Below are 56380 nucleotides of genomic sequence, written 5' to 3'. Positions count from 1 at the left end.
GCGCCAGCGCGCCGAGATCGTGCTCGTCGACCGCCATCCCACCCACATCTGGAAACCGCTGTTGCACGAAGTCGCCACCGGGGCACTGGACTCGGGACTCGACGAAATCGCCTACCAGGGCCATGCCCGCGCCCACGGCTACCAGTTCCAGCTCGGCACCCTCACCGAGCTTGATCGCGAGGGCCGCACCCTGACCCTGGCCCCGGTACTCGACGACGACGGCGACGAGATCCTGCCCGCCCGCACGCTGCCCTACGATGAACTGGTGTTGTCGCTGGGCAGCGTGAGCAATGACTTCGGCACCCCCGGCGTCGCCGAGCATTGCCACTTCATCGACAGCCCCGACCAGGCCGAACTGTTCCGCCAGTCCCTGCTCAACGCCTTCCTTCGCTACAACGCCCCCTGCGAGCCCTCGGCGAAGATGGTCATCGGCATCGTCGGCGCCGGCGCCACCGGCGTGGAGCTGGCCGCCGAGCTCTACGGCGCCTCGCAGATGCTCAACAGCTATGGCTTCACCACCCTGGACAGCGCGCATCTCGAGGTGCACCTGATCGAGGCCGCACCCAAGATACTGCCGGCCCTGCCGGAACGCATCAGCGACGCCGTGCAGACCGAGCTCGAGCGCCTTGGCGTGCGCGTGCATACCGATACCCGGGTCACCGAGGTCACCAAGGAAGCCATCGTCACCGCCGACGGCGAACGTATCGACCTCGACCTCGGCGTCTGGGCGGCCGGCATCAAGGCCCCGGCGCTGCTCTCGGAGCTGGGCCTTTCCACCGAGCGCAACCATCGCCTCAAGGTCGATGCCACGCTACAGAGCCTCGACGACGAACACGTCTTCGCCTTCGGCGACTGCGCCAGCTGCCCGCAGGCGGATGGTGGCACGGTACCGCCTCGCGCCCAGGCGGCCCACCAGCAGGCCGACCGTCTCTACAAGAACCTGCTGGCGCGCCTGGAGGACCGGCCGCTCAAGCCCTTCGTGTTCCGCGACCGCGGCTCGCTGATCTCACTGGCACATTTCGATGCCGTCGGCAGCCTGATGCGTGGCGCCTCGGCGCGTAGCCTGTTCATCGAGGGCCACCTGGCCAAGTTCTTCTACGCCTCGCTGTACCGCATGCACCAGCGAGCCATTCACGGCACGCTGAAGACCGGCCTGATGGTCATCGTCGACGGCCTCAACCGGTTCCTGAAGCCGCGCCTGAAACTCCACTAGGCCTTGTCTGCAAAGTCGGCGAGCAAAGTCTAGGGCTAGGCCCGCTCCAGACGGGCCCGCGCACTTCCCACGCCCAGGTGGGGCGCAAGACAAAGATCGGCGACAAATCGGCAGGAATTGCCGATCTGGGCAGCCCTGCTGCACGAAGAGCGAGTGACAGGATGTCGCTCGTCATAAGCCGGAGTTCACGGAGTGACAATGAGGACGTTGAACTGATGGTTAACGCGGTATAGCCGAGCGCAGGCCATTTTCAGACATTGCCTAGGCCGGCCAGAGCGTCGCCGGAACGACGATGGCCCCGGTATTCGCCGGGGCCATCGTCGTTGGCTGCCACGCGGCTCGACGTCAGAGGCTCGCCTCGTCCGCCTTGTCGGGGTGGTGGTAGACATGCACATCGCGCTGCGGGAAGGGAATGCTGATGGCCTCGGCATCGAAGCGACGCTTGATCTCCTCGGTCATCTCCCAGTAGACATCCCAATAGTCCACGGCATTGACCCAGGGCCGCACGATCCAGTTGATGCAGGAATCCCCCATCGCACTCATGCGGATGTTCGGTTCCGGATCGGCCAGCACCCGCGGGTCATCGGCCACCACGCCTTCCAGTACCCGGCGTACGGTGTCGATATCGTCGTCGTAGCCGACGCCGACCACCAGGTCCACGCGGCGCGTGTCATGGCTTGAGTAGTTGGTGATGGCACCGCTCATCATCTGGCCGTTGGGCACGATGACCTTGCGATTGTCCGGCGTCCTGAGCTCGGTGGTGAATATCTGCACGTCGTCGATGGTGCCGGAGGTTCCGCCGGCCTCCACGTAATCGCCGATCCGGTAGGGGCGAAAGAAGATCACCAGCACCCCGGCGGCGAAGTTGGCCAGCGACCCCTGCAGCGCCAGCCCCACCGCCAGGCCGGCAGCACCGAGCACGGCGATCAGCGAGGTCGTCTGGATGCCGACCTGGCCGATCGCCGCCAGCACCACGAAGATCATCAGCAAGGCATATACAATATTGCCCAAGAACTTGGTCAGCAGCGGGTCGAGCTTACCGCGCTGCATGGCCTTGAGGCTCAGCCCGTGCAGCAGCTTCACCACCCAGCGGCCGATGAAGAAGATGGCCAGCGCCGCCACCAGGTTGATGACGAAGCTCGTGCCCTGCATGCTCACGAAGTCGGTGATCCATTGAAGGTCCATAGGTTCTCCCTGTCGGGTTCAGGTAATGTTCGAAGGCACATCGGCCCGACGCCGACCCGCCGACACCCCTAGGGGGCAGCTTCCCCGCTGGACGAGCGGCGCTCGGCCAGCCAGCGGCGCTTGGCCGCAGCACTCAGGCGCTTCAGCGCCGCCTCGCGGCGCAGCGCCTCGCCCTGAGCGCCGACACATTCTTGGTATACCAGCCGCAGCGGCCCTCTGCCACGCAGGGCCTTGGCGCCGCGCCCGGCGCGGTGCTCGCCGAGGCGACGCACCACATCGGTGGTGATACCGGTGTAGAGCGCCCCGCCGGCGGTCTCGATCATGTAAAGATACCAACGAGACGCGGTCTCTGCCGTCACCCTCAGGCCTCGGCCAGGGCCCGGCGAAGGTCGCCGATGACGCCGTCGTAGCGATTCGGGTCGGCGGCATTACGCCCCTTGAACACCGCCGAGCCGGCGACGAAGGTATCGGCCCCGGCACGCGCGATCTCGGCGATGTTATCGATCTTCACCCCTCCGTCGACTTCCAGGCGAATCGGGCGGCCCGAGGCATCGATGCGGCGGCGCGCCTCGCGCAGCTTGTCGAGGGTACCCGGAATGAAGGACTGACCGCCGAACCCCGGATTGACGCTCATCAGCAGCACCATGTCGACCTTGTCCATCACATAGTCGAGGAACGACAGCGGCGTGGCCGGGTTGAACACCAGCCCGGCCCGGCAGCCGCCGTCACGAATCAGCTGCAGCGAGCGGTCGATGTGATCCGAGGCCTCGGGATGGAAAGTGATGTAGCTGGCGCCGGCATCGATGAAGTCGCCGATAAGTTGATCCACCGGCTTGACCATCAGATGCGCATCGATGGGCGCGGTGACGCCATGCTTGCGCAGTGCCTCACAGACCATCGGGCCGATGGTCAGGTTGGGCACGTAGTGATTATCCATGACGTCGAAATGGACGATATCGGCGCCGGAGGCGATAACGTCATCGACCTCCTCGCCGAGGCGGGCGAAATCGGCGGAAAGAATCGAGGGGGCAAGCTGATAATCGGGCGTCGAATCACTCATGGAGCAGCATCCTGTCGAAGTCACGGTCATGATGATCGGCATTCTAACAGGAACCCGCGCGCCCTCCTTGCGACATCGGCCATCGCCGACGATAGTGAAGAATCCCGCCCACGACGAAGGAGAGATCGATGCCATTCCTCCCGCTGCGCCACACGCTCGGCACCGGCCTATTGGGTCTCGCGCTGTGCGCGCCCTCTCTCGCCATGGCCCAGTCGGCCATCCTCGAGGGCGAACGCTTCCATCCCGAGACGGGCGAGCAGGGCATGGTGGCCACCAGCCACTTCCTGGCCTCACAGGTCGCCCACGAGGTGCTCGCCGAGGGCGGCAACGCCGTGGACGCGGCGGTCACCGCCGGCTTCGCGCTGGCGGTGACCCAGCCGCGCTCGGGCAACATCGGGGGCGGCGGGTTCATGCTGATCTCCGACGAACGAAGCGGCGAGGTCACCGCCATCGACTACCGGGAGACCGCGCCGGCGGCCGCCACCGAGACCATGTTCCAGGATGAAGAAGGCAACGCCGTCAGCGAGTGGTCGCGTTTCACCCATCGCGCCGCCGGGGTCCCCGGCACCGTGGCCGGCCTGGCCCGAGCCCTCGAGGAATACGGCACCCTGAGCCTGTCCGCAGCCCTGGCGCCGGCGATCCGCCTCGCCGATGAGGGCTTCGTGGTGCCACAGCGCTTCGTCGATGGGGTCGCCGATGCCGGCGAACGCCTGACCCAGTGGGATGCCAGCCAGGCGATGTTCTACAAGGAAGACGGCAGCGCCTATCGGGTCGGCGACACCTTCCGTCAGCCGGATCTGGCGGCCACGCTCCGGCGCATCGCCGAGCAGGGCGCGCGAGAATTCTACGAAGGCGAGACCGCCGAGTTGATCGTCGCCGAGATGCAGCGCCACGACGGACTGATCACCCGCGAGGATCTCGCCGGCTACCAGCCGGAGATCCGCGAGCCCAGCCACGGCAACTATCGCGGCTACGATGTCTACGCCATGAGCCCGCCCTCCTCCGGCGGCGCCCACATCGTGGAGATCCTCAATGTCCTCGAGGGCTATGACATCGCCGAGATGGGCTTCGGCGCGGCCGACACCATGCACCTGATGGCCGAAGCCATGAAGCGTGCCTACGCCGATCGCGCCGAATACCTCGGCGATACCGACTTCGTCGAGGTACCGCTCGACGGCCTCACCTCCAAGGCCTATGCCGACGAGCTGCGCTCGCAGATCGCCATCGATCGCGCCACCCCCAGCGACGAGATCAGCGCCGGCGACCCGGCGCCCTATGAGTCCAACGAGACCACCCACTTCTCGATCGCCGACGGCGACGGCCTGGCGGTCTCCAACACCTATACCATCAACTTCAGCTACGGCTCGGGCATCGCCGTCGAGGGCGCCGGTTTCCTGCTCAACAACGAGATGGACGACTTCTCAGCCAAGCCCGGCGTGCCCAACGCCTACGGCCTGATCGGCGGCGAGGCCAACAAGATAGAGCCCGGTAAGCGCATGCTGTCGTCGATGACTCCGACCATCGTCAAGCGCGACGGCGAGAACTTCCTGATCACCGGCAGCCCCGGCGGCTCGCGGATCATCACCACCACCCTGCAGGTGCTGATGAACGTCATCGACCACGACATGAACATCCAGTCGGCGGTCAGCGCACCACGCCTGCACCACCAGTGGCTGCCCGACGAGCTGCGTGTCGAGGCCGGTTTCAGCCCCGACACCCTGTCGCTGCTCGAGGCCCGCGGCCACACCATCAGCCAGCAGTCGGCCATGGGCGCCGCGCAGTCGATCGTGATCGAGGACGGCCGGTTCTTCGGCGGCGCCGATCCACGGCGCTCCACCTCCTCGGCCATGGGCCTCTGAATCGTCGAGGCTCTGCACACTCGGGGCACGCCGCTGTCGGGCGGCGTGCCCCGAGTGTCGAGCCCCCCCCGGCTGGAAGTCGCGATGAGGAAGCGCTGATTCATGCCGCGAGCGAAGAAGGACTGAGCGTCGCCGGAACGGAAACCGCCTTGGACGAGACAGTAAATGGGGGTCTTGAGCACCGCCGGCGGCCAGGATATCGAGCGCAGCCATGAGTCAGTGTTTACTGTACTCTAGCCTTTGCATTCGGCAAGGAGAGCACCATGACCACCCGACGCCTGTTCGGCCTGAGCCTGCTACTGCTGGCCAACGGCTGGCTCGCCGGCTGTGCCAGCCCCCACTACCTGCAACCCGACCCCAAGCGCAGCGCCCAGGTGCCGGCCGTCGGCCAGGGACAAGCGGTCAGCGTGAGCGCCCGCGACACCCGCGAAGAGGCGGTGATCGGCTCCCGCTCCGGCAGCGCCGGCTCCACGGCGGTGATCATCGTCGACCCCGGCGAGCTGACGCCGCGCCTGCAGGCCGAGGCCGAGCGTGCGGTGCAGGACATGGGGTTTCGCCCCACCCGCGGCACCACGCCGGGGCAACCCCGCCTGACGCTGACCCTGAAGCGGCTCGACTACGGTCCCGGCGATGCCCTGCCGCTGGTCGGCAGTGCACGCCTGACCGCGGTGCTGGAGGCCGAGGCCCGGCATGACGGCACCACCTACACCGGCCGCTATACCGCCCGTCGCACCCAGCAATACGCCATGCGCCCGGGCCGCGAGGCCAACCAGGCGATGATCGAGAAGCTGCTGTCCGATGCGCTCGATCGCGCCTTCAAGGACCCGGAGCTGGCGAGCCTGCTGGCCCGCTAGCGCCCTGCCCCGTCGGCATATCGGCGGGGCGGGCCGCTTGCCGAGCCCGCTCAGTCGCCCCGAGGGCCGCGACGGATCAGCCTCCAGACACTCTCGCGAAAGCCGCTACCCGGCTCCGGCTCGCCCTCTTCCAAGAGCTCCAGTTCGAAGTTGGGCGCGAACAGCTCGCGAATCTCCTCGGCGCCAACACTGAAGGGTGGCCCACGCTCATCGCCAGGGGCGCGGGTCAGGCCGATCAGCAACCCTTGGCTGCCAGGCGGCAACAGCTGGGCCAGGTGGAAGGCGTAGCGTTGGCGGGTCGCCTCGGACAGGGCGATCAAGGCCGCCCGGTCATAGAAGGCGCCCACCTCGGCGGCGGCCTCGATATGGAAGTGGAAGAAGTCGCCGTGCCAGAGCTCCACGTTGTGCTGGCGGCCGATCTCGAAGCCACCGCGACGATAACGGGAGACCTCCCCCTCGCCCTCGGCCAGGAACTGCTCGATGGCCTCGGACGCAAGCTCGATGCCTAGTACCGGATGCCCCTGCCCGGCCAACCAGCGCATGTCCAGGCTCTTGCCACACAGCGGCACCAACACCTTGGCGTCGGTGGCCGCGCCCAGTGCCTGCCAATAGCGGATCAGGGCCGGATGCGGCGCGTCGCGGTGGAAGCCGATGCGTCCCTCGCGCCAACGCACGAGCCATGGGTTATCCATGATGCGACCTCAGAACCAACGGTCGCGCTTGCGACGGCGACGCGGCAGGTGCGGCACGATCAGGCCGACCAGCAGGCCAGCCCCGGCCACACCACCGCCGTACATGAAGTAGCGCATCAGCAGGTCCTCCTCCTGGGTATCGAGACGGGCCTGTAGCTCACGCACGGTGGCGCCGGCGCTCTCGCTTTCCGACTCGAGGGCCTGATTGCGCCGCTCGAGTTCGGCGATGCGCTGCTCACGCACGCCGAGGGTCTCGGTGAGCGAGGCCATGCGGCTCTCCCAGGTCTCGTTGATGCCCGACAGTTCCTCGGAGAGTTCCTCCACCCGCGACTCCAGCGCGGGCAGCTGGACCTTGGCGCTGGGGGCGTCCTGAAGATCGCTCGTCGGCACCCAGACCACGTCGCCGGCCTGGCTGCGCACACGACTGTAGTCCCCCTGAGTCCCCAGCAGCGCTACCGGGTCGCCGGCGGTCAGGGTGCCGACGATGCGATAGCCATCGGTGGGGCCGCTGCGCACGAAGGTGGTGAGATCATCGGACACCCAGCGAGAGGCGTCCTGGGCGTCGTCGTCCTGCTGAGCCTGCACCGGCAGGGCTAGCGCCCCGAGCAGTGCACCCAGCGTCATCAGTGTCTTGTATCGTTGCATCGTCATGCGTCGTCCTGGCTATCCAAGGCTCTATATTCGCCGCTCGCGGCGATGGCGGTCATGACCGGACCTTCCTTGCCCGGCCCACCGTGATGAGAGTGCGTCTCCGGATCATCCACAGCATCTGTGGACAACTGCCGGGAAAACCGCTGGAAACCCGCGGCCAGGTGGCATGGCTGCCGATATGACAGCATTCCGGTCATTTCCTGACCACCCCGCCGGCGCCTCCGACGCCGACAAGGGTACCACAGGCCCGCACGCCGGGCGGTCCGACACGCTGGCCCCGCCTCGCTTGGGTGCGTATAATCGCTGCCCTCAATCGGACGGCCTTGCCGGCCGCCTCCCTGCGAACGATCATCCACCGGTGCAACGTCGGGCCCAGACGCCACGACCTATTCTTATGGCGAAGAAACTCTTCATCAAGACGCATGGCTGCCAGATGAACGAGTACGATTCCGCACGCATGGCGGATCTGCTCGGCGAATCCCACCAGCTGGAGCTCACCGACGACGAACGCGATGCGGACGTCATCCTGCTCAACACCTGCTCGATCCGCGAGAAGGCCCAGGAGAAGGTCTTCCACCAGCTCGGTCGCTGGAAGAAGCTCAAGGAAGCCAACCCGGACCTGGTGATCGGTGTAGGCGGCTGCGTGGCCAGCCAGGAAGGCGAGGCGTTGCGCAAGCGCGCGCCCCAGGTCGACATGGTCTTCGGCCCCCAGACCCTGCACCGGGTACCGTCGATGCTCGACGCCCGGCGGGACGACCAGATCTCGGTGGTCGATGTGACCTTCCCCGAGGTGGAGAAGTTCGACCATCTTCCCCGCCCCAGCTCCGACGGTGCCACCGCCTTCGTCTCGGTCATGGAAGGCTGCTCCAAGTACTGCACCTTCTGCGTGGTCCCCTACACCCGTGGCGAAGAGATCTCGCGGCCCTTCGAGGCGGTGATGGACGAGGTGATCCACCTCGCCGACCAGGGTGTGCGTGAGATCAACCTGCTGGGCCAGAACGTTAACGCCTATCGCGGCGAGAACCAGCTCGGCGAGGAAATCGACCTGGCCGAGCTGATCGCCTGCGTGGCGGCGGTGGAAGGCATCGACCGGATCCGCTTCACCACCTCGCATCCGGTGGAGTTCTCCGACAGCCTGATCGAGGCCTACGGTGAGATCCCGGAGCTGGTCAGCCACCTTCACCTGCCGGTACAGGCCGGGTCCGACCGCATCCTCGCGGCCATGAAGCGCGGCCACACCGTCGAGGAATACGTGGAGAAGATGGAACGCATCCGCGCGCTACGCCCGGACATCAGCTTCTCCTCGGACTTCATCATCGGCTTCCCTGGCGAGACCGAGGAAGACTTCGCCAACACCATGGACCTGATCGGCCGCATCGGCTTCGACGTCTCCTTCAGCTTCGTCTACTCGGCACGGCCCGGCACCCCGGCCGCAGGCTTCGAGGACGACACCCCGGAGGCGGTCAAGAAGCAGCGCCTGGCGATCCTCCAGGAGCGCATCAACCAACAGGCCATGCAGATCAGCCGGCGCATGGTGGGCTCCACCCAGCGCGTGCTGGTCACCGGCTTCTCACCCAAGGACCCGGGACAGCTGTCGGGCCGCACCGAGAACAACCGGGTGGTCAACTTCCGCGCGCCGAACCCCACCGAGCTGATCGGCTACTTCGTCGACGTGGAGATCAGCGAGGCGCTGCCCAACTCGCTGCGCGGCGAGCTGGCCTCGCCGGAGCGTTTCTGACCCCGACCTCCTCAGACCAGGGACGGTTCATGATCTCGCCGGCTCCGGTCGGACAAGGCGAAACCGTGAGAAGGAATGCAGTTCAGCACGCCAAATGAGCCTTCTGATCACGGTTTCAACGCCGTATGGCCGACGCGCAGCAGATCATGGATGTCCACGCACATTGCCCCGGCAGCTTCCGGGGCAGTAAGCTGATCCCGACACCCAACAACTCACGGACCCGCCCGTCTTGAGCCAGCCAGCCTCCGCGGCCAACCGCGTCATCACCCTGAACCTCGAGCCCAACGATCCCAAACGCCTGGCCACGCTCTGTGGCCAACAGGACGAACACCTCAAGCTGATCGAGGAACGTCTCGGCGTCACCCTGCGCAACCGCGGCAACGTCTTCCAGCTGGCCGGCCCCGGCCCCCGGGTCAAGGCCGCCTCCAACGTCGTCGAGCACCTCTACCGCGAGGCCGAGGCCAGCGAGCTGACCCCGGACACCGTCCACCTCTTCCTGCAGGAGTCCGGCCTGGAAGCCCTCGAGGAGGAGGAAGAAGGCGGCGACAGCGACGGCGACGTCCTGCTGCGCACGCCCAAGACCCTGATCAAGCCCCGCGGGCTCAACCAGCAACGCTACGTCTCGAGCATCCGCGACCACGACATCAACTTCGGCATCGGCCCGGCCGGCACCGGCAAGACGTACCTCGCGGTGGCCGCCGCGGTCGAGGCTCTCAATCAACAACAGGTGCGCCGCATCCTGCTGGTGCGCCCCGCGGTGGAAGCCGGCGAGAAGCTCGGCTTTTTGCCCGGCGACCTGGCCCAGAAGATCGACCCTTACCTGCGCCCGCTCTACGACGCCCTCTACGAGATGATCGGCTTCGAGCAGGTCGCCAAGCTGATCGAGCGCCAGATCATCGAGATCGCGCCGTTGGCCTACATGCGCGGACGCACGCTCAACAACGCCTTCATCATCCTCGACGAGAGCCAGAACACCACGCGCGAACAGATGAAGATGTTCCTGACGCGCATCGGCTTCGGTTCCACCGCGGTGATCACCGGTGACATCACCCAAGTCGACCTGCCCCGCGGCCAGACTTCGGGGCTGATCCAGGTCCTCGATGTGCTCCACGGCACCCCGGGCATCGGCGTCACCCACTTCGCCGCCAAGGACGTGGTCCGCCACCCGCTGGTACAGCGCATCATCGAGGCCTATGACCAGTTCGAGGCCGAGGAAGAGAACCAGGCGCGTGCCAAGCGCGAGGCCCGCGAGCAGGAGCGCGAGGCGCTACGCCAGGAAAGGCAACTCGGCCAGGAACGGCGCGAACGCCACAACGGTCGCGAGGAAGGCGAATGAACCCGGCCGAGGTCGATCGTCAGCCCGCCATCGACAGCGCCGACCTACCGACCCAGGCCGAACTCGAGGCCTGGGTCGGTGCGGTGCTGGCCCGACACCCCGACGAGGGGCGCTTTGAACTGACGGTGCGCTTCGTCGATGCCGAGGAGAGCCGGTCGCTCAACCGCGACTATCGCCAGCGCGACAAGCCCACCAACGTGCTGTCCTTCCCCTTCGAATGCCCGCCAGGCATCACCTTGCCGCTGCTCGGCGACCTGGTGATCTGCCACCCGGTGGTGCTCGCCGAGGCCCGCGATCAGGACAAGACGCTCGTCGATCACTACGCTCACATGGTGGTTCATGGCACCCTGCACCTGATGGACTATGACCATATCGAGAACGATGAGGCCGAGACCATGGAGGCACTGGAGCGATCCATCCTCGCCGGCCTGAACATCGCCGACCCCTACCGGGCCTCCGGCCCGGCGCATCGTGATTCCGATCCCGAGGATGAGAGAACCGACGCATGAGCGAAGACCGATCGACCGGCCAGGGCAGCAAGTCCTGGCTCGATAAGTTGTTCAGCGCCCTGTCCGGCGACAGCGACGCGCCGAGCTCGCGGGACGAATTGCTGGAGTTCCTGCGCCAGGCCGCCAGCCGGCTCAAGCTCGAGCAGGACGCCATGATGATCATCGAGGGCGCGCTGAACATCAGCGATCAGCAGGTACGCGAGGTGCTGATTCCGCGCTCCCGGATCACCGCCATCGGCCTCGATCAGCCGCTGGAAGAGTACCTGCCGGTGATACTCGAGACCGGCCACTCCCGCTATCCGGTGGTCGGCGAGAACCTCGACGAGGTGAAGGGCACCCTGCTGGTCAAGGACCTGCTGCCGTTGCTGCGCCAGAGCCAGGACAACGGGCATCCCTTCCAGCTCGAGGAGGTCCTGCGCCCGGCGATGTTCGTGCCGGAGTCCAAGCGCCTCAACAGCCTGCTCAAGGAATTCCGCGATACCCACAGCCACATGGCCGTGGTCGTCGACGAATATGGCGGCACCGCCGGCATCGTGACCATCGAGGATATCCTCGAGGAGATCGTCGGCGACATCGAGGACGAGCACGACACCGACGAGGAAGAGGACATTCGCCTGCTGGGAGAGTCGCGCTACGCGATCCGCGCCCTGACCCCCATCGACGACTTCAACGAGCGCTTCGACACACACTTCTCCGACGAGGAGTTCGACACCCTCGGCGGCCTGGTCATGCAGCGCTTCGGCCACTTGCCCGGTCGCGGCGAGCATACCGAGATCGGTGGCTGGCGCTTCACCGTGCTCAACGCCGACAATCGACGCATTCGCCTGCTCGAAGCCGAACCGGCCTCGGCAGCCGACGACTGACGCCTCCCCCAGGCCCCTTCACCAAGGACGGTGCCATGATGCCCCCTCGCCTTCATCGGTTCCTCGGGCCCCTGGCGGCGCTCGCCGCCGGCGTGCTCACCACCCTGTCTGCCGCGCCCTTCCAGCTATGGTGGCTGGCGCCGCTGGCCGCCGGCCTGCTCTACGCCGGCCTGCCCTCCCTCAACGCGCGCCAGGCCGCCTGGCGCGGCTGGTTCTACGGGCTTGGGCTGTTCGGCAGCGGTGCCTCCTGGGTCTATGTCTCGATCCACGACTACGGCTACACCGGCGTGCCGCTGGCGCTGGCGCTGACCGCGCTGTTCGTCGCCGCCCTGGCGCTGTTCTTCGCCGTCACCCTCGGCCTCTACCGACGCCTCTGCGGGCCGCGCCTGTCGGTGCTGACCTTCGCCGGCGCCTGGGTGCTCGGCGAGGCGCTGCGCACCTGGCTGTTCACCGGTTTTCCCTGGCTGCTGCTGGGCAGCGGCCAGGTGGATTCGCCCCTCGCCGCCTGGGCCCCGGTCGGCGGTGTCTACCTGCTGTCGCTGATCGTGGCCCTCAGCGGCGCCCTCGGTGTGGTGGTGCTGCGCCGCCGCTGGTGGGCCGCGCTGCCGCTGGCCGCACTGTGGCTCGCACCGCTCGCCCTGCCCAGCCAGTGGACGACGCCCGCCGGCGAGCCGCTGCGCGTGGCCCTGCTGCAGGGCAACCTGTCCCAGCTGATCAAGTGGACGCCGGAGGGTCAGCGCAGCGCCGCCAACACCTACCTGGCGCTGACCGCCGAACTCGACGACGCGCCGGACCTGGTGGTCTGGCCCGAGGCGGCACTGCCGATGTTCGCCGACCAGGCGCGACCGATCCTCGAGCGCGCCCAGACCCTGCTGCCGCCACAGAGCACCCTGCTCACCGGCATCCTGACCCGCGAGGATGGCCGCTTTCACAACGGCGTGCTCGAGGTCGGCGACGACGAGACCTACCTCAAGCAGCACCTGGTCCCGTTCGGCGAGTACCTGCCGCTGGAACCCCTGCTGAGTGGCGCCATCGCCTTCTTCGACCTGCCGATGCCGGCCATGACCCCGGGTCCCGACGACCAGGCACCGCTCGAGGCGGCCGGCACCCGCATCGGTAATGCCATCTGCTACGAGATCATCTACGCCGACCTGGTCGCCGCCCAGGCGCGCCACTCGAACGTGATCCTCACGGTGTCCAACGACACCTGGTTCGGCCACTCGATCGGCCCGCTGCAGCACCTGCAGATGGCCCGACTGCGTGCGCTGGAGAACGGTCGGCCGGTGATCCGTGCCACCAGCAACGGGGTCACCGCGTTGATCGATGCCCAGGGTCGGGTCACCGACCGGGCGCCACAATTCGAGGCCGCCACCCTGACCGGCGAGGTCACGCCCCGAGAGGGGCTCACGCCCTTCACCCGCACCGGTAGCTGGCCGGTGTGGGTGCTGGGCGCCCTGCTATTGCTGCCGGGCCTGCGGCGACGCGGCCAGGCATAGGCGCGACGCCGCCGGATGACCGCCGCGGCCTCAGGACAGCCGCGGCGTGCTCACGCTGACATCGGCGTTCTGGCCACGATGGCGCAGCAGGTGGTCGAGCAGGGTCAGCGCCATCATCGCCTCGGCGATGGGCGTGGCACGGATGCCCACGCAGGGATCATGGCGCCCCTTGGTGACCACCTCCACCGGGTTACCATCCAGGTCGATGGAGCGGCCCGGGGTGGTGATGCTGGAGGTCGGCTTGAGCGCCAGGTGGGCGATGAGCGCCTGACCGCTGGAGATCCCGCCCAGCACGCCGCCGGCATGGTTGGAGAGGAAGCCTTCCGGGGTCATCTCGTCGCGATGCTCGCTGCCCCGTTGGGCCACCGCGGCGAAGCCGTCGCCGATCTCCACGCCCTTGACCGCGTTGATGCTCATCAGCCCATGCGCCAGCTCGGCGTCCAGACGGTCGAAGACCGGCTCTCCGAGCCCCGGCGGCACGCCCTCCGCCACCACGCTGATCTTCGCCCCCACCGAGTCCTGATCGCGACGCAACTGGTCCATGTAGGCCTCGAGCTCCGGCACCCGCTGCGGGTCGGGGCAGAAGAAGGGATTCTCCTCCACCGCCTCCCACTGCTTGAAGTCGATGGTGAGGGGGCCGAGCTGGCTCATGTAGCCGCGCACGGTGATGCCCTGGCTCGCCAGGTACTGCTTGGCGATGGCACCGGCCGCGACACGCATGGCGGTCTCACGGGCGCTGGAGCGCCCGCCGCCACGATAGTCGCGGATGCCGTACTTGTGGTGATAGCTATAGTCGGCGTGGGCCGGGCGGAACTGGTCCTGGATCTTCGAGTAATCCTTGGAGCGCTGATCGGTGTTCTCGATCATCAGGCCGATGGCGGTGCCGGTGGTCACGCCCTCGAAGACGCCGGACAGGATCCGCACCCGGTCCGCCTCCTGGCGCTGGGTGGTGTGACGCGACGAGCCGGGGCGGCGGCGATCCAGGTCGCGCTGCAGGTCCTCCTCGGTCAGCGCAAGCCCCGGCGGGCAGCCGTCGACGATGGCGCCGAGCGCGGGACCATGGCTCTCGCCGAAGGTGGTGACGGTGAACGACTTGCCGAAGGTATTACCGGACATGGGCGTGCCTCTTGACTGCTCAGCTGAAGGACGCCGCATGGGCGTCGAGTTCCGCGGCGGTGAGGGCGAACACCCCCTGGCCGCCACGCTCGAATTCCAGCCACAGGAAGGGCACCTCGGGGAAGGCGGCCTCCAGGTGGCGATCGGAGTTGCCGACCTCGACGATCAGCACGCCGTCATCGGTCAGGTGATCGCGGGCCTGGCGCAGGATACGCCGCACGATGTCCAAGCCGTCATCCCCCGCGCCCAGCGCCAGGCCTGGCTCATGGCAAAACTCGGCGGGCATGGTGGCCAGATCGCGCTCGTCCACGTAGGGCGGGTTGGAGACGATCAGGTCGAAGCGCTCGCCGCCAAGCCCGTCGAAGAGATCCGACTCGACGGCCCGCACCCGGTCCGTGACGTCATGACGCGCGATGTTGTGGCTTGCCACCGCCAGCGCCTCGGGGCTGATGTCGGCCAGCGCGACCTCGCAGGTCGGCAGATGCAGGGCGGTGGCCAGGCCGATGCAGCCCGAGCCGGTGCACAGGTCCAGCACTCGGGCCGGCGGCTCCATCGGGAACCAGGCACCGAAGCCGTGCTCGATCAGCTCGGCGAGCGGCGAACGTGGGATCAACACCCGCTCGTCGACGCTGAACGCCAGCCCGGCGAAGAAGGCCTCGCCGAGCAGGTAGGGCAGCGGGCGGCGGCTGGTGATGCGCTCGCGCACCAGGGCCACGATGCGTGCGCGTTCCATGGGCAGCAGGCGTGCATCCTGCACGCCGGGATCGACGTCCCAGGGCAGGTGCAGGGCGCCGAGCGTCAGCGCCACGGCCTCGTCCCAGGCGGAGTCGGTGCCGTGCCCATAGTGGAGGCCGGCCAGGTGGAACTCGCTGGCGGTCCAGCGCAGGCAGTCCCTGAGCGTGATCAACCCCTCGGTGAGGGCCTCATCGGTAAGCGCCAGGGTCGAAGCGGGCGAGGAAGCGGAAGGTTCGGCCACGAGACATCCTGTGGTTGACGGTGGGTAATTCGGCGAGGCAATGATTGTACCCGCGGCGGCGGTTCACAGCCACGTCAGGGCCGGTATACTCGGATGGCTCGAGAGGCGCTCGCCGGGCCGGCGTGACGCCATCACGCCCGTTTCCACCATCCGCTTCACCACCGCCAGAGAGCCCCATGAGCCGACGCCGCCACCGCCCCGATGACGACGATATCAGCGCTTTCCGCCAGGCCCTGAGCGAGGCCGGCGTGCGTCCGCTACACAGCAACCGCGCCGACCCGGGGCGCCCCCGTCGCAGCGACGACTCGGCCCGGGCCCGACGCGAGGCCGCCACCACGGCCGGCGAGGACACCGCGACCGGGCGCACCTCCGATGGCCGCGTGGAGGCGGTCCGCCCATCGGAATACCTCGACTTCGCCCTCCCCGACCTGCCCTACCGCGAGCGCCAGCAGCTCAAGCGCGGCCAGATCGCCTGGGAAGCGGGCCTCGACCTGCACGGCTATACGCTGGAAGAGGCCAGGGCCGAGCTGGAAGCCTTCCTGGCCGATGCGGCGGCCCAGCGAGCCCGCTGCGTACTGGTGGTGCACGGCAAGGCCTGGGGCGGCCAGGCCGATTACCCGGTGATCAAGAGCCACGTCAACGCCTGGCTGCGTGAGTGGCCCAACGTGCTGGCCTTCTGTTCGGCCACCGAGAGCGATGGTGGCACCGGCGCGGTCTACCTGATGCTGCGCCGCCGGCGCGACGGCCGCTAGGCGCTACGCCTCTTCGCCACGCCCGTCCGCGACGCCCTCGGGCGCCGTGTGGGGCTGTGCCAACGTCGGCTCCGAGGCCTGATCGAAGCCCCGCTCGTGACGGTCCAGCGCCTCCCGCGCCAGGTGCCGCCCCAGGGCGATCAACGCCTCGGCGCGATGAAACTCGTAGGCCCCACAGACGGTCTTCGGCACCTCGATCAACACGTCCGGCGGGTAGCCGGCCACCTTGTACTTGGCCAGCGCCCCCTGGGTGATATCGAAGGAGGCCAGGATCATGTCCAGCCGCCCCCAGGCACGACGACCGCGATCGGCCTTGTCACCCTCGTCGTCCTCGACCTCGACGCCGCTGCCGAACAGCCGTCGAGTGGCCCCACGCACGCCTTCCATCCAGCCTGCGAAGTCCACGGCTCCCTTGTCGCGGGCCACCTCCCGCGCCTGCTCTTCGACGACCTGGTCCGGCGGCAGCAAGGCTTCCAGCGAGACCGGCTGCGAGCTCTGGGCGGTGACGTTGACCGCCATCACCAGATCGGCCCGGCTCGAGACGGTGGGCATGATCGGCAGAGGATTGAGCAGCCCACCATCGACCAGCACCTGGTCGCCGCGATAGACCGGGGTGATCACCCCGGGCACGGCGATGGAGGCACGAATCGCCTCCAGCAGCGGCCCTTGCTGGAACCACACCTCGCGTTGGCGCGTCATGTCGGTGGCCACGGTGGTCACCGGGATCGGCAGGTCCTCGAGGCGAATGTCGCCGACCAGCTCATCGAGCTTGCCCATGACCTTGCTGGCCCGCATGGCGCCCATCGGGCTCCAGGAGACATCCACCAGGCGCAACACATCGAAATAGTCGAGCCGGCAGACCCAGTCGCGATAGCGATCGAGCTGGCCCGCCGCGTAGACCCCCGCGACCAGCGCCCCCATGGAGCAGCCCGACAGCGCTACCACCTCATAGCCGCGCGCCTCGAGTTCCTCGATCACGCCGATATGGGCGTAGCCTCGGGCGCCGCCGCTACCCAGCGTCAGCGAGACCCGCTTCCCTTGCCCGCTGCCCTGCCTCGCATTCATCGTTCGCCTCCCGTCATGCCTGGCCGGCCACGAGGGCATCGGCCACCGCCGCCACCCGCGCCGGTTCCAGGTGCAGATGATGCCCACCCGGTAACACTCGTCGCCGCAGATCGTGCACCGCGGCCCGCGCCTGGCATGCCCGCGGCCGATCGCCGAGGATGCCCGCCTCGCCCTCCACACAGAGGACCGGGCAGCGGATCGCCGCCAGCATGGCCGTCGCCTGAGCGGGGGTGAAGCGTACCGGCGATGCTCGCAGCAGGCGCGGATCCGTGCGCAGTCGCACCCGGCCATCCGCCTCCGTCGCCAGGTTCCGCCGCACCAGCGGGCCGGCAGTCGCGGCGTCGATCGGCGTGACGCCGCCCGCCACTCGAGCCGCCACGGCGCTCTTTTCATCAGGATAGCGTGGCGCCCCGGAGATCGCCCGACGATGGGCGCGCAAGCCCTTGCGTAACTGCGTCGGGGTATCGTCGGCCTCGGTGGTCAGCACGCCCAGGCCATCGATCAGCGGCAAGGCCGCGACGCGCTCCGGGAATGCGGCGGCCAGGAGGCAGGCCACCCCCGCGCCCATCGAATGACCGAGCAGCGTCGAGCACTCGAGGCCCAGCGCGTCCTGAGCATCGAGGACGTCGTGACAGTAGTCCCATATCGCGACGTCGGCCTCGCCCGGCAGCGGCGCGGAATGACCGTGGCCGGCGAAGTCCAGCGCCACGATGCGAATCCCCAAGCGCTCGACCAGCAACGGGGCAAGCCGCGAGAAACTGGCGGCGTTGTCCAGCCAGCCGTGCAGCGCCAGCCAGGTCGGCGCCGACGCCTCGCCCCAGGCCAGCGCGGCAAGTCGCCCATCGGCCAGTCGCAGGGACTCCGGCGCGCTCATGTCCCTGCCTCGAGCAGGTCATCGAGCAGCGACGTCAGGGCCTGCCGGGTGGCATCCGGATGCTCCATGGGGAACATATGGCCGCCCGGCACCTCGGCGATGCGCACCCCACGGCGCCGCAGGCGGCGGCAACGATGCGGGGTCAGCAGATCGGATTCCCCACCGGCCAGCACCCCGACCGGCACTCGCAACAGATCGGGCAACTCGTCCAGGTGATCGGGCAGGTGACGGAACACGGCGACCTCGATATCGGGGTCGAAGAGCAAGACCACGCGCCCGTCGTCCAGGGTTCGGGTGCCGCCCTCCACGTAATCGTCCAGGGCCTGGTCGGTGAAGTGACGAAACAGCCGCCGCTGGCGCAGGTAGTCACGCATCGCCGTGGCGCTCGACCAGCTGTCGCGCCGCCCGAGGGTACGTCCTGCCGGCGTGAAGCGATCGGCCAGCCCCAGCCGCTTGACCGCCTTCATCGCCAGGGCGTCGAGGCCCAGCATCAGCGGTGGGTCGAGCATCACCACGCAGCGGAAGCGCTCGGGTGCCTGCTCTGCGGCCATCGCCATCAGCACTCCCCCCATGGAATGCCCGACGCCGATCACCGGGGCATCGAACCCTGCCAGATAGTCGAGCAACTCATCTCGCAGGGCCAGCCAGTTGTGGCCGACAGGAAAGTCGGGGTGATGGCCGAGCCGATCCAGGGAATGGAGATCGAAGCGCTCGGCCAGCGGCGTCAACAGGCTTCGGTAGCTGCGGCCCGGGAAACCGTTGGCGTGGGCGAAGACCAACGGCTGGGGAGCGTCGGGGACGGTTCGTCGCATGGCATCATCCAGTGGGAAGGGACACGAGTGGTGGTAGCAGGCTAATGGGAATACCATAAGGCGCCAAGTCGTCTTTCCGCTACCCACTCAACGGAGTCCTGTGTGTCCTCACCCAAGCCGCCCCGCGATACCCGCCTGCGCAACCGCCTGTTCTTCACCACCGTGATCGCCGCCGTGGTCATCGGCCTGTGGCTGGCCCGCTGAGGGCGCCCACCGCCGAGGCTACCCGCTGCCACCCTCGATAGCGGGCGCCCCCCTACCATGGGCGCCGTGCCGATTTTCGCCTAACGTTGCAGCAGCCGGCCCATGCCTTCCACGGGCTCGCACCGTCACTGCCCGCCCCTCAGGACACGCGCATGTCATTGATCGACATCTTCCTCTCGACGCTCAACATCACCCTGCCGGTGTTCGCCATGGTGTTCATCGGCATCGGCCTGAAGCGCTGGCGCTGGATCGACCAGGCCTTCGTCAACACGGCATCGAAGCTGGTGTTTCGCGCCACCCTGCCGGCGATGCTCTTCTTCAGCCTGGCCGACGCCGATCTCGAGGCGACCCTCGATCCCTGGATGCTGGGCTTCTTCGCCCTGGCTACCCTGGCAAGCTTCGCCGCGGCCTGGGGCTGGGCCCTGCTGCGGGTACGGCGCCCGTTGCGCGGCGTCTATGTCCAGGGCGCCTTCCGCGGCAACTGCGGGATCGTCGGGCTGGCCCTGGCCGCGGGCATGTACGGTGACGAGGGGCTGTCGCTGGGCGGGCTGCTGCTCGGCGTGGTGATCCTAACCTACAACGTGCTGTCGGTGATCGTGCTGGCGGCCTATCAGCCCCGCGAGGAAGGCGACAAGGGCGTCGACTGGGGCCACATCGTCCGCCATATCGCCACCAACCCACTGATCCTGTCCGTGGTCGCGGCCAGTCCCTTCGCGGTCTTCACGGTGCCACTGCCCACCTGGCTCACCACCACCGGGGACTACTTCGCCTCGCTTACCCTGCCCCTGGCGCTGATCTGCATCGGCGCCACCCTCTCCACCCGCGCCCTCAAACAGGGCTATCGCACCACCCTCAGCGCGAGCCTGGCCAAGATGGTGGTGGTGCCCGCGGTCGCGACCCTGCTGGCGGTGGTGGCGGGCTTCACCGGCCCGGCGCTGGGGGTGATGTTCCTGTTCTTCGCCAGCCCCACGGCGGCGGCGGCCTTCGTGATGGCCAAGGCCATGGGCAACGACGAGACGCTGACCGCCAACATCATCGCCATGACCACGCTGATGGCCAGCGTCACCGTGACCCTGGGGGTCTTCGCCCTGCGCCTGGCCGGGCTGATCTAGCCGAGTCGCCACGCGCTATACGACGACGGCGCCCCACGGGGCGCCGTCGTCGTTGCAAGGGTCAGGAGCAGCGGATCAGCGTTCGACGCCGGCCACGGTCCCCTCGACCACCTCGAACTGCTCGATGCCGCCGCCCTCGGCGGTGGCTTCCGGCGGCAGCGGGTTGGCGTGGGCCCGCTTGAAGTCATCGCTGCCCACCCAGGCGCGGAAGGCGTCCTGGTTCTGCCACTCGGTCTCCACCACATAGGGGGCCTGGTTGCCCTGGGGGCGCAGCACGCGCATGGCGACGAAGCCCGGCTGCTGGTCGATCTGCCCGGCTCGGGCGCGGAAGCGCGCCTCGAAGGCGTCCTCGAAGCCAGGGTTCACATGGATGCGGTTATTGACGATATAGCTCATCTCGATGCCTCTTGCGAAGAGCGCTCTCAGGCGCCACTCAGGGAACCGTCGCCTCAGGCGAGATCGGCGGGAGCGATGAAGCGCGCCAGCCGCGAACAGCCGGCGGCACGCACCTCGGCCGCGAGCTCGGCGACGGCGGCGGCGGGAAAGCCCAGGCCACGATCCTCGCGGCCCTCGACCAGCAAGCCGGTCAAGGCGCCGACCAGCGGCATGTGAGCGACCAGCATCAACGGGCGATCGTCGTCCTCGCCGAGCAGCCAGTCGACCACCGCCCCGGGCGGATCATCCGGGGTGATGAAGGACAGCGTCTCCACCGGCACGCCGAGCGCCTCGCCCACCCGCTCGGCGGTCTGCTGGGCCCGCCGATACGGGCTCGCCACCAGCCGCAATCGCGCCATGTCCAGATCATCGCGCCCGGCCAGCCAGGCGCCCATGCGGGCAACCTCATCAAGGCCTCGCGCGGTCAGCTCACGGTCGGGATCGGGGCGGCCCGCCGCGGCTTCGCCATGGCGCATGATCAGCAGTGGCTCACTCATTCGGGGCTCCGCTGTCGCGTTGGTCTTGCTGAACGTCCTCGCGGGAAAGCACGAACTCGACGTCGCTGCTCTGCTCGTTGCGCATCAACAAACGTGCCATCTCGCGGGCCGGCACGCCCCCGAACAACACCTGATAGAGTCCCTCGGCGATGGGCATGTACACGCCCTCATCGCGGGACTTGTCGCGCACCAGGCGCACGGTATTGACGCCCTCGGCGACCTGGCCCAGCGCGTCGATGGCCTCGTCGAGCGTACGCCCCTCGCCCAGCGCGAAGCCGACCCGATAATTACGCGAGCGGCTCGACGAGCAGGTCACGATCAGATCGCCCACGCCGGCCAGCCCCAGGAAGGTCATGGGGTTGGCCCCCTGGGAGACGGCGAAGCGGCTCATCTCGGCCAGTGCTCGGGTCATCAACATGCTACGGGTGTTCTCACCCATACCCAGCGCCGCGGCCATGCCGGCGGCGATGGCATAGACGTTCTTGAGCGCGCCACCTAGCTCGACCCCGTAACGGTCGTTGCTGGCATAGACGCGGAAGTAGTCGCAACCCAACGCGGCCTGAACCCGGGTGCGGGTCAAGGCGTCGTCGCTGGCGATCACCGTGGCGGTGAGCTGGCGCTCGGCGACTTCGGTGGCCAGGTTGGGGCCGGAGAGCACGCCGATATGCGGGAAGCCGCTCTCCTCCTCGAGAAGGCGGCTCATCAGCTTGAAGCCCGCCTCCTCGATGCCCTTGGTGGTGCTGACCAGGATCTGCTCGGCATCCAGCCAGGGGCGCGCCTGGCGGACCACCGCTCGGAAGGCCTGGGAGGGAATGGCCACCAGCACCAGGCCGGCGCCCGGCAGCACTTCCTCGAAGGCACTCGAGGCCTGCACCGCAGGATTGATGGCATGGCCGGGCAGATAGCGGTCGTTGCGATGCTCGCGGTTGATCTGCTCGACCAGGGCGGGATCGCGCAGCCATTGGCGCACCTCGAAGCCGTTATCGGCGGCAATGCTCGCCAGGGCGGTGCCGAAGCTGCCGCCCCCGAGCACCGCCACCCGGTGGCTGCGATCATCGTTGTGGTGATCACGCGTATTGCGATCAAGGCTTTGATCGTCGGACATGGTCGCCCCGAGACTGGAAGTGGTCGGGCAATTGTAACGAAAAACGCCCCCGTCAGGGGGCGTCGTAGAGGCGCGACTCGGGCCGGTCTGGCCGGCCCTCAGGCCATTCAGTCGATCATCGGCACCAGAGTGTCGATGCTCGAGCGGGCATCGCCATAGAGCATCCGCGTGTTGTCCTTGAAGAACAGCGGATTCTCGATGCCTGAATAGCCGGTACCCTGGCCACGCTTGCAGACGAACACCTGCTTGGACTCCCAGACCTTCAATACCGGCATGCCGGCGATGGGGCTGTTGGGGTCTTCCTCGGCGGCCGGGTTGACGATGTCGTTGGAGCCGATGACGATCACCACGTCGGTGCTGGCGAAATCGTCGTTGATCTCGTCCATCTCGAGCACGATGTCGTAGGGCACCCTCGCCTCGGCCAGCAGCACGTTCATGTGCCCCGGCAGGCGACCGGCGACCGGGTGGATGCCGAAACGCACCTCCTTGCCGGCACTGCGCAGCTTGCGGGTCAGCTCGCTGACCGCATTCTGTGCCTGGGCCACCGCCATGCCATAGCCCGGCACGATGATCACGCTGTCGGCATCATTCAGGGCACTGGCCACGCCGCCGGTGTCGATGGCGACCTGTTCGCCCTCGATCTCCGCCGCCGGACCCTGGCTGCCGCCGAAGCCCCCCAGGATCACGCTGACGAAGTTGCGGTTCATCGCCTTGCACATGATGTAGGAGAGGATGGCACCGGAGGAGCCCACCAGCGCGCCGGTGACGATCAGCAGATCATTGGACAGCGTGAAGCCGATGGCCGCCGCCGCCCAACCGGAGTAGCTGTTGAGCATCGACACCACCACCGGCATGTCGGCGCCGCCGATACCCATGATCAGGTGATAGCCGATGAAGAAGGCCAACAGCGCCAGCAACAGCAGCGACCAGACGCCCGCGCCGTTGAGGTAGAGGATCGCCAGCAGCAGCGATAGCCCCGCGGCGGCGGCATTCAGCAGGTGGCCACCGGGCAGCTGACGCGGCTTGCCGTCGACCTTGCCGGCCAGCTTGCCGAAGGCGACCACCGAGCCTGTGAAGGTCACCGCGCCGATGAACACGCCCAGCACCACCTCGACCTGCAGGAAGGTGAGCTCGGCCGGGGTCTTATGCGCCACCAGCGCGGCGAAGGCCGAGAAGCCCTCGCTGCCCTGCTCGGCGAGCTGCGCGGCCAGCACCCGACGCCGCTCCAGGTCGGCATTGAGGCCGACGAATACCGCCGCCAGGCCGACGAAGCTATGCAGTGCCGCCACCAGCTGCGGCATCTCGGTCATCTCGACCTTCTTGGCCAGATAGACGCCGATGGCGGCACCGATGGCCATCATCGGCAGCATCCACCAGTAGCCACCGATGCCCGGCCCGAGAGAGGTGAAGAACACCGCCACGGCCATGCCGATGATGCCGTACCAGACGGCACGCTTGGCCTTTTCCTGGTTACTCAACCCTCCCAGCGAGAGGATGAAGAGTACGCTTGCCGCGATCGAGGCGGCAGATACGAAACCTTGTCCCAACATTGATCGTTCTCCGGCCTCAGGATTTCTGGAACATGGCGAGCATACGGCGCGTGACCTGGAAGCCCCCCACGATGTTGATGGTGGCGATCAGCACCGAGATACCGGCGAGCAGGCTCACCAGGAAACTCCCGGAGCCGATCTGCAGCACCGCGCCGAGCACGATGATGCCGGAGATGGCATTGGTCACCGCCATCAACGGGGTATGCAGCGAGTGGCTGACGCCCCAGATCACCTGGAAGCCCACGAAGCAGGCCAGGACGAAGACGATGAAGTGCGACATAAACGACGCCGGCGCCACCTGGCCGAGCAGCAGCATCAGCGCGCCGCCGACGCCCAGCAGTGTCACCTGGCGCTTGCTCTGGGCCACGAAGGCGGCGTGTTCGGCGGCCTTCTTCTCTTCCGGCGTGGGCTCGGGCTCCTTCGGCTTCGGCTTGGCCGAGGCGATCGCCTGCACCTTGGGCGGCGGCGGCGGGAAGGTGATGTCGCCCTGGTGGGTCACGGTGGAGCCACGGATGACATCGTCTTCCATGTCGTGCTCGATCTTGCCGTCCTTCTCGGGCGTCAGATCGGTCAGCATGTGACGGATGTTGGTGGCGTAGAGCAGCGATGACTGGGTCGCCATGCGCGACGGGAAGTCGGTGTAACCGACGATGACCACCCCGTTGTCGCTGACGACGCGCTCGTCGGGCACCGTCAGGTCACAGTTGCCACCCTTCTCGGCGGCCAGGTCGACCACCACCGAACCCGGTTTCATGGCCTTGACCATGTCCTCGAGCCACAGCTTGGGCGAGGGCCGCCCGGGAATCAGCGCGGTGGTGATGACGATGTCGATCTCGGGCGCCTGGGCGCGGAACAACTCGAGCTGCTTCTCGCGAAACTCCGGGCTCGAGGGCGACGCATAGCCACCGGTCTCGGCACCGTCCTGGCTGTCCTCGAAATCGAGGAACAGGAACTCGGCGCCCATCGATTCGATCTGCTCGGCAACTTCCGGGCGCACGTCGAAGGCCCGCACCACGGCACCGAGGCTGGTCGCGGTGCCGATGGCGGACAGCCCGGCGACGCCGGCGCCGACCACCAGCACCTTGGCCGGCGGAACCTTGCCCGCGGCGGTGACCTGGCCGGTGAAGAAGCGTCCGAAGTTGTTGCCGGCCTCGATCACCGCACGATAGCCGGCGATATTGGCGGTGGACGACAGGGCATCCATCTTCTGGGCCCGCGAGATACGCGGCACCATGTCCATGGCGATGACGCTGGCGCCGGTATCGCGACACTGCTCGAGCAGCGCCTCGTTCTGGGCCGGCCAGAAGAACGAGATCAGGGTCTGGTCGCCGCGCAGGTAGCCAGCCTCCTCCTCGGAGGGCTCGCGGACCTTGATCACCACCTCGGCCGCGTCCCACAGGGCCTTGGCGCCTTCGACGACGGTCACGCCGGCTTCGCGGTAGGCCGCATCATCGAAGCCGGCGGCCACGCCGGCACCGGCCTCGACCCAGCACTCGTGTCCCAGCTTCTGTATCGACAGGGCGCTCTCCGGGGTCAGCGCGACACGCGCCTCCCCCGGCACACTCTCCTTGGGTGCACCAATCTTCACGTTGGATCTCCCGATTGACGTTTTCGTATTGAACTTGTGTATAACCCGGACGAAACAGTCTTGCCTAGCCGACACAGAATCTCAACCCGCATGCCGGGGATGACATCATGGCTGTCGGAAACGATATGTTATTGAAAAATAAGTCGTCACTACTAACGTTAACGTCAAGGTAAAGCAATGGAAGGCGCTATACCGGCCTACATGATGCGAACAGGTATCTTGGCGCTTGGCCGCAGCGCCCTCGACGAGCATGCCAAGAGGAACGCAAGAAAAATGCGCCGACCACCCCATAAGGTGATCGACGCACGGTCGAGGCCGCCCCGAAGGGCGGCCGGCGAAGACAGAGCCAGCGGGCGCGGCCCGGCTTGTGTCAGGCGCTGAGCAGCGTGTTCAGGCGTTTGACGTAGGCCGCCGGGTCATCGAGGCTGCCGCCCTCGGCGATGATCGCCTGGTCGAGCAGGATCCGAGACAGGTCGTTGAAGCCATCGCCCTCGACACTCTCGAGGCGCGCCACCAGGGCGTGCTCGGGGTTGAGCTCGAGGATCGGCTTGACTTCGGGCATCGGCTGACCGGCGGCTTCCATGATGCGGCGCATCTGGTAGCCCATCTCGTGCTCGGGCAACACCACGCAGGCCGGGGAGTCGGTCAGGCGGTGAGTCACCTTGACCTCCTGGATGTCGTCACCCAGGGCCTCCTTGACGCGCTTGACCAGGTCTTCCTTGGCCTTGGCGGTCTCTTCCTGGGCCTTCTTCTCGTCCTCGTCCTCGACCTCGCCGAGATCCAGGTCACCCTTCGCCACGTCGACGAACGACTTGCCGTCGAACTCGGTGAGGTGGCTCATCAGCCACTCGTCGATGCGATCGTGGAGCAGCAGGACCTCGATGCCCTTCTTGCGGAAGATCTCCAGATGCGGGCTCGACTTGGTGGCGTTGAAGCCGTCGGCGACGATGTAGTAGATCTTCTCCTGGCCTTCCTTCATGCGCCCGATGTAGTCGGCCAGCGACTGATCCTGGGTGGCACTGTCGGTGTGGGTGGTGGAGAAGCGCAGCAGGCCGGCGATCTTCTCGCGGTTGGCGTGGTCTTCCGCCGGGCCTTCCTTGAGCACGCTGCCGAAGGTGTTCCAGAAGGTCTGGTAGCCCTCGTCGTCCTTGGCCAGCTTCTTGAGCATGTCCAGCGAACGTTTGGTCAGCGCGCTCTTGATCTTCTCGACCTGCGGATCCTGCTGCAGCAGCTCGCGGGAGACGTTGAGCGACAGGTCGCGGGTGTCCAGCACGCCCTTCACGAAGCGCAGGTAGAGCGGCAGGAACTGCTCGGCGTCGTCCATGATGAACACGCGCTGTACGTAGAGCTTCACGCCACGGGCGCCATCGCGCTCATAGAGATCGAACGGGGCGCGGCCCGGTACGTAGAGCAGGCTAGTGTATTCGAGCTTGCCCTCGACCTTGTTGTGGCTCCAGGTCAGCGGGTCCGAGAAGTCGTGGGCGACGTGCTTGTAGAAGGCCTTGTACTCGTCCTCGGAGAGCTCGCTCTTGGGACGCACCCACAGCGCGGTGGCTTCGTTGACGGTCTCCCAGCTGACGGTCTCGCCGCCTTCGATCTCGTTGCCTTCCTCGTCGCGGGCCTGCTCGACCTTGGGCATGCGTACCGGCACTTCGATGTGATCGGAGTACTTGCGCACCAGGTTCTGCAGGCGCGAGTCGTCGGCGAACTCGCCGGCGTCTTCCTTGAGATGCAGGACGATCTCGGTGCCGTGCGCCTGACGCTCGGTGTCGGCGACGCTGAACTCGCCCTCGCCCTTGGAATGCCACTCGACGCCTGCGTCCTGCTCGGTACCGGCCTTGCGGGTACGCACCGTGACCTCGTCGGCGACGATGAACGAGGAATAGAAACCGACGCCGAACTGGCCGATCAGCCGCGCGTCCTTCTGCTGTTCACCGGAGAGCTGCTGGAGGAATTCGGCGGTGCCGCTGCGCGCGATGGTACCGAGGTTCTCGATCACCTCGTCGCGGGTCATGCCGACCCCGTTGTCGCGCAGCGTGACGGTGCCCGCCTCGGCATCGTGCTCGATCTCGATGCGCAACTCGCTGTCGCCTTCGAAGATGGCATCGTTGTCCAGCGCCTGGTAGCGCAGCTTGTCGCAGGCATCCGCGGCGTTGGAGATCAGCTCGCGCAGGAAGATCTCCCGGTTGGAATATAGGGAATGGATCATCAGCTGGAGCAGCTGCTTGACCTCGGTCTGGAAGCCGAGAGTCTCTTCACGGGTGGCTGTGGTCATGTCTTTCGGACCCCTTGTCGACGGTTCGGCGGTGGCGAGGCCACCAATGGCTTGGTTAACGTCGATATGGGGACCGGCGACGGTTTTTCAACCGTTATCTTCGCGCCAGACTCGATAGTCATCCAGGGCGCGATCCACCCGGGTCAGCAACCAGCCGACGACCATCGCGTCGTCCATCAGCCCCACCGCCATCAACATGTCCGGCACCAGGTCCAGCGGCGAGAGCAGATATGCCAGGGCCGCCAGCATCCAGCCCAGCGCCGGCCAGGGCACCGGCCGGTAGCAGCCACGCAGCACATCCGACAGCATCGGCGGAAACCAGCGCAGGGCACGCCGCATGCGCAGGAAGACACCGGCGCGACGCTTCAGGCGAGTCAGCGGCGGGGAACCATCGGGGCGGGCCATGGGCGTTCTCCTTGCCAATCGTGGGCTCACCACGACAGCATGCGGATTATCCGAACCCGACGCCAGCCGTCGGCCCCAGGCGACACTACTCAAGCGGCGCCCCATCGGCGACCATGTGGGTCCGCTCAACGCATTATCCTCGAGAGGCGACACGATGCCCCTGACTCCATTCCGCGTCCCTTGGAAGCCGCTGCTGACCGCCGCCCTGATGTGCCTGCCGACGATCGCCCAGTCACAGCCCCATGACGACGCCATGCGCGACGCCTTGCAGGCGGCGCGCGACCAGGACTGGCAGGCCATCGACCGGGCCGCCATCACCGATCACGTACTGGCCGGCTACGTCGACTACCATCGACTCAAGGCCCGGCTGCCCGGCGCCACGACCCGAGAGGTGCAGGCCTTCATCGACGCCCACGCCGACTCGCCGCTGGCCGGTTGGATGCGCGGGCAGGCCATCTCGGCCTATGGCGAGGCCGGCCGCTACCCGGCACTGCTGGCGGTGACCGACGGCGAACCGCGTGGTACCGAGCGCCGGTGCCATTACTATACCGCCCTGCTCGGCCAGGATGCGGCCACCGCCGCCGCAGGCGGCCGCGAGCTTTGGCGGGTCGGCCACTCCCAGCCGGACGCCTGTGACCCGCTGTTCAACACCCTGCGCGCCCGTGGCGCGATCGGTCCGCAGCAGACTTGGGAGCGCCTCACCCTGGCCTGGAAGGCCGGCGAGACGGGGCTGGTGAGCTATCTCGGCCGCCAGCTGAGCGACGACTGGGACGGCGCCCGCGCCGCCCTGACACGCCTGGATGACGACATCTCGGCGGTCAACCGGCTGCCGACCTGTCTCGGCCCGGGCTGCCGGGCCAACGACGCCCTGTTCGCCGCCGCCATGCATGATTACACCCGCGCCGACACCGCGGCGGCACTCACGACCTGGCGCCGGCAGGCGTCCCAATGGGGCCTCGATGATGAGCACCGTCGCGCCATCGAGCACGACCTGGCCTTCTATTCGCTGGTGCGCGATGTCGCGCCCAACCGCGACTGGGTCGACGGCGTGCTGCCACGCCTCGACGACACCGACCTCACCGTGCTGCGTATCCGGGTCGCCCTGGGCGACCGCGACTGGGCCGGCGTGCTGGCCTGGGCCGACCGCCTGCCCGCGGACGAGGCCGAGGAGGCCCGCTGGCAATACTGGCAGGCCCGCGCCCTCGAAAGACTCGGCGACAGCGCCGGCGCCGACGCGGCCTACGGTCGGGCGGCCAACCAGCGCAACTTCTACGGCTTCGCCGCCGCCGACCGCCTCGGCCAGGCCTATGCCCTGAACCAGGCCGACACCTCGGTCGACGACGCCAGCCGGCGCGAGATCGCCCGGCTGCCCGCGGTGCGCCGCACCGAGGCGCTGCTGCGCATCGACGAGCCGGGCCTGGCCAGCAGCGAATGGTATGCCGCCGCCGCTCGCGCGACTCCCGAGCGGGCCAAGGCGATGGCCGACCATGCGGCCCGCCGCGACTGGCCCGCCCGCCTGGTCCAGACCACCATCGCCGCCCAGCTGTGGGACGCCCTGGAGTGGCGCTTCCCCGAGGCCTATCGCGACGACTTCCTGCACTGGGGCCGGCGCCATGACGTCGATCCTTACCTGCTGATGGGCATCGCCCGGCGCGAGAGCGCCTACAACCCCGAGGCCCTGTCGCCGGTCGGCGCTCGCGGCCTGATGCAGCTGATGCCGGGCACCGCGCGCGAGGTCAGCCAACGTTTGGGGATGGACGACCCAGGCCCCTACGGGGTCCTCGAGCCGTCGGTCAACATCCGCCTGGGCAGTGCCTACATCGGCGAGATGCTCAAGCGCTATCGCGGCAACCGCCTGGCCGCTACCGCCGCCTATAATGCCGGCCCCAGCCGGGTCGACCGCTGGCTACGCGACGCCCCGCAACAGTTCGACCTGTTCGTCGAAACGATTCCCTTCCGCGAGACACGTCACTACGTGCAGGCGGTGCTCGCCTACCGGGTGATCTTCGAGAGCCTGGCCAACGACGGCGACACCCGCGGGGTGTCGATGCTGTCGTCGGCGGAACGCCGGGGCGAGTACGACGGCTCGCTGCTGGCCAAGCGCTGAGCCCTACCGGCACCCGCCTCGCGACAACGACAAGGCCCGCCATTTGGCGGGCCTTGTCGTTAGCATCACCGGCGGCGGCCGGGTCTCCTCCGGCCCAGGCTAGGCCGGCGCTCGAGTCAGCGCCAGCTTGGCGCCGAAGGCCACCAGCACCCCGCCGGTGAGGCCATTGAGCCAGCGCGCGAGCCTGGGGCTCGCCAGCCAGCGCCCGGCCCGGCCGACCAGCAACACCACGCCGATCTGCCAGGCATTGGCGATCATGAAGTGTACGCCGGCGAGCCACAGTGACTTGGCCAAGGCCGGATCGCCCGGGCCGATGAACTGCGGCAGGAAGGCCATGTAGAACACCACCGTCTTGGGGTTGAGCACATTGGATAACAGCCCCTCGCGCAGGGGCCGCCAGGCCGGCACTCGATGATACGCATCGTCCATGGCACCCACCGGCAACCCCTGGCCGCGCCGTGCCTCCCCCAGGCTGGCCAGGCCCAGCCAGATCAGGTAAGCCGCGCCGGCCAGCTTGAGCGCGCTGAACGCCCAGGCCGACTGCAACAGGATCAACGAGATCCCCAGCGCCGAGACGCTAGCATGCACGAACAGCCCGGCGCAGATCGCCAGGCTGGTCAGCACGCCATCCCGAACGCCACCGCGGGTGGTATTGCGGATCACCAGCAGCGTATCCACGCCGGGCGTGATGCTGAGCAGGGTGATCGCCACCAGGAAGGGCCAGAACTGGGCATCGAACCACATGATGAGCCCTCAGTCGCCGAACACGCCACGCTCGGCGTGACGCATCGAGATCTGGTCGTTGAGCGTCCAGAAATCATACAGCACGCCCAGGCCGAACAACCCCAGGGTACACAGATAGATCAGTCCGCTGATCCACTTGCCGAGATAGAAGCGATGCACGCCGAAGGCGCCCAGGAAGGTCAGCAACAGCCAGGCCAGGGTGTAGTTGGTGGGCCCGGCCTGGAAGCGCAGGTCGGCCTGGCGATCCATCGACGGGATCAGCAGCAGGTCGATCAACCAGCCGATGCCCAACAGCCCGAAGGTGAAGAACCAAAGGGTGCCGGTGACCGGTTTGCCATAGTAGAAACGATGCGCGCCGAGGAAGCCGAACAGCCACAGCAAGTAGCCGATGACCTTGCTGTGGGTATCCTGAGAGGCGATACGGGTATGTTCCATGAAAAAAAGTCTCGTCGGTGCCATGGCGGGCGCTGGACGCCCGGGAGCTGAGTGGCTACATTGATCTGGCGGGCGGAAGCACCAGTTTCACTGCGCCACGATATTGACGCAACCCTGGCGCTGATGCACTATCCGCTGCGTAGGTTAGCAAGTAGAAAGTCGTCAGTTGTACTTCGATTCCTTTCGATGCACCCGGTGCGCACTTCTTCCTTGTCTTGCCCACGCACGACGGGCTCGTGCCGTGTTCGCACGGCCAATACGACCCAGCACCAATATTTAGTTAGTTAAGGAAATCGACAATGGCAACTGGCACTGTCAAGTGGTTCAACGACACCAAGGGCTTTGGTTTCATCTCGCCGGAAGACGGCGGTGACGACCTCTTCGTCCACTTCTCCGAGATTCAGGCTGAAGGCTTCAAGTCCCTGCAAGACGGTCAGAAGGTCTCCTTCGACGTGACTCAGGGCAAGAAAGGCCTCCAGGCCTCCAACGTGCGCGCCGAGTAAACTCGACCGACACGATGCACGAGTCGCCGGCCCGCCGGTGACTCGGCAAGAGAAAGGCCCGCCTTACGGCGGGCCTTTTTCGTGGGCGTTCGAGCCACTCAGGGTGTGGCGTTGTCGCCATCCTGCTCGGCATCGGTGTTCGGCTCGACATCGGCCTCTTGCCCGGCAGCGGTTTCTCGCTCGGCGCGGGTCGCCTCGCGAATATCGCTCGGCACACCCTGCTCGGCACGCTCGAATTGCTCCTCGATCTTGCGACTGGCTTCCTCGAAGCGACGCTCGGTCTCCTTGAGGATCGCCTCGACCTCGGGGTCGGAGGTCGGTGCGATGCCATCCTCTGCCATCGATGACGGCTCGAGGGCCTCGTCCAGCGAGCTGGCCTCTCCCTCGCTCGTCTCAGGCAGCGTCGCGCCCTCGGCCGCGTCTTCGGCCGGAGTCTGCTTCGAGACCTCCTCGTACTGGCTGTCGAGATTCTCGGTGGCCTCCTCGAAGCGCTTCTCGGTCTCCTCCAGGATCTGCTCGACCTCGGCATCGGTCTCCTGCTCGGACGGCGGCGCCATGGCATCCGCGGACATGCCGTCGGCGCTATCGACCGGCGAATCGGCGCTATCGACCGATGTCTCGGCGTCGTCGGCCGAGCCATCGGTACCCTCGGGCGAGGCCTCGTCGGCGGCGGGCATCTCGGCACTCGACTCGGGCTCGACATCCGGCTCGGCCGTCGTGGCGGCCTGGGAGGCGCTCCCCTCCTCGGCGGCGGGCGCGGCATCACCGGTGGGCGTGGCCTCATCGCTCGGTTCGCCCTCCTCGTTGCCGCAACCGACCAGGGCAAGCGTGACCACCAGCGCGAGTGGTTTCCAGGGGATCATGGCCTTCCTTCTCTTCTATGGGTGTATGGCGTCATTGCACCAAAGGCCGCCGGGCACCGCAAGGCGGGCTCAACGCGCGAACAGCTGCCCGGCGATGTCGCGGAAGGCCTTGAACTCGATGGCGTTACCGCTGGGGTCGAGGAAGAACATGGTGGCCTGCTCGCCGGGTTCGCCGGCGAAACGCACATAGGGGTCGATCTCGAAGCGGATGCCGGCCTCGGTGAGCCGGTCGACCAGCGCCTCCCAGTCGCCCATCTCCAGCACCACGCCGAAGTGCGGCACCGGCACGCCGTGGCCGTCCACCGGGTTGCGGTGCGTCTCGCGAGTCGCCTCGCCGAGCGAAGGATCCAGATGGCAGACGAACTGGTGCCCATAGAGATCGAAATCGATCCAGCTATCGCTGCTGCGACCCTCGGGGCAGCCGAGTAGCTCACCGTAGAAACGCCGCGCCTCGGCCAGGTCACGGACCGGCATGGCAAGATGGAAGGGAGTCAGCATGTGGCAATCTCCATGAGTCGAGGAAGGATCTCATGATGCCCCGACCGACGCCGGCTGGCCAGCCGCCGGCCCCGACAGCAGCGGACAGTCATCGGGCATCGCCAACGACAGCGCACCCGCTTCGAGGTCGACCCGGAAGGCTCGGCGGTGGCCGGGCTCACCATCCAGCGTCAACGGCAGATCGTTATCCGCCTCGACGCTGAGCCACGGCGTGCGGAACGTCTCGACGAAGGCGCCCTCGCTCGGCCGGCGCTGCAGTTCACGACGCATCGTCGCCATGTCGCCGAGCGAGGCGAAGTCGCGCAGGATCAGCACGTCGAGCAGGCCGTCATCGATGCGCGCCCCGGGCGTCAGGTGCTGGCCGCCACCGGAGCGGGTGCCATTGCCCAGCGCCAGCACGAACAACGACGCCTGCCGCTCCCCCCCTGCCCAGCGTAGCCGCGCCGGTCGGGGCTGGTACTGCCAGGCCTTCAGCGCCCCGAACAACGAGTAGGCCCCGCCACCGAGCAGCCGCTTGAGGCTCTTGGGCGTCGAGGAGCTGATCTCGGCGCCGAATCCGCCGGTGGCCATGTTGAGGAAGTATTGATCGTCGAGCCGGGGGACATCGACCGCATGCAATGGCAGCGTCAAGGCGGCCTGCAGCGCCGCCCGCGGCGCCTGAGGCAGCCCCAGGGAGCAGGCCAGGTCGTTGGCGGTGCCCAGCGGCAGCAGGCCAAGCCCCGGCCGAACCTCGGGCGGCAGGCGCATCAGGCCGTTGACCACCTCGTTGATCGAGCCATCGCCGCCGCCGGCGACCACGCGCGCCACGCCCTCTCGCCCCGCTCGCTCGGCCATGCGCGCGGCGTCGCCCGGCTCCCAGGTGACCTGGACTCGCACCTCGGCGCCGGCCTCGCGACAGGCCTTCACCGCCTGGCGCACCGCCGGCAGCTGAGCCGCCTTGCCATTCAGAATCAGCATTACCATGCTGTCATGTCCCTTTTCATTGATCACCGTCATGGCCGCTTCACGCGTCGCCGGTAGGCTGGATGGATGAGTCCCATTCACTCTATGACGCCGTTACACTAACTGTCTTCTCCACCATTACGACACTGGGAGTCGTCATGCTCGCACCGGTCTTCCTCCTGGCGGCCTTCCTCGGAGGCCTGGCCGCCATGTGCCTGCGGCTTCCGCCACTGGTCGGCTTCCTCGCCGGAGGCTTCGCGCTCAACGCCCTGGGCTACCAGATCACCCCGCCGCTCGAGGTGGTGGCCGATGTCGGCGTCACGCTTTTGCTGTTCAGCATCGGCCTCAAGCTCGACATCAGGACCCTGCTGCGCCGCGACGTCTGGGGAGGCGCCACATTGCACATGCTGGCGTCGTCGTTGTCGATGGTCGGCCTGCTCGCGCTGCTGAAGTGGCTGGGCCTGCCGCTGCTTAACGAGGCCGGCTGGTCGGCCCTGACGCTGCTCGCCTTCGCACTGTCGTTTTCCAGCACGGTGTTCGTGGTCAAGGTGCTGGAAAAGCGCAGCGAGACCCAGACCGCCTACGGCCGCCTGGCCATCGGCGTGCTGATCATGCAGGACCTGTTCGCGGTGGTCTTCCTCAGCGCCTCCACCGGCTCCTTGCCGAGCCCCTGGGCGTTGGGCCTGTTGCTGCTGATCCCCCTGGCGCCGGCGTTGCGCGGGCTGCTCGATCGCCTCGGCCACGGCGAGATGCAGATGCTGTTCGGCCTGCTACTGGCCCTGGTGCTAGGCTACGCGCTGTTCTCGGCGGTCGGGCTCAAGGGCGATCTCGGCGCCCTGATCATCGGCATGCTGCTGGCCCCTCACCCCGCCGCCCAGACCCTGGCGCGCTCGATGTTCAGCCTCAAGGAACTGCTGCTGGTCGGCTTCTTCCTGAGCCTCGGCCTGACCGCCATGCCCAACTGGGAGCTGCTCGGCACGGCCGTGCTGCTGGTGCTAGCACTACCGCTCAAGGGCCTACTCTATCAGCAAATCTTCATGCGCTTTCGCATGCGCCACCGCACCTCGGTGCTGACCGCCCTGAGCCTGACCAACTACTCGGAATTCGGCCTGATCGTCGGTGCCATCGCCACCGCCAGCGGCTGGCTTCCGGAGAGTTTCCTGGTGGTGCTGTCGCTGGCGGTGGCGCTGAGCTTCGCCGCCTCCGCGGTGGTCAACGGCGTCGGCGAACGCTTCTATCGTTGGCTGGAACCTCGCCTTCCCGAGATCGACGAACACGCGCTCACCCCCAGCGACCGCCCCATCGAGGTCGGCGATGCCGAGGCGGTGGTGCTGGGCATGGGCCGCATCGGTCGCGGCGTCTATCGCCGCCTGCAGAAGGAATACGGACTGCAGGTGCTGGGCATCGACAGTAACCCCAAGAGCATCGAACGGCTCACCGCCATGGGCATCAACGTGCTCGAAGGCGACGCCGTCGACTCGGAGTTCTGGGACAAGCTGCTGATATCGCCACGGGTACACCTGGTGGTGCTGGCCATGCCTCACCATGCCGGCAACCTGGCGGCCTTGCGGCAGCTGCGCTCGCGGCGCTTCGCGGGACGCATCACCGCGGTGGTGGAGTTCGCCGAGGAGATCGAGCCGATCCGCGAGCTCGGCGCCAACGCCGTCTACCATCTCTATGACGAGGCGGGCCGCGCGCTGGCCGACAACGCCGCCGAGGAGGCCGGCCTGGCCTCACGCACCAGCCGGCTGGGTTAAGGCGCCGGCGGGCGTGCTAACATGGCGCGCCCCATGCCCTATCGTCTCGAGTTTGCCCGCGCATGAACGATTTCTTCGCCACCATCGGCCAGTCCCTCGGCCATGTCATCCGCTTCATCGTCGATGCACTCAGCGCCGGCCTGCAGGGCCTCGATGACGCCGCCGGCAGCTTCATCGGCGGCATCGCCGGCGCGCTCGGCATCCCCGCCAACCTGCTCAGCCTGCTGATGCTGGCCCTCGGCCTATGGCTGCTGTACAAGGCCGTCTCGGCCCTGCGTCGCCGCGCGGTGATCGCCGCCCTGCTCTGGATCGTCCTTGGCGTGAGCGTGCTGGGCTGGTTGATCAACTAGCCGAGCGGTGGCTGAGCGACGGCATTCGCGACACACCGCCTACGCACCCAGCTCCATTATGTCCGCTCAAACAAAGGCGCCGCCCTCCCGGGCGGCGCCTTGTCTTTCGCGAGAACGCATGTCGCGATTACGCCAATGCCTTCTCGACCACCTCATACACGTTCGGCGAGAGCTGCTCGGCACGGATGCGTTCGAGCTCCTGCTTCATCAGCGCCTGGCGCGCCTCATCGAAACGCCGCCAGCGGGTCAGCGGGGTGACCAGCCGCGAGGCGATTTCCGGGTTCAGGCGGTTGAGTTCGATGATCACATCGGCCAGCAGCCGATAGCCCTCGCCGTCGAGACGGTGGAAGTTGACCCGGTTCTGGGCGAACGCCCCGATCAGCGCGCGAACCTTGTTGGGGTTGGTCAACGAGAAGGCCGGATGATCCATCAGGAACTTGACCCGCTCCAGGGCATCGGCCTGCGGGCGAGACACCTGCACGCTGAACCATTGATCCATGACCAGCGGGTCGTGAGCCCATTTCTCGCCGAAGGCCCGCAACGCCGGGTCGGCCAGGTCATCGCGGCTGGAATGCACCAGCAGCGTCAGGGCGGCGCGCACGTCGGTCATGTTGTGGTTGGCCTCGAACTGGCGGCGCGCCTGCTCGATGCCTTCCTCGTCCTCGATGCTGACCAGGTACGACAACGCCACGTTCTTCAGGCTGCGTGCGGCGATCTGCTCGGGCTCCGGCGCATAGGGCGCCTCGCTGACGTTGGCCTCATAGAGACGCAGGAAGTCATCACGCAGGGCCATCGCCAGGGACTGCTTGACGAACTGGCGGGCGGCGTGGATCGCATCCACGTCGACGAGCGGCTGCTGCTCGGCGATATAGGCCTCGGAAGGCAGCGTCAGCATCTCGGCCAGCACCGCCTTGTCGTCGTGATCCGTGCTCAGCAGCGAGCGGAAGGCCTCCACGACCCGCGCATCGATCACCTTCTCGACGCCGTTGCGATGGGCGGCGATCAGATCGTCCAACGCCAGCATGGCCAGCCGCTGGCCGGCATCCCAGCGGTTGAAGCCGTCGCTGTCGTGGGTCTGCAGGAAGGCCAGATCCTCGCGCGAATACGGGAAGTGCAGCTTGACCGGCGCCGAGAAACCACGCGCCAGCGACGGCACCGGGGCTTCCCCGACGTCGGTGAACAGGAACTCCTGCTCCTCCTCGCGCAGATGGATCACGCCATCGGTGCCCAGCGACTCGCCGTCCAGGGACATCGTCAGGTCGCGGCCACTCTTGGTGCCGACCAGGCCCAGGCGGATCGGAATATGCAACGGCTGCTTGTCGGGCTGACCAGGCGTCGCCGGGGTGCGCTGGCGCAACAGCAGTCGATAGGCGCCATTCACGTAATCGTACTCGCCGTGGGCATCGATCTCCGGGGTACCGGCTTGGGAGTACCAGCGCATGAACTGGTCGAGATCCTGGCCGGAGGACTCGGCCATGCAGGTGACGAAGTCCTCGATGGTCACCGCCTGGCCGTCGAAGCGCGAGAAGTACAGGTCCGATCCCTGGCGGAAGGCGTCTTCGCCCACCAGGTTGGCCAGCATGCGCACGATCTCCGCACCCTTCTCGTAGATGGTCAGGGTGTAGAAGTTGCCGATCTCGATGTAGTGATCCGGCCGCACGGGGTGTGCCGTGGGGCCGGCATCCTCGGCGAACTGGGCGGTACGGAAGAAGGACACTTCCTCGATGCGCTTGACCGGCGCGGAGTTGGTCGCGGCGGAGAAGGTCTGGTCGCGGAAGACGGTGAAGCCTTCCTTGAGTGACAGCTGGAACCAATCACGGCAGGTCACGCGGTTACCGGACCAGTTGTGGAAGTACTCGTGGGCGACGATGCCCTCGACACGCTGGAAGGCGGCGTCGGTGGCGGTGTCGGGGTGCGTCAACACCGCCGCCGAGTTGAAGATGTTGAGCCCCTTGTTCTCCATGGCGCCCATGTTGAAGTCGTTGACCGCCACGATCATGAACAGGTCGAGGTCGTATTCGCGACCGTAGGTCTGCTCGTCCCAGCGCATGGCGCGCTTGAGCGAGGCCATGGCGTGGTCGGTCTTGCCGAGGTTTTCCTCCTCGACCCAGATCTGCAGCGTCACCTCGCGCCCGCTCATGGTGGTGAAGCGGTCCTCGACGCGCTCGAGGTCACCGGCCACCAGGGCGAACAGGTAACTGGGCTTGGGGTGCGGGTCCTGCCAGGTGACGAAGTGACGGCCATTGGGCAGTTCGCCGCGCTCCACCGGGTTGCCGTTGGAGAGCAGCACCGGCTCGCGGTCGGACAGACCGATCACCGTCGTCGAGAAGGTCGCCATGACATCGGGGCGATCCGGATAGAAGGTGATGCGCCGGAAGCCTTCGGCCTCGCACTGGGTGCAGAACATGCCGCCGGACTGATAGAGCCCCGCCAGGGCGGTGTTGGCTTCGGGCGCGACCTCCACCTCGGTATCCAGCAGGAAACGCGCCGGCACGCCCATGACTCGCAGGCCGCGCTCGGTCAGCGCGTATTCGTCCTCACCCAACGGCTGGCCGTCGATGGCGATGGCCTTCAGCGCGAGCTGCTCACCGTCCAGCTCCAGCGGCTCACCGGCCTCTCGCTCGGGGTGGCGCTCCACGTGCAGGCGCGCCTTCACCCGGGTGGCCGCAGGGTCGAGGTCGAAGGTCAGCTCGGTGTGGGTCACGCGGTAGGCGGGGGGACGATAATCGCTCAGGTAGATCGGCTGGGGTTCGGACATCGAGGATGGCTCCTGTGAAGGTTGCCGGCCATTGTACGACCCCCTCGGCCCTGATCTCAAAGCCGCCGGCGCCCGCCGGCTCAGGAATCGGCGACCGGCTCCGGGCGGGTCAGGATCCAGCCGGTGAGCGCGGCCAGGCCGAAAATCAGCGCCAGCTTCAGCCACAGCGCGCCGATGACGAAGGCCAGCACCACCATCGAGAGCAACAGCATGACACCCGCCGTCCACTTGGCATGGCGAGGAATCGCGCGCTCCGATTCCCAGGCCACGATGGTGGCGCCGAAGCGTGGGTGCGAACGAATCCAGGCGGCGAAGCGCGGCGAGCCCCTGGAGGCCGCCCACACCGCCACCAGCATGAAGCAGGTCGTCGGCACCAGCGGCAGGAAGGCACCGATCACGCCCAGGGCGAAGCTGATCCCGGCGATGGTCAGATAGACGAGGCGACGCGCATGGGACATCGTGCGCTCACTCCTTTGGCGACAGGGCATGGATATATTGAAGCCCAAGCCACCCCCGGCTGCCAATCGCCTGCGTCAATGACGGCCTTAACCGCAGGCGATGGCCACCGGCCGACGCCGGGAGGCCGCCGAGGGCGGGCTCAGTCACGGAAGTTGTCGAACTGCAGCGCCAGGTCGGGGCCTTGCTCGCCCTTGAGCAGCGCCATGATCTGCTGCAGGTCGTCACGCTTCTTGCCGGTGACGCGGACCTTCTCGCCCTGGATCTGCGACTGAACCTTGAGCTTGGTGTCCTTGATGCGCTTGACGATGTCCTTGGCCTCCTTCTGCTCGAGCCCCTGCTTGAGGCGCACCGTCTGGCGGGCGCGAACCCCGGAGAGTTCGGGGTCGTCGACCTCCAGGCAGCGCGGGTCGATGCCGCGAGCGATCAACTTGTTGCGCAGCATGTCGAGCATCTGACGCAGCTGGAAGTCGACCTCGGCCTCGAGGGTCACCGCTTCGCCCTCGAGCGCGAAGGAGGCGGTGACGCCCTTGAAGTCGAAGCGGCCCTGCAGCTCGCGGTTGGCCTGATCGACGGCGTTGTTCGCCTCGTGCTGGTCGAACTCGGAGATGATATCGAAGGAAGGCATGGTGAATTCCCGATGATGAACGATGACGCCATTCTAAGCGCGACGAGCGATGACGCCTAGCGCCGCCCGCTCACCGGCTGACGCCGGCTGGTGCTTGGGGTAGGCTGCCTTGCCACCCTTCGACACGCACAGGAGTCATCCCGATGAGCGAACGCGACGAGCGACACCGCAAGGCCATGCAGACCCTCAAGTCCCGCGTCGACGAGAAGGTCGCCGCCGCCGATGAACGGCGCGGCCAGCTGCTGGTCTTCACCGGCAACGGCAAGGGCAAGACCACCGCCGCCTGGGGCACCGTGACCCGCGCCCTGGGCTACGGCTATCGCGTCGGCGTGGTGCAGTTCATCAAGGGCCTGTGGGAATGCGGCGAGCGGGAGAGGCTCGAGGAGGACGCCAACCTGGACGTGGCCATCATGGCCACCGGCTTCACCTGGGAGACCCAGAACCGCGAGAGCGACACCCAAGCCTGCCACGAAGTATGGGCCGAGGCCGAGCGGATGCTCGCCGACCCCGGGGTCTACCTGGTGGTGCTCGACGAGATCACCTACATGCTCAAGTTCGGCTACCTGGACATCGCCACGCTCAAGCGGGCGCTCGAGCACCGCCCCGCCGAGCAGACCGTGATCGTGACCGGACGCAATGCCCACCGCGAGCTCCAGGCCATGGCCGACACCATCACCGAGATGAAGGAGGTTCGCCATGCCTTCGGCGCCGGGCTCGAGGCGCGGCGTGGCATCGACTACTGACCCGGCATGCCGCCTCGCCCAGGCGCTCGATTGACGGGCATCAGCTCCAGATCGCGCCCACCGGCGTCTCGGGGCGGTAGTGATGGGCGATCTGGGCCTGCAGCAGCTCCGCGGTGGCCAGGGCATCGGTCAGCGCATGATGGCCCTGATAAGGCGGCAGGCCATAGCGCGCGCGGCTATCGAACAGGCGGATGGAAGCCGGCGGCCGACCGATCCAGCGCTTGAAGCGCGCCACCCGAGACTGACGATGGATACGCGCCTCGAGCGACATGGTATCGATCATCGGATACACCACGCCCTCCCCCAGCCGGGCCTTGACCGCCACGTCGAGGAAGGGGCGCTCGATGTGGCGGTAATGCACCACGGCCAGGCGCCCGGCCAGGGCCTCGAACAGCGAGTCCAGGATATCGTCCAGCTCCGGCGCCTGGGCGATATCGGCGTGGGTGATGTGGTGGAAGGTCACCGATTCGGCGCTCAGGGTGCGCCGCGGGCGCACCACCCAGTAGCGGCGTTCGCTCAGCGAAATGCGCCCCATGGTGAAGGGCACCAGCCCGATGCTGACGATGGAGTTGCGCCGGGCATCGAGGCCGGTGGTCTCCATGTCCAGCGCCACCAGCGGGGCCTCGCCGATCGGCGTCTCCGCCGCCGGGGCGCCGGCGGCGAAGAAGCGTGCCAGCCGCGCGTCCTCGGCCGTCTCGGCGCGGCGTGCCAGGTAGCCCGTCCAGTCGGGAATCTGGGTCCTGCGTCGCATCAGCATTCCGCCACCCTCCTCATTTGGGCCGCGAGGGCATCGGATAGCGAAACTTGAGGAACTTCTGGGCGTGGCTCAGCGCCTGGAAGGCATCCTTGAGATGGTGGCGCTCGCTGCTCGAGACGTTCTCCGGCTCGATGTTGTTGTCCGGCGTCTGGTCGTGCTGGATGTCGATCACCTGATGGCGAATCCGCGACATCGACAGGAACTCCATGGCATAGCGCAACCGATCGCTGACCCCCGGGGCCAGCAGCTGGGTGCGGTCGATGTCATCGAGACGATCGAAGCTGTTCTGGGCGCTGGAGCCACAGGCCAGGGCATGCACCCGGACCAGGTCGACCATCGGCGCGGTACCGCGTCGCTTGAGGTTGATCGAGTTGTTGTGCTTGCCATCCTGTTCCATCACGAAGGTGCGGAAGAAGCCCAGTGGCGGCGTGCGACTGAGGGCGTTACGCGCCATGGCAGCCAGGAACAACGGATGGCGAGCGGCCTGCTCGGCCACCAGATCCTGCAGCTGCTCGACCATCACCTGCTCGCCATACACGGCGTCAAGATCGAAGAAGATCGAGCTATGCAGCAGCCGCTCGGGGTTGGGATGCTCGATCCATTCGCGGAAATAGCGCTTCCACACGGCCAATGGCTGCCGCCAGCGAGCATTGGTGGCCATGACATCCCCCTTGCAGTAGGGGTAGCCGCAGGCATCCAGGCCATCGCTGACGAACTGGGCCAGCGCCAGGAAGTACGCGTCGTGGCGCTCGGGATCGAAGTCGTCGGACAGCACCAGGGCGTTGTCCTGGTCGGTGGTGATGGACTGCTCGTTGCGCGCCATGGAGCCGAGCGCCATGAAGCAATACGGCACCGGCGGCGGGCCCAGATGCTCCTCGCCCAGCTCGAGCAGGCGGCGGGTGAAGTTGCGCCCGATGGTCGACAGGGCACTGCCCACCATGCGCGAGTCGGCACCCTCCTCGACCATGCGCACGAAGGCCGCACCGACATCCGGGGCAAGCCGCGCCAGCCCTTCGGCATTGGGCTGGTGGAAGATGTTGCTGACCAGGTAGAGGCTGCTCTGGGTCTCGTAGCGAATGATGTCCGAGAGGTGCACGATACCCACCGGGCGGCGACGGTGCATCACCGGCAGGTGGTGGATGTTGTAGCGCAGCATGACCAGCATCGCCTCCTGCACCGACTCGTCGGACTGGATAGCGATGATGTTGCCGGCCACCACCTCACCGACCGGAGTATCCGGCGACAGTCCCTCCGCCACCACCCGGGTACGGAAGTCGCTGTCGGTGAGAATGCCGCGCAACTGCCAGGCCCGCTCCTCGTTGTCATGGAAGGTGTAGCGGGCATTGTCGGCCTCGCCAGGCCCATCCAGCACCAGCACCGCCGAGGCCTGGAAGTCGGTGATCTGACGCGCGGCCTCCTGGATAGTGGTCGAGGCTTCGACCATCAGCGGATAGCGCGTGACCAGCTTACGCACCCGGGTGATCATCATGTCGTTGTTTTTCTTCTGTTCCTCGACCGCACTCTCGAGGCGCGGTCGCGACAGCTCCACGAAGTCGGCGAAATCGTCATCGGCCTCGCAGAGGCGGTGGAAGACCTCCTCGGGGATGAAATAGATGAGCGAGTCTTCCATGGCCCGCACGGGATAACGGACCCGATTGTGTCGCAACAGGCTGAATTGCCCGAAGATCTCGCCCTCGCCCCAACGATTGTAGAGCTCCCCGCCGCGACGATAGATTTCCACCGCGCCACTGCGCACGTAGCACAGCTCGTGAAGCTCCTGGTCGAGGACCAGGATATCGCTATCGGCCTTGAAGTAGGCCACCTCGACCCGGCTCGCCACCTCGTCGAGCAGTTCGTCGGAGAGCGTCTCGAAGGGCGGAAACCGCCCCAGATGCTGGCGGATTTCCAACAGTTCAACATCCATGGCCCGGTGCCCGCTCGATCGTGGAGATATGCCAAGTCTGAAAGGGGGCGGGAGCGGTGTAAAGCGCTCCTGTCGCCCTCGCCCAACGCGAAAAGGCCACCCCCGAGGGGTGGCCTTTCCATGCACAGGGGCTAAACGGGCGGTACGGGATCAGGAAGCGGACTCGCCACTACCCTGGGTCATGCCCTGCACACGCTTCATCAGCTCGGGGTTCTGCTGAATCGCCTGGCCGATGGTGTTGAAGGTATCTACCTCGAGGCCGCTGTCCTGGACCGCTTCGACCATCTTGTCGTTGGCCTCCTGGCGAACCTCCTGCTGGCCCTCTTCACCTTCGGCGTTCTTCAGCTGTTGGGTGTAGTCCTGGGAGATCACCGAGATTTCCTCGGAGGCATCGGCGAACTTCTGCAGCTGAGCATCGGAGAAGTTCTGGGCCGTCGCTTGTGTCGCGGCCGCGGCCTGACCCTGGCTTGCCGTCGCATCGGCGCTGTCTTGGGCGTGGGCCATGGAACTCATCAGGCCGGCGCTGAGCAGGGCGGCGGAGAACAGGGCAGTGATACGTTGCATAAATACCTCCGGAAATCATTGTCATGCATGCGTGAGATGCCCCCCTATGACGCGCCGGGCACGGTGAGGTTCACGGCAATCGTGTTACAAAATGTAATTCTTATCGACACCCTCTCATGCATGCCTCGCTATCGAGCCCCGCTCAGCGCGAGAACACCACCGTTCGACGCCCGAGCAGGAACACCCGACGCGCCACATGAGCATCGACGGCCCTTGCCGCAGGTCGAGAGCGACACTCGATATCCCCCGCTCAGCGCGAGAACACCACCGTTCGACGCCCGTGCAGGAAGATCCGGCGCGCCACATGAGCATCGACGGCCCTTGCCGCAGGTCGAGAGCGGCACTCGACATCCCCCGCTCAGCGCGAGAACACCACCGTTCTACGCCCGTGCAGGAATACCCGGCGTGCCACATGGGCATCGACGGCCCTGGCCGCAGGTCGAGAGCGGCACTCGGTATCCCCCGCTCAGCGCGAGAACACCACCGTTCGACGCCCGTGCAGGAACACCCGACGCGCCACATGGGCATCGACGGCCCTTGCCGCAGGTCGAGAGCGGCACTCGATATCCCCCGCTCAGCGCGAGAACACCACCGTTCGACGCCCGTGCAGGAACACCCGGCGCGCCACATGGGCATCGACGGCCCTTGCCGCAGGTCGAGAGCGGCACTCGATATCCTCCCGCTCAGCGCGAGAACACCACCGTTCGACGCCCGTGCAGGAACACCCGACGCGCCACATGAGCATCGACGGCCCTTGCCAGGGTCAAGCACTCGATATCCCGGCCCTTGGCGACCAGATCCTCGGGGGCATCGGCGTGGCCGACCGGCTCCACGCCCTGGGTGATGATCGGCCCCTCGTCCAAGTCATCGTTGATGTAATGCGCGGTGGCCCCGACCAGCTTGACGCCCTTCTCGAAGGCCTGGTGGTAGGGCTTGGCGCCCTTGAAGCCGGGCAGCAGGGAATGATGGATGTTGATCGCCCGACCGGAGAGCTTCTCGCACATCTCGCTGGACAGCACCTGCATGTAGCGAGCCAGGATCACCAGCTCGGCGCCGGCTTCCTCGACGACCCGCCAGACTCGAGCCTCCTGCTCGGCCTTGGTGTCCGCGGTGATCGGGAGATGGTAATAGGGCAGCTCATGCCAGTCGGCCAGCGGCTTGAGGTCCGGATGGTTGGAGACCACCGCACGGATCTCGATCGGCAGCTGGCCGGTGCGGTAGCGATACAGCAGGTCGTTCAGGCAATGATCGGCCTTGGAGACCATGATCACCACCGGCAGCCGTGCATCCGGAGCCGTCAGCTCGAAGTCCATCTCGAACTCGGCGGCCCGAGCGGCGAAGCCGGCCTGGAAGGCCTCGGCATCGAAGTCGGGCGCCGGCGGGCGGAACTCGGTACGGATGAAGAAACGCTCGCCGTGGTGATCATCGAAGGATTGCTGTTCGGTGATGTAGCAACGACTTTCCTTCAAGAAGCGGGTGACCACGTCGACGGTGCCCAGGCGACTGGGGCACTGCGCGGTAAGGATCCAGGTGTCGGCGCTATTGCCGACACGACGGTTCATGGGGTTCATGGCGAGTCTCCTGACGAAGCAGGCCGGAGCGGAGCCCCGGCCTGTGGCACAACGAGGTGGCGGAAGCGCCGAGCAGTCAAGGCGCTGCCGCGACGCGACTCTCGCGTGTTTCCTAGGCGATGTCTGAAACGTCGACGAGCGATGATCAGACAAGGCAAAAATCGACGAAAAGACGGAGCTTACGCGGTGTAAATGAGTCCTTTGAGTCGATTTTTAACGCCGTATGAGCGAACGCAGGCACTTGTCGAACAACGCCTAGCGTTCGACGCCGATGGCGTATTCCTCGCCGGCATCCAACAGCCAGCGATAGGTATAGTCGGCGAAGCTGCGGCGCACGATCAGCTCCCAGCGCGACTCGGAGGGTCGACGCAACACCACGCTCGTCTTGGCGAAAAGGGTGGTCACACCCTTGCCGACCGGGAAGTGGCTCGGGTGCACGTCGTAGACCACCGACTTCATCAGCAGCTCGTGGGCGGCTTCGCCTTCGAGCTCGATCAGGGTCTGGCCACCGCCGATGTTACTGATCGCGAAATGGGCATCGCCCAGGGCCGCACGCAGACGTTTCTCCAGCTCGAATTCCTCGCCACCGGGCACGATCACCAACCACTCATCCGGCGAGATCCACTGGATGGAGCGCTGACCTTCGGCATCGAGGGTCAGGCCCTGAGGCTCGCCGGGCAGGGAGACACCGAGCACCTCACGCACCGCGTCGTCGAGGACGATCGCGCCGCCACGCAGCACCAAGTGCCCCATGAAGGGGCGCTCGCGCAGCACCACCCGGCTGTCGGCGCCGGGGGCCGGGGCCCCCGAGCGACGATAACTGTAGGCCAGCGGCGACTCCACCGGCGTATTGGCCTCGGTACGGGTATCGAAGGTCCTGACTGTTTCAACGGCAAGGTTAGACATGCTGACGCTCTCCCTTGGGATCGAGGAAGATGGTGCTGACGATTTCGGCCTCATGGACCTGACCGTCGGCCATGGGTAGATAGACGGACTCGCCCATCTTCTGCTGACCGCCCTTGACCACCGCCAGGGCGAAGCCTGATGCCAGGGTCGGGCTGTAGTAGCTGGAGGTCACGTGGCCTTCCATCGGCATCGGGATCGCATGGTTCGGATCGAGCACGATCGGGGCGCCCTCCTCCAGCACTACCTGGGAGTCCCTCGGCTTGAGGCCCACCAGCTGCTTGCGGCCGGCCCGCGCGCTATCGGGGCGCGTCAGGGCACGCTTGCCGATCCAGGAGAACGGCTTGTCGTAGCCGATCGCCCAGTACATGCCGAGGTCTTCCGGGGTCACCGAACCATCGGTGTCCTGACCGGCGATGATGAAGCCCTTCTCGGCCCTCAGCACGTGCATGGTCTCGGTGCCATACGGCGTCAGCCCGTACTTGTTGCCATGGGCGAACAGCGTCTCCCACACCGGCAGCGCATAGTTGGCCTGGACGTTGATCTCATAGGCCAGCTCGCCGGTGAAGGAGATGCGGAACACCCGCGCCGGGACCCCGGCGACCTTGCCCTCGCGCCAGTCCATGAACTTGAAGCTGTCACGGTCGAGATCGATGTCGGTGGTGACCTCTTCCATCAGTTTGCGCGCTTCCGGGCCGGTAACGGTCATGGTCGCCCAGTGGTCGGTCACCGAATTGAAATAGACGTCCAGCTCCGGCCATTCGGTCTGATGCCAGATCTCGAGCCACTCCATCACGGTGGCGGCGCCGCCGGTGCTGGTGGTCATCAGGAAGTGGTTGTCGCCCAGGCAGCTGGTGGTGCCATCGTCGAACACCATGCCGTCGTCCTTGCACATCAGGCCATAGCGCACGCGGCCGGGGGCCAGCTTGGCCCACTTGTTGGTGTAGACGCGACCCAGGAACTCACGCGCATCCGGCCCCTGGATGTCGATCTTGCCGAGCGTCGAGGCATCGAGGATGCCGACCTTCTCGCGCACCGCCAGGCATTCGCGGGCCACCGCCTCATCCATGCTCTCGGTCTTGCCGTCGACCTGGCGCGGGAAGTACCACGGGCGCTTCCACTGGCCGACGTCCTCGAAGGCCGCCCCTTGTTCCACGTGCCACTGGTGCATGGCGGTGTAGCGCTCGGGATCGAACAGCTCACCGCAGTGACGCCCGACGATGCTGCCGAAGGTCACCGGTGTGTAGTTGGGACGGAACACCGTGGTGCCCACCTCGGGGATCGAGCGCCCCAGGCAACGCGCGGCGATGGCCATGCCGTTGATGTTGCCGAGCTTGCCCTGGTCGGTGCCGAAGCCCATGGCGGTGTAGCGCTTGACGTGCTCGATGGACTCGAAGCCCTCGCGGGTGGCCACCTCGATGCCGGCCGCGGTGACGTCGTTCTGCAGGTCGACGAACTGCTTCGGTGCGCGCAGGGTCGTCTTCTCGTGGGGCACCTGATAGAGCGCGCAGGCCTCGCCATCACGCCGCGCGGGGACCTGGGGCGGGCTCACCGAGACGGCCTCGAAGCCGGCCTCGACGGCCGCCTGGCGGCCCGCCGCGACACCGTCGTCCAGCACCTCGGCGGTGGCGTAGACGGCCTGGGCCCCTCCGGCGGCGGCGACGCCCGGCACGGTGTTGGGCACGAAGCCCAGCCGGTCGTCACGCCAGGTCGGGCGGCAACCGGTGTGGGACGCCAGGTGGATGACCGGGCTGTAGCCGCCGGAGCTGGCGATGGTGTCGCAGGCGAGGGTCTCGGCGGTCCCGACCACGCGGAAGCCTGCGATATCGATCGGGGCGATGCGCGCGGCATTGACGCGGCTATCGCCCTTGGCCTCGACGACCGCGGAACCGGTGATGACACGAATGCCCTTGACACGGGCCTCGGCGACCAGCTCGCCGTCCGGATTGGCCCGAGCATCGGCGATGGCCACCACCTCGCGGCCGGCCTCGACCCAGTCCAGGGCGGCGCGATAGGCGTGATCGTTGCTGGTGGAGAGCACCAGCCGTTGCCCCGGCACCACGCCGTAGCGGCGGATATAGGTGGACACGGCGCCGGCCAGCAGGTTGCCCGGCACATCGTTGCCGGCGTAGACCAGCGGACGCTCGTGGGCCCCGGTGGCCAGCACCACACGCCCCGCACGCACGCGATGCAGGCGCGAGCGAACCTGTCGGCGCCCTTCCTTGCGTGGTGCGGTGTCGGCCAGGTGCTCGGTGCGCCGCTCATGCAGGGTCACGAAATGATGGTCGTGATAGCCGTTGGCGGTGGTGCGAGACAGCAACGTCACGTTGTCCATCGCGGACAACGCCTCGAGGGTCTCGGCGACCCACTGATCCGCCGGCCTGTCGTCGAGCAGCTCGCGAGAATCGAGCAGCGAGCCGCCCATCTCTTCCTGCTCGTCGGCGACGATCACCCGCGCCCCGCTCCGGGCGGCGGCCAGCGCCGCGGCCAGGCCGGCCGGGCCGGCACCCACCACCAGCACATCGCAGTGCTGGTGCAGGTGGTCGTAGATATCCGGATCGCCTTCCATCGGGCTGCGACCCAGGCCGGCGCTCTTGCGGATGTATTTCTCGTAGGTCAGCCACATGGAGGCCGGGGCCATGAAGGTCTTGTAGTAGAAGCCCGGCGGCATGAAGCTGCCGCTCAGCTTGCCGACCAGGCCCATCAGGTCGCGCTGGACGTTCGGCCAGCCGTTGGTGCTACGCGCGCTCAGGCCGTCGTACAACGCCTGCTGGGTGGCACGCACGTTGGGCACCTGGGCGGCCTCGCCGTCTCCGAGCTGGACCAGCGCGTTCGGCTCCTCGGCACCGGCGGCGACGATGCCGCGGGCACGCGAGTACTTGAAGCTGCGATTGACGATATCGACGCCGTTGGCCAGCAGGGCGGACGCCAGGGTGTCGCCAGCATGGCCCTGATAGGTCTGGCCGTTGAAGCTGAAGCTCAGCCGACGAGAGCGATCGATGCGACCGCCCTGGGCGAGACGGTTCGCTTGTTGCCTGGGCTGGCTCATGCTCGGACTCCTTCACGAAGCGATGCCGGGTCGGCGGCCACGGACGGCCGGCCCTCGGGGTTCTCGGCGGTGAACGTCGGCTGCTCGCCCATCTTGTAGGTCTCGAGGATCGCGTAGCTCACGGTGTGGCGCGTGATGTTGAAGAACTTGCGGCAGCCCACCGCATGTACCCACAGCTCGTGGTGGATGCCACGGGGGTTGTCGCGGAAGAACAGGTAGTCGCCCCACGCCTCGTCGCTGCACGACTCAGGCTCCTGGGGGCGGGCGATATGCGCCTGCCCCTTGGGGTGGAACTCTTCTTCCTCGCGGTGTTCGCCGCAGTAGGGGCAATGGATATAGAACATCGTGTTATCCCTCCATCACTCAGGATGAAAGCGAAATGTATCTCTGTACTTTGATCGCCTGCCGGTGCTGAACGAAAACTCGTCGAGCGAAGGCAAGACAAGGCAAAAAATGGCGAAATAGCGGAGTTTACGAGCCGTAAGTGAGCATATTGAGCCATTGTTTAACGCCGTATTGTCGAGCACAGACCGTTTCCGTCAGTACCTAGTGAGCCACGCCGGCCGCCCCGTGCTCGTCGACCAGCGCCCCGGTGTTGAAGCGGTCGATGGAGAACGGCGCGGCGATCGGGTGCATCTCGCCCTTGGCCAGGCTGGCCGCGAACACGTTGGCCGAGCCCGGCGTGGCCTTGAAGCCCCCGGTGCCCCAACCGCAGTTGAAGTACAGGCCCTTGATCTTCGTCTTGGAGAGGATCGGGCAGGCATCCGGACAGGTATCGACGATGCCGCCCCACTGGCGGTTCATGCGTACCCGCGAGAACATCGGGAACATCTCGACGATGGCCTGCAGGGTGTGCTCGACGGTCGGATAGCTGCCGCGCTGGCCATAACCGTTGTAGCCGTCGATGCCGGCGCCGATGACCAGGTCGCCCTTGTCCGACTGGCTGATATAGCCATGCACGTGGTTGGACATGGTCACGGTGTTGAGCACCGGCTTGAGCGGCTCGGAGACCAGCGCCTGCAACGGGTGTGATTCCAGCGGCAGCTTGATGCCGGCCATCTTGGCCATCACGCTGGAGTTGCCGGCGGTCACGCAGCCGACGGTCTGGGCCTCGATGTCGCCGCGATTGGTGTGCACGCCATGGATCTGTCCATCGCGGATCTTGAAGCCGGTGACCTCGGTCTGCTGCAGGATATCCACGCCCAGGGCGTCGGCACCGCGGGCGAAGCCCCAAGCCACGGCGTCATGGCGAGCCACGCCGCCGCGCGGCTGCCAGGAGGCGCCGAGGATCGGGTAGCGCGCACGCTTGGAGGTATCCAGCGCCGGCTCGATCTCCTTGATCTGCTGCGGGGTGACCACCTCGCCGTCGACGCCGTTCAGGCGGTTGGCGTTGACGCGGCGCTGGATGTCACGCATGTCCTGCAGGGTATGCCCCAGGTTGAGCACGCCGCGCTGGGAGAACATGACGTTGTAGTTGAGCTCCTGGGACAGGCCTTCCCACAGCTTCATGGAATGCTCGTAGAGCGCCGCCGACTCGTCCCACAGATAGTTGGAACGCACGATGGTGGTGTTGCGCGCGGTGTTGCCGCCACCCAACCAGCCCTTCTCGATCACGGCGACATTGGTGATGCCGTGCTCCTTGGCCAGATAGTAAGCCGTGGCCAGCCCGTGGCCGCCGCCGCCGATGATGATGACGTCATAGGCCTTCTTCGGCGTCGGGTTACGCCACTGGCGCTGCCAGTTCTCATGGTGGCTCAGCGCATGCTTGACCAGCCCGAAACCTGAATAACGTTGCATAGGGGATGACTCCTCAAGGGCCCCGCCGCTACCGCGACGGGGAACGGGCTCACGCGGTGGCGGTAGCGGCGTTGCTCGACTCGACCGCGGCCGCGGCCGCGGCATACACGGGATGGCGAGCGCAAAGCTCGGCCACCTTGCCGCGCACCTCGGCCTCGATGGCGGTGGTGTCCTGCTGTTTCTCCAGCTCATCGAGGATGTCGCAGATCCAGCCGGCGAGGGCCTCGCAGTCGGCCTGATCGAAGCCGCGCGTGGTCACGGCCGGAGTACCGAGACGCAGCCCGGAGGTCACGAACGGGCTCTGCGGATCGTTGGGCACGGCGTTCTTGTTGACGGTGATGTGCGAACGGCCCAGGGCGGCATCCGCCGCCTTGCCGGTCACGCCCTGCTTGATCAGCGAGACCAGGAACAGGTGGTCGTCGGTGCCACCGGAGATCACGTCATAGCCGCGTTCGACGAACACACCGGCCATGGCCCGGGCGTTGTCGATGACCTGAGCCTGGTAGCGCACGAAGTCCTGGCTCATGGCCTCGCGGAAGGCCACTGCCTTGGCGGCGATGACGTGCATCAGCGGACCGCCCTGCTGGCCCGGGAAGACCGCGCCGTTGAGCTTCTTGTAGAGCGCCTCGTCGCCGCTGGCGGAAAGGATCAACCCACCACGCGGACCGCGCAGGGTCTTGTGGGTGGTGGTCGTCACCACATGGGCATGGGGCAGCGGGCTCGGATAGTGGCCGGCGGCCACCAGGCCGGCGACATGAGCCATGTCGACCAGCAGGTAGGCACCCACGGCATCGGCGATATCACGGAAACGGCGCCAGTTGACGACCCGCGAATAGGCCGAGAAGCCGGCGATGATCAGCTTCGGCCGGTGCTCGTGGGCCAGGCGCTCGACTTCCGCGTAGTCGATCTCGCCGGTGTCGGGATTCAGGCCGTACTGGATGGCGTGGTAGTGCTTGCCGGAGAAGTTCGGTGCCGCGCCATGGGTCAGGTGCCCGCCATGGGCCAGGCTCATGCCCAGCACGGTGTCGCCCGGGGCGACCAGGGCCATGAAGGCCGCGGCGTTGGCCTGGGCACCGGAATGCGGCTGGACGTTGGCGTAGTCGGCGCCGAACAGCGCACAGGCCCGTTCGATGGCCAGTTGTTCGACCACGTCGACATGCTCGCAGCCGCCGTAATAGCGCTTGCCCGGGTAGCCCTCGGCATACTTGTTGGTCAGCTGGCTGCCCTGAGCCGCCATCACCTGGGGGCTGGCATAGTTCTCGGACGCAATCAGCTCGATATGGGCTTCCTGTCGCAGCACCTCGTCATCGATGGCGGCGGCGACCTGCGGATCGGTCAGGGTCAGGTTGTTGTCATTCATCTCTCATCACCCTCGAATTGGCTTCGCAACAGTAAGATAGGGCGGCGCTCGGAGTATCCTGAAAACGACGTCCGCCTTGCCAGGCGAGACACCGAGCCTCGCGCGTCGCCTCTTAGGACATATTGATAGCCAAACCCAGCCTGGAAAGATTGAATACATGCGACAAAGTTACCGATAAAATCGCGACAAAATAATTAACTTATTGATTTTTAACAAAATAAAATTATCGAGATTTTTGTATATAAGCCCCTTAAACACGAAGGACCGACGCTTGCGCGCCGGCCCCATGATCGCGAGATGCCTGCCTATCCCGCCGCCGTCGACCCCGATGCCTTCAGGGCACCATCGACGGCGCCCTCATCGATCTCCATGATCGCCTCGCCGTCGGCCTGCCATTGGGCCTTCTCGGCCTCGCTGGCACGCGGCGAGAACCAGCCCATCCACGCATAGAACACGCCGATCAGCGGTGATAGCCAGCAGGCGAACGCCAGCGGGATGTACAGCAGATCGCCCATGCTACCGTCACCGATACTCAGGCCGAGCGAGGTGATCACCACGGCGCCGCCGGCATTCCAGGGAATCAACGGCGAGATCAGGGTACCGCCTTCCTCCGTGGCTCGGGACAGGTTGAGCAGCGAGTAGCCCTTGCCACGATAGACCGGACCGAACATCCGCCCGGTCAGGGTGATCGACAGGTAGGGATCGCCGGCGATCAGGTTGGTGCTCATGGAGCTGGCGATCGCCGATGACTGCAGCCCGACGAAGCGCTTCACCCGGCTGACGATGGCCGCGATGATGGCGTGCATGCAGCCGGTGCGCTCGAGGATGCCGCCGAACGACAGCGCGATCAGCAGCAGGGTGATGACCCAGGTCATCGATTGCAGGCCGCCACGATTGAGCAGGCCGTCGATCTCGGCCACACCGGTCTCGATGGCATAACCCGAGAAGGCGAAACCGAACAGCCCTTGCAGCCCCTCGTCCTGCAGCAGGAAGGCCGTGACGGCGCCGAGCAGCACACCGACGAACAGCACCGGCAGCGCCGGCATGCGTAGCAGGGCCAGCCCGATCACCACCAGCACGGGCAGCAGCGACAGCACGCTGATGTCGAAGTTCTGCGCCAGCCCCTGGGTGATCGACGCGATACGCTCGAGCGAGGCGGCCTGATCGCCGGCCAGGCCATGCCCCGCCACCAGATAGACCACCAGCGCGACCAGCATCGCCGGCACCGTGGTCGGCATCAGGTTGCGGATATGGTCGAACAGGTTCACCCCGGTCACGGCGGGTGCCAGATTGGTGGTGTCGGACAACGGCGAGACCTTGTCGCCGAAGAAGGCCCCGGACACGATCGCACCGGCGCTCCAGTAGGCCGGGATATCGAAGCCGGCACCGATGCCCATCAGCGCCAGGCCCACCGTGCCCACGGTGCCCCAGGAGGTACCGAGCGACACCGAGACGACCGCGCACAGCAGCGTCGCCGCGGCGAGGAACATCTGCGGGCTGAGCAGTTCCAGGCCGTAATAGATCAGCGTCGGCACGGTGCCGCTGGCGATCCATACGCCGGTGATCATCCCCACCAGCATGAGGATGCCCACGGCGGGCAGGCCGATGCTCACCACATGCAGCATCCCCGCCTCCATCTCCTGCCAGCGCAGGCCGAGGCGTCGGCCCAGCAACGCGGTCAGCGCGATGCCGATGATCAGGGGCACATGGGGAGTGAAGTTACCGAACACGAATAATTGGATGCCCAGCACGCCGAAGGTCAAGACGATCGGCAGCAGGGCCAGGGCGAGTCCCGGTTTCGGGACTTGGGAGGACGACATGGGAAGAGCTCCTTGCGGTTGTTGTTGTACCAGGCCTCCGCCCCGAGGCTCGCCATGAGCGGAAGCCTCTCGATAGATACCCCATTACCCCGCAAGGAGATTGAAGGTTTGCGACATCTTTACCATAAGATTCACGACAGAAACCTATAACACATTGATATTAAGGCATATCCCTAACCGCAAAGGGGATTCAAAAGCCCCCCGAGGAAGCGCCAGCCTGCTTCCCCGCGCGACCCATGACGACTCATTTCCGTGCCTCGGCACGAGACTCGATATGTAGGAAGAACGGATCGACCGGGGCCGTGCCCTCACTGGCGGCCTTGCGCATCGCGGTGGGCGTGGCCCCGAAGGCAGCGCGGAAGTGCCGCGAGAAGTGCGCGGTGTCGGAGAAACCACAGCGCTCGCCGATCTCGGTGACGCTCTTGGCGGTGTAGTGCAACAGCCACAGGCCATAACGCAGTCGCAGGTCGCGGGCGAACTTCTGGGGGCCGACGCCCAGTTCCTCGCGAAACTTGCGCTCGATGTTGCGCCGCGAGGTGCCGACACGCCGCGCCAGCTCGTCCACCGAGATCGTCTGCCCCAGGTGCTGCTCGATGATATCGATGGCCCGACGCACCAGCCGGTCGGTCACCTTGTCGAAGATCACCGGCTGGGGCTGCGGATGACACCCCTGGCGCGCCTCATCGATGAGCATGATATGCAGGCTCTTCATCGCCCAGGCCTTGCCCAGGTGGCGCTCCACCAGGTAGGCGGCGAGGTCCGCGGAGGCGACGCCGCCGGCACAGGTCAGCCGATCGCCATCGTCGATGAACAGCCGGTCCCCTACCGGCTCGATGTCGGGAAAGCGCTGAGTGAGGTCACCATGGTGATACCAGCTGACGCAGCAGCGACGACCGTTCATCAGCCCGGCCTGGATCAACGCGAAGACCCCGGTGCAGACGCCCACCAGGGGCACGCCGGCCTCGTTGACGCGCGTCAGGTAGGCGAGTGCCGCCTCGTCCACGGCATCATGCTCATCCTGCACCCCACCGATGACCACGATGTAATCGAACTCGGAGGGATCGCGAAAAGGCGAACAGGGCGTGATCGCGGCTCCGCAGCTGGACATGGCGTCATGACCTCCGCTGGCCATGAACACCCAGTGGCAACGCAGCTGGCGAGAACGATCGCCCTCGTCGGCGGCCAGGCGCAGACAATCGACGAAGGCCGCGAAGGGCATCATGGTAAAACGCCTCAACAGCACGAAGCCGATGGAGAGCGGCACATCCTGACGATCGGGGGTCATGGGGCGGGAGCCTTGGCAGCGTCAATTCCGAGGGGCAGTGTCACGGGCTTTCCCCCGTGACACAAGGATGACCCCATCGGCCATGTCTTCATCGGTGATGCCGCCGTCGTGCTCCATGTCGACCTCGCCCGAGGTCAGCGGCACCCGGCAGGTGCCGGCAACAAGAACGCCCCATGCCACCGGCATGGGGCGGCGTCGCGTGGCGACAACCCTCAGTACTCGACCACCACATCGCCCGTGGGCTTGCTGCAGCAGGACAGGATGACGCCATCGGCCATGTCTTCATCGGTGATGCCGCCGTCGTGCTCCATGTCGACCTCGCCCGAGGTCAGCGGCACCCGGCA

General features: G+C 66.7%; 51 protein-coding genes (1 of these 51 cut by a window edge). 15 read left to right on the top strand and 36 right to left on the bottom strand.

Features of this window, described 5'->3' with window-relative positions; translation table 11 throughout:
• A protein-coding gene (locus tag ETC07_RS12655) for an NAD(P)/FAD-dependent oxidoreductase (protein ID WP_136248882.1) crosses the window boundary here: on the top strand, window positions 1-1213 show its 3' portion. It extends 83 nt beyond the left edge of the window; only the last 1213 of its 1296 coding nucleotides appear in the window; its start codon lies beyond the left edge, outside the window; it ends in the stop codon at window positions 1211-1213.
• A gap of 345 nt (window positions 1214-1558) precedes the next feature.
• On the opposite strand, the gene ETC07_RS12650 is transcribed toward ETC07_RS12655, so the two are convergent.
• From ETC07_RS12650 to rpe, 3 genes are all read right to left on the bottom strand, one after another.
• A complete protein-coding gene (locus ETC07_RS12650) occupies window positions 1559-2398 on the bottom strand; it encodes a mechanosensitive ion channel family protein (RefSeq protein ID WP_136248881.1) in 840 nt (279 codons plus the stop codon).
• Between the two features lie 68 nt (window positions 2399-2466).
• Entirely contained in the window at window positions 2467-2721 is a 255-nt protein-coding gene (locus ETC07_RS12645) for a GIY-YIG nuclease family protein (protein WP_136248880.1), read from the bottom strand.
• 38 nt (window positions 2722-2759) lie between these two features.
• The gene (gene rpe / locus ETC07_RS12640) at window positions 2760-3458 is read right to left on the bottom strand and encodes a ribulose-phosphate 3-epimerase (RefSeq protein WP_136248879.1); all 699 of its coding nucleotides are present in this window, start codon (window positions 3456-3458) and stop codon (window positions 2760-2762) included.
• Window positions 3459-3586: 128 nt separating this feature from the next.
• Here rpe and ggt point away from each other — a divergent pair, with 128 nt between their 5' ends.
• Together ggt and ETC07_RS12630 are read left to right on the top strand one after the other, a co-directional pair.
• On the top strand, window positions 3587-5317 hold the full coding sequence (ggt, locus tag ETC07_RS12635; protein ID WP_136248878.1) for a gamma-glutamyltransferase: 1731 nt from the start codon (window positions 3587-3589) through the stop codon (window positions 5315-5317).
• Window positions 5318-5580: 263 nt separating this feature from the next.
• Window positions 5581-6171 (top strand): YajG family lipoprotein, encoded by a 591-nt coding sequence (locus tag ETC07_RS12630; RefSeq protein WP_136248877.1) that lies wholly within the window; start codon window positions 5581-5583, stop codon window positions 6169-6171.
• 50 nt (window positions 6172-6221) lie between these two features.
• On the opposite strand, the gene ETC07_RS12625 is transcribed toward ETC07_RS12630, so the two are convergent.
• On the bottom strand, window positions 6222-6863 hold the full coding sequence (locus ETC07_RS12625) for a class I SAM-dependent methyltransferase (protein ID WP_136248876.1): 642 nt from the start codon (window positions 6861-6863) through the stop codon (window positions 6222-6224).
• A 9-nt stretch (window positions 6864-6872) separates the two neighbouring features.
• Window positions 6873-7514, bottom strand: a complete 642-nt coding sequence (locus ETC07_RS12620) for a TIGR04211 family SH3 domain-containing protein (protein ID WP_205742550.1) — start codon at window positions 7512-7514, stop codon at window positions 6873-6875.
• Window positions 7515-7908: 394 nt separating this feature from the next.
• On the opposite strand from ETC07_RS12620, the gene miaB reads away from it, so the two are divergent.
• The 5 genes from miaB to lnt all read left to right on the top strand — a co-directional run bounded on the left by miaB (window position 7909) and on the right by lnt (window position 13456).
• Window positions 7909-9252, top strand: a complete 1344-nt coding sequence (gene miaB, locus ETC07_RS12615; RefSeq protein WP_136248875.1) for a tRNA (N6-isopentenyl adenosine(37)-C2)-methylthiotransferase MiaB — start codon at window positions 7909-7911, stop codon at window positions 9250-9252.
• Between the two features lie 229 nt (window positions 9253-9481).
• Window positions 9482-10588: a PhoH family protein gene (locus tag ETC07_RS12610; protein WP_136248874.1), complete on the top strand. Its 1107-nt coding sequence runs from the start codon at window positions 9482-9484 to the stop codon at window positions 10586-10588.
• Window positions 10585-11097, top strand: a complete 513-nt coding sequence (ybeY, locus tag ETC07_RS12605) for an rRNA maturation RNase YbeY (RefSeq protein ID WP_136248873.1) — start codon at window positions 10585-10587, stop codon at window positions 11095-11097. The genes ETC07_RS12610 and ybeY overlap by 4 nt, the downstream gene beginning before the upstream one ends.
• Window positions 11094-11960, top strand: a complete 867-nt coding sequence (locus tag ETC07_RS12600) for a CorC family transporter (protein WP_136248872.1) — start codon at window positions 11094-11096, stop codon at window positions 11958-11960. Before ybeY ends, ETC07_RS12600 begins: the two co-directional genes overlap by 4 nt.
• A gap of 35 nt (window positions 11961-11995) precedes the next feature.
• Window positions 11996-13456, top strand: coding sequence for an apolipoprotein N-acyltransferase (lnt, locus tag ETC07_RS12595; RefSeq protein WP_136248871.1), 1461 nt, complete (start codon window positions 11996-11998; stop codon window positions 13454-13456).
• A gap of 30 nt (window positions 13457-13486) precedes the next feature.
• On the opposite strand, the gene aroC is transcribed toward lnt, so the two are convergent.
• Complete coding sequence (aroC, locus tag ETC07_RS12590) at window positions 13487-14572, bottom strand: chorismate synthase (protein WP_136248870.1); 1086 nt, start codon at window positions 14570-14572, stop codon at window positions 13487-13489.
• 19 nt (window positions 14573-14591) lie between these two features.
• Window positions 14592-15548 (bottom strand): 50S ribosomal protein L3 N(5)-glutamine methyltransferase, encoded by a 957-nt coding sequence (prmB, locus tag ETC07_RS12585; protein ID WP_136248869.1) that lies wholly within the window; start codon window positions 15546-15548, stop codon window positions 14592-14594.
• A 176-nt stretch (window positions 15549-15724) separates the two neighbouring features.
• Between prmB and ETC07_RS12580 the strand changes: the two genes are divergently transcribed.
• The gene (locus ETC07_RS12580) at window positions 15725-16300 is read left to right on the top strand and encodes a Smr/MutS family protein (protein ID WP_136248868.1); all 576 of its coding nucleotides are present in this window, start codon (window positions 15725-15727) and stop codon (window positions 16298-16300) included.
• 3 nt (window positions 16301-16303) lie between these two features.
• Here ETC07_RS12580 and ETC07_RS12575 read toward each other — a convergent pair whose 3' ends face one another.
• The 3 genes from ETC07_RS12575 to ETC07_RS12565 are packed head-to-tail and all read right to left on the bottom strand — an operon-like array spanning window position 16304 to window position 19051.
• On the bottom strand, window positions 16304-17365 hold the full coding sequence (locus ETC07_RS12575; RefSeq protein WP_136248867.1) for a patatin-like phospholipase family protein: 1062 nt from the start codon (window positions 17363-17365) through the stop codon (window positions 16304-16306).
• Between the two features lie 13 nt (window positions 17366-17378).
• Complete coding sequence (locus tag ETC07_RS12570; protein WP_136248866.1) at window positions 17379-18239, bottom strand: alpha/beta fold hydrolase; 861 nt, start codon at window positions 18237-18239, stop codon at window positions 17379-17381.
• Complete coding sequence (locus tag ETC07_RS12565) at window positions 18236-19051, bottom strand: alpha/beta fold hydrolase (protein WP_136248865.1); 816 nt, start codon at window positions 19049-19051, stop codon at window positions 18236-18238. Before ETC07_RS12565 ends, ETC07_RS12570 begins: the two co-directional genes overlap by 4 nt.
• Window positions 19052-19407: 356 nt before the next feature.
• Between ETC07_RS12565 and ETC07_RS12560 the strand changes: the two genes are divergently transcribed.
• Window positions 19408-20367, top strand: a complete 960-nt coding sequence (locus ETC07_RS12560; protein WP_136248864.1) for an AEC family transporter — start codon at window positions 19408-19410, stop codon at window positions 20365-20367.
• 75 nt (window positions 20368-20442) lie between these two features.
• Here ETC07_RS12560 and ETC07_RS12555 read toward each other — a convergent pair whose 3' ends face one another.
• The 7 genes from ETC07_RS12555 to ETC07_RS12525 all read right to left on the bottom strand — a co-directional run bounded on the left by ETC07_RS12555 (window position 20443) and on the right by ETC07_RS12525 (window position 28222).
• Window positions 20443-20763, bottom strand: coding sequence for an antibiotic biosynthesis monooxygenase family protein (locus ETC07_RS12555; protein WP_136248863.1), 321 nt, complete (start codon window positions 20761-20763; stop codon window positions 20443-20445).
• 53 nt (window positions 20764-20816) lie between these two features.
• Window positions 20817-21299 carry a phosphohistidine phosphatase SixA gene (sixA, locus tag ETC07_RS12550; protein WP_136248862.1) on the bottom strand — a complete coding sequence of 161 codons (483 nt, stop codon included), beginning with the start codon at window positions 21297-21299 and terminating at the stop codon, window positions 20817-20819.
• Window positions 21292-22404, bottom strand: a complete 1113-nt coding sequence (locus tag ETC07_RS12545) for an NAD(P)H-dependent glycerol-3-phosphate dehydrogenase (RefSeq protein ID WP_240724645.1) — start codon at window positions 22402-22404, stop codon at window positions 21292-21294. The genes sixA and ETC07_RS12545 overlap by 8 nt, the downstream gene beginning before the upstream one ends.
• Window positions 22405-22511: 107 nt before the next feature.
• Window positions 22512-23954 carry an NAD(P)(+) transhydrogenase (Re/Si-specific) subunit beta gene (locus ETC07_RS12540; RefSeq protein WP_136248861.1) on the bottom strand — a complete coding sequence of 481 codons (1443 nt, stop codon included), beginning with the start codon at window positions 23952-23954 and terminating at the stop codon, window positions 22512-22514.
• Between the two features lie 16 nt (window positions 23955-23970).
• Window positions 23971-25542: a Re/Si-specific NAD(P)(+) transhydrogenase subunit alpha gene (locus ETC07_RS12535; protein ID WP_136248860.1), complete on the bottom strand. Its 1572-nt coding sequence runs from the start codon at window positions 25540-25542 to the stop codon at window positions 23971-23973.
• A gap of 370 nt (window positions 25543-25912) precedes the next feature.
• Window positions 25913-27817, bottom strand: a complete 1905-nt coding sequence (gene htpG / locus ETC07_RS12530) for a molecular chaperone HtpG (RefSeq protein WP_136248859.1) — start codon at window positions 27815-27817, stop codon at window positions 25913-25915.
• A gap of 87 nt (window positions 27818-27904) precedes the next feature.
• The gene (locus ETC07_RS12525) at window positions 27905-28222 is read right to left on the bottom strand and encodes a YkvA family protein (protein WP_136248858.1); all 318 of its coding nucleotides are present in this window, start codon (window positions 28220-28222) and stop codon (window positions 27905-27907) included.
• A gap of 154 nt (window positions 28223-28376) precedes the next feature.
• On the opposite strand from ETC07_RS12525, the gene ETC07_RS12520 reads away from it, so the two are divergent.
• On the top strand, window positions 28377-30329 hold the full coding sequence (locus ETC07_RS12520) for a transglycosylase SLT domain-containing protein (protein WP_136248857.1): 1953 nt from the start codon (window positions 28377-28379) through the stop codon (window positions 30327-30329).
• Between the two features lie 99 nt (window positions 30330-30428).
• Here ETC07_RS12520 and ETC07_RS12515 read toward each other — a convergent pair whose 3' ends face one another.
• The gene (locus ETC07_RS12515) at window positions 30429-31073 is read right to left on the bottom strand and encodes a LysE family translocator (protein WP_136248856.1); all 645 of its coding nucleotides are present in this window, start codon (window positions 31071-31073) and stop codon (window positions 30429-30431) included.
• A 9-nt stretch (window positions 31074-31082) separates the two neighbouring features.
• Window positions 31083-31508 carry an NINE protein gene (locus tag ETC07_RS12510; protein WP_136248855.1) on the bottom strand — a complete coding sequence of 142 codons (426 nt, stop codon included), beginning with the start codon at window positions 31506-31508 and terminating at the stop codon, window positions 31083-31085.
• Between the two features lie 299 nt (window positions 31509-31807).
• Here ETC07_RS12510 and ETC07_RS12505 point away from each other — a divergent pair, with 299 nt between their 5' ends.
• On the top strand, window positions 31808-32011 hold the full coding sequence (locus ETC07_RS12505) for a cold-shock protein (protein ID WP_136248854.1): 204 nt from the start codon (window positions 31808-31810) through the stop codon (window positions 32009-32011).
• Between the two features lie 98 nt (window positions 32012-32109).
• On the opposite strand, the gene ETC07_RS12500 is transcribed toward ETC07_RS12505, so the two are convergent.
• The 3 genes from ETC07_RS12500 to yegS all read right to left on the bottom strand — a co-directional run bounded on the left by ETC07_RS12500 (window position 32110) and on the right by yegS (window position 34335).
• On the bottom strand, window positions 32110-32874 hold the full coding sequence (locus ETC07_RS12500) for a hypothetical protein (protein WP_136248853.1): 765 nt from the start codon (window positions 32872-32874) through the stop codon (window positions 32110-32112).
• Window positions 32875-32943: 69 nt separating this feature from the next.
• Window positions 32944-33372, bottom strand: coding sequence for a VOC family protein (locus ETC07_RS12495; protein ID WP_136248852.1), 429 nt, complete (start codon window positions 33370-33372; stop codon window positions 32944-32946).
• A gap of 30 nt (window positions 33373-33402) precedes the next feature.
• Complete coding sequence (gene yegS / locus ETC07_RS12490) at window positions 33403-34335, bottom strand: lipid kinase YegS (protein ID WP_136248851.1); 933 nt, start codon at window positions 34333-34335, stop codon at window positions 33403-33405.
• Between the two features lie 137 nt (window positions 34336-34472).
• Here yegS and ETC07_RS12485 point away from each other — a divergent pair, with 137 nt between their 5' ends.
• Both ETC07_RS12485 and ETC07_RS12480 read left to right on the top strand, forming a co-directional pair.
• The gene (locus ETC07_RS12485; protein WP_136248850.1) at window positions 34473-36071 is read left to right on the top strand and encodes a cation:proton antiporter family protein; all 1599 of its coding nucleotides are present in this window, start codon (window positions 34473-34475) and stop codon (window positions 36069-36071) included.
• A 62-nt stretch (window positions 36072-36133) separates the two neighbouring features.
• Window positions 36134-36421: a hypothetical protein gene (locus ETC07_RS12480; RefSeq protein ID WP_136248849.1), complete on the top strand. Its 288-nt coding sequence runs from the start codon at window positions 36134-36136 to the stop codon at window positions 36419-36421.
• Between the two features lie 127 nt (window positions 36422-36548).
• Here ETC07_RS12480 and pepN read toward each other — a convergent pair whose 3' ends face one another.
• The 3 genes from pepN to ETC07_RS12465 all read right to left on the bottom strand — a co-directional run bounded on the left by pepN (window position 36549) and on the right by ETC07_RS12465 (window position 40263).
• Complete coding sequence (gene pepN, locus ETC07_RS12475; protein ID WP_136248848.1) at window positions 36549-39179, bottom strand: aminopeptidase N; 2631 nt, start codon at window positions 39177-39179, stop codon at window positions 36549-36551.
• Between the two features lie 80 nt (window positions 39180-39259).
• Window positions 39260-39637, bottom strand: coding sequence for a YbaN family protein (locus tag ETC07_RS12470; protein WP_136248847.1), 378 nt, complete (start codon window positions 39635-39637; stop codon window positions 39260-39262).
• Window positions 39638-39777: 140 nt separating this feature from the next.
• Window positions 39778-40263: a YajQ family cyclic di-GMP-binding protein gene (locus ETC07_RS12465; RefSeq protein ID WP_136248846.1), complete on the bottom strand. Its 486-nt coding sequence runs from the start codon at window positions 40261-40263 to the stop codon at window positions 39778-39780.
• A gap of 143 nt (window positions 40264-40406) precedes the next feature.
• Between ETC07_RS12465 and cobO the strand changes: the two genes are divergently transcribed.
• Window positions 40407-41006: a cob(I)yrinic acid a,c-diamide adenosyltransferase gene (gene cobO / locus ETC07_RS12460; protein ID WP_136248845.1), complete on the top strand. Its 600-nt coding sequence runs from the start codon at window positions 40407-40409 to the stop codon at window positions 41004-41006.
• Window positions 41007-41046: 40 nt separating this feature from the next.
• On the opposite strand, the gene ETC07_RS12455 is transcribed toward cobO, so the two are convergent.
• The 11 genes from ETC07_RS12455 to ETC07_RS12390 form a co-directional block, all read right to left on the bottom strand.
• On the bottom strand, window positions 41047-41763 hold the full coding sequence (locus ETC07_RS12455) for a 3'-5' exonuclease (protein WP_136248844.1): 717 nt from the start codon (window positions 41761-41763) through the stop codon (window positions 41047-41049).
• A 13-nt stretch (window positions 41764-41776) separates the two neighbouring features.
• Window positions 41777-43687 carry a DUF294 nucleotidyltransferase-like domain-containing protein gene (locus ETC07_RS12450; protein ID WP_136248843.1) on the bottom strand — a complete coding sequence of 637 codons (1911 nt, stop codon included), beginning with the start codon at window positions 43685-43687 and terminating at the stop codon, window positions 41777-41779.
• Window positions 43688-43837: 150 nt separating this feature from the next.
• The gene (locus ETC07_RS12445) at window positions 43838-44251 is read right to left on the bottom strand and encodes a DUF4168 domain-containing protein (protein ID WP_136248842.1); all 414 of its coding nucleotides are present in this window, start codon (window positions 44249-44251) and stop codon (window positions 43838-43840) included.
• Between the two features lie 683 nt (window positions 44252-44934).
• Window positions 44935-45822 carry a formyltetrahydrofolate deformylase gene (purU, locus tag ETC07_RS12425; RefSeq protein ID WP_240724643.1) on the bottom strand — a complete coding sequence of 296 codons (888 nt, stop codon included), beginning with the start codon at window positions 45820-45822 and terminating at the stop codon, window positions 44935-44937.
• A 255-nt stretch (window positions 45823-46077) separates the two neighbouring features.
• Window positions 46078-46728, bottom strand: coding sequence for a sarcosine oxidase subunit gamma (locus tag ETC07_RS12420; protein WP_136248841.1), 651 nt, complete (start codon window positions 46726-46728; stop codon window positions 46078-46080).
• Window positions 46721-49774, bottom strand: coding sequence for a sarcosine oxidase subunit alpha family protein (locus ETC07_RS12415; RefSeq protein WP_136248840.1), 3054 nt, complete (start codon window positions 49772-49774; stop codon window positions 46721-46723). Before ETC07_RS12415 ends, ETC07_RS12420 begins: the two co-directional genes overlap by 8 nt.
• A complete protein-coding gene (locus tag ETC07_RS12410; RefSeq protein ID WP_136248839.1) occupies window positions 49771-50118 on the bottom strand; it encodes a sarcosine oxidase subunit delta in 348 nt (115 codons plus the stop codon). The genes ETC07_RS12415 and ETC07_RS12410 overlap by 4 nt, the downstream gene beginning before the upstream one ends.
• 202 nt (window positions 50119-50320) lie before the next feature.
• Entirely contained in the window at window positions 50321-51571 is a 1251-nt protein-coding gene (locus ETC07_RS12405) for a sarcosine oxidase subunit beta family protein (protein ID WP_136248838.1), read from the bottom strand.
• Window positions 51572-51620: 49 nt separating this feature from the next.
• Window positions 51621-52931: a serine hydroxymethyltransferase gene (gene glyA / locus ETC07_RS12400; RefSeq protein WP_136248837.1), complete on the bottom strand. Its 1311-nt coding sequence runs from the start codon at window positions 52929-52931 to the stop codon at window positions 51621-51623.
• A gap of 305 nt (window positions 52932-53236) precedes the next feature.
• Window positions 53237-54751, bottom strand: coding sequence for a Na+/H+ antiporter NhaC (nhaC, locus tag ETC07_RS12395; protein ID WP_136248836.1), 1515 nt, complete (start codon window positions 54749-54751; stop codon window positions 53237-53239).
• Window positions 54752-54995: 244 nt separating this feature from the next.
• Window positions 54996-56036, bottom strand: a complete 1041-nt coding sequence (locus ETC07_RS12390; RefSeq protein ID WP_136248835.1) for a GlxA family transcriptional regulator — start codon at window positions 56034-56036, stop codon at window positions 54996-54998.
• Window positions 56037-56380: the final 344 nt, after the last annotated feature.

The organism is Halomonas borealis, assembly GCF_004798905.1.
GTDB lineage: Bacteria > Pseudomonadota > Gammaproteobacteria > Pseudomonadales > Halomonadaceae > Halomonas > Halomonas borealis.
Note: the sequence above shows the minus strand (reverse complement) of the source record. Positions and strands in the feature narration are given on the sequence as shown.

Coding starts and splice junctions, on each gene's coding strand:
- ETC07_RS12650 (WP_136248881.1), bottom strand. CDS start 2,398: ATGGACCTTCAATGGATCACCGACTTCGTGAGCATGCAGGGCACGAGC.
- ETC07_RS12645 (WP_136248880.1), bottom strand. CDS start 2,721: ATGATCGAGACCGCCGGCGGGGCGCTCTACACCGGTATCACCACCGAT.
- rpe (WP_136248879.1), bottom strand. CDS start 3,458: ATGAGTGATTCGACGCCCGATTATCAGCTTGCCCCCTCGATTCTTTCC.
- ggt (WP_136248878.1), top strand. CDS start 3,587: ATGCCATTCCTCCCGCTGCGCCACACGCTCGGCACCGGCCTATTGGGT.
- ETC07_RS12630 (WP_136248877.1), top strand. CDS start 5,581: ATGACCACCCGACGCCTGTTCGGCCTGAGCCTGCTACTGCTGGCCAAC.
- ETC07_RS12625 (WP_136248876.1), bottom strand. CDS start 6,863: ATGGATAACCCATGGCTCGTGCGTTGGCGCGAGGGACGCATCGGCTTC.
- ETC07_RS12620 (WP_205742550.1), bottom strand. CDS start 7,514: ATGACGATGCAACGATACAAGACACTGATGACGCTGGGTGCACTGCTC.
- miaB (WP_136248875.1), top strand. CDS start 7,909: ATGGCGAAGAAACTCTTCATCAAGACGCATGGCTGCCAGATGAACGAG.
- ybeY (WP_136248873.1), top strand. CDS start 10,585: ATGAACCCGGCCGAGGTCGATCGTCAGCCCGCCATCGACAGCGCCGAC.
- ETC07_RS12600 (WP_136248872.1), top strand. CDS start 11,094: ATGAGCGAAGACCGATCGACCGGCCAGGGCAGCAAGTCCTGGCTCGAT.
- lnt (WP_136248871.1), top strand. CDS start 11,996: ATGATGCCCCCTCGCCTTCATCGGTTCCTCGGGCCCCTGGCGGCGCTC.
- aroC (WP_136248870.1), bottom strand. CDS start 14,572: ATGTCCGGTAATACCTTCGGCAAGTCGTTCACCGTCACCACCTTCGGC.
- ETC07_RS12580 (WP_136248868.1), top strand. CDS start 15,725: ATGAGCCGACGCCGCCACCGCCCCGATGACGACGATATCAGCGCTTTC.
- ETC07_RS12575 (WP_136248867.1), bottom strand. CDS start 17,365: ATGAATGCGAGGCAGGGCAGCGGGCAAGGGAAGCGGGTCTCGCTGACG.
- ETC07_RS12570 (WP_136248866.1), bottom strand. CDS start 18,239: ATGAGCGCGCCGGAGTCCCTGCGACTGGCCGATGGGCGACTTGCCGCG.
- ETC07_RS12565 (WP_136248865.1), bottom strand. CDS start 19,051: ATGCGACGAACCGTCCCCGACGCTCCCCAGCCGTTGGTCTTCGCCCAC.
- ETC07_RS12560 (WP_136248864.1), top strand. CDS start 19,408: ATGTCATTGATCGACATCTTCCTCTCGACGCTCAACATCACCCTGCCG.
- ETC07_RS12555 (WP_136248863.1), bottom strand. CDS start 20,763: ATGAGCTATATCGTCAATAACCGCATCCATGTGAACCCTGGCTTCGAG.
- sixA (WP_136248862.1), bottom strand. CDS start 21,299: ATGAGTGAGCCACTGCTGATCATGCGCCATGGCGAAGCCGCGGCGGGC.
- ETC07_RS12545 (WP_240724645.1), bottom strand. CDS start 22,404: ATGTCCGACGATCAAAGCCTTGATCGCAATACGCGTGATCACCACAAC.
- ETC07_RS12540 (WP_136248861.1), bottom strand. CDS start 23,954: ATGTTGGGACAAGGTTTCGTATCTGCCGCCTCGATCGCGGCAAGCGTA.
- htpG (WP_136248859.1), bottom strand. CDS start 27,817: ATGACCACAGCCACCCGTGAAGAGACTCTCGGCTTCCAGACCGAGGTC.
- ETC07_RS12525 (WP_136248858.1), bottom strand. CDS start 28,222: ATGGCCCGCCCCGATGGTTCCCCGCCGCTGACTCGCCTGAAGCGTCGC.
- ETC07_RS12520 (WP_136248857.1), top strand. CDS start 28,377: ATGCCCCTGACTCCATTCCGCGTCCCTTGGAAGCCGCTGCTGACCGCC.
- ETC07_RS12515 (WP_136248856.1), bottom strand. CDS start 31,073: ATGTGGTTCGATGCCCAGTTCTGGCCCTTCCTGGTGGCGATCACCCTG.
- ETC07_RS12510 (WP_136248855.1), bottom strand. CDS start 31,508: ATGGAACATACCCGTATCGCCTCTCAGGATACCCACAGCAAGGTCATC.
- ETC07_RS12505 (WP_136248854.1), top strand. CDS start 31,808: ATGGCAACTGGCACTGTCAAGTGGTTCAACGACACCAAGGGCTTTGGT.
- ETC07_RS12500 (WP_136248853.1), bottom strand. CDS start 32,874: ATGATCCCCTGGAAACCACTCGCGCTGGTGGTCACGCTTGCCCTGGTC.
- ETC07_RS12495 (WP_136248852.1), bottom strand. CDS start 33,372: ATGCTGACTCCCTTCCATCTTGCCATGCCGGTCCGTGACCTGGCCGAG.
- yegS (WP_136248851.1), bottom strand. CDS start 34,335: ATGGTAATGCTGATTCTGAATGGCAAGGCGGCTCAGCTGCCGGCGGTG.
- ETC07_RS12485 (WP_136248850.1), top strand. CDS start 34,473: ATGCTCGCACCGGTCTTCCTCCTGGCGGCCTTCCTCGGAGGCCTGGCC.
- ETC07_RS12480 (WP_136248849.1), top strand. CDS start 36,134: ATGAACGATTTCTTCGCCACCATCGGCCAGTCCCTCGGCCATGTCATC.
- pepN (WP_136248848.1), bottom strand. CDS start 39,179: ATGTCCGAACCCCAGCCGATCTACCTGAGCGATTATCGTCCCCCCGCC.
- ETC07_RS12470 (WP_136248847.1), bottom strand. CDS start 39,637: ATGTCCCATGCGCGTCGCCTCGTCTATCTGACCATCGCCGGGATCAGC.
- ETC07_RS12465 (WP_136248846.1), bottom strand. CDS start 40,263: ATGCCTTCCTTCGATATCATCTCCGAGTTCGACCAGCACGAGGCGAAC.
- cobO (WP_136248845.1), top strand. CDS start 40,407: ATGAGCGAACGCGACGAGCGACACCGCAAGGCCATGCAGACCCTCAAG.
- ETC07_RS12455 (WP_136248844.1), bottom strand. CDS start 41,763: ATGCTGATGCGACGCAGGACCCAGATTCCCGACTGGACGGGCTACCTG.
- ETC07_RS12450 (WP_136248843.1), bottom strand. CDS start 43,687: ATGGATGTTGAACTGTTGGAAATCCGCCAGCATCTGGGGCGGTTTCCG.
- ETC07_RS12445 (WP_136248842.1), bottom strand. CDS start 44,251: ATGCAACGTATCACTGCCCTGTTCTCCGCCGCCCTGCTCAGCGCCGGC.
- purU (WP_240724643.1), bottom strand. CDS start 45,822: ATGAACCCCATGAACCGTCGTGTCGGCAATAGCGCCGACACCTGGATC.
- ETC07_RS12420 (WP_136248841.1), bottom strand. CDS start 46,728: ATGTCTAACCTTGCCGTTGAAACAGTCAGGACCTTCGATACCCGTACC.
- ETC07_RS12415 (WP_136248840.1), bottom strand. CDS start 49,774: ATGAGCCAGCCCAGGCAACAAGCGAACCGTCTCGCCCAGGGCGGTCGC.
- ETC07_RS12410 (WP_136248839.1), bottom strand. CDS start 50,118: ATGTTCTATATCCATTGCCCCTACTGCGGCGAACACCGCGAGGAAGAA.
- ETC07_RS12405 (WP_136248838.1), bottom strand. CDS start 51,571: ATGCAACGTTATTCAGGTTTCGGGCTGGTCAAGCATGCGCTGAGCCAC.
- glyA (WP_136248837.1), bottom strand. CDS start 52,931: ATGAATGACAACAACCTGACCCTGACCGATCCGCAGGTCGCCGCCGCC.
- nhaC (WP_136248836.1), bottom strand. CDS start 54,751: ATGTCGTCCTCCCAAGTCCCGAAACCGGGACTCGCCCTGGCCCTGCTG.
- ETC07_RS12390 (WP_136248835.1), bottom strand. CDS start 56,036: ATGACCCCCGATCGTCAGGATGTGCCGCTCTCCATCGGCTTCGTGCTG.